This window comes from Ectopseudomonas composti, assembly GCF_001567565.1.
Taxonomy (GTDB): domain Bacteria; phylum Pseudomonadota; class Gammaproteobacteria; order Pseudomonadales; family Pseudomonadaceae; genus Aquipseudomonas; species Aquipseudomonas composti_A.
On record NZ_LSSW01000029.1, the window covers coordinates 388519 to 445917 of the forward strand.

At 62.3% G+C, this 57399-nt stretch carries 46 protein-coding genes, 2 tRNA genes, 3 rRNA genes and 1 riboswitch (2 of these 52 cut by a window edge); of the genes, 31 read left to right on the forward strand and 20 right to left on the reverse strand.

From position 1 onward, the window contains the following. Positions 1 to 726, reverse strand: the 5' portion of a protein-coding gene (gene ilvY, locus PCLY_RS18310; RefSeq protein WP_061241039.1) for an HTH-type transcriptional activator IlvY. It extends 156 nt beyond the left edge of the window; the window shows 726 of its 882 coding nt (coding positions 1-726); it begins with the start codon at positions 724 to 726; its stop codon lies beyond the left edge, outside the window. A 126-nt stretch (positions 727 to 852) separates the two neighbouring features. Here ilvY and ilvC point away from each other — a divergent pair, with 126 nt between their 5' ends. From ilvC to PCLY_RS18370, 12 genes are all read left to right on the forward strand, one after another. Next, positions 853 to 1869, forward strand: coding sequence for a ketol-acid reductoisomerase (ilvC, locus tag PCLY_RS18315; RefSeq protein WP_061241040.1), 1017 nt, complete (start codon positions 853 to 855; stop codon positions 1867 to 1869). A 148-nt stretch (positions 1870 to 2017) separates the two neighbouring features. Then, positions 2018 to 2833 carry a CDP-diacylglycerol--serine O-phosphatidyltransferase gene (gene pssA, locus PCLY_RS18320; protein ID WP_061241041.1) on the forward strand — a complete coding sequence of 272 codons (816 nt, stop codon included), beginning with the start codon at positions 2018 to 2020 and terminating at the stop codon, positions 2831 to 2833. A 66-nt stretch (positions 2834 to 2899) separates the two neighbouring features. Then, positions 2900 to 3910: a protein-methionine-sulfoxide reductase catalytic subunit MsrP gene (gene msrP / locus PCLY_RS18325; protein WP_061241042.1), complete on the forward strand. Its 1011-nt coding sequence runs from the start codon at positions 2900 to 2902 to the stop codon at positions 3908 to 3910. Further along, a complete protein-coding gene (msrQ, locus tag PCLY_RS18330) occupies positions 3910 to 4536 on the forward strand; it encodes a protein-methionine-sulfoxide reductase heme-binding subunit MsrQ (RefSeq protein ID WP_061241043.1) in 627 nt (208 codons plus the stop codon). Before msrP ends, msrQ begins: the two co-directional genes overlap by 1 nt. Before the next feature lie 536 nt (positions 4537 to 5072). Next, positions 5073 to 6609 (forward strand): 16S ribosomal RNA (locus tag PCLY_RS18335). An 85-nt stretch (positions 6610 to 6694) separates the two neighbouring features. Next, positions 6695 to 6771: transfer RNA gene (locus PCLY_RS18340), tRNA-Ile, on the forward strand. A 22-nt stretch (positions 6772 to 6793) separates the two neighbouring features. After that, a tRNA-Ala gene (locus PCLY_RS18345) sits at positions 6794 to 6869 on the forward strand. A 259-nt stretch (positions 6870 to 7128) separates the two neighbouring features. Then, positions 7129 to 10021, forward strand: a 23S ribosomal RNA gene (locus tag PCLY_RS18350). A 139-nt stretch (positions 10022 to 10160) separates the two neighbouring features. Then, positions 10161 to 10276 (forward strand): 5S ribosomal RNA (rrf, locus tag PCLY_RS18355). Together the 16S, 23S and 5S rRNA genes with 2 tRNA genes alongside form the textbook arrangement of a ribosomal RNA operon. Before the next feature lie 172 nt (positions 10277 to 10448). Further along, the gene (locus PCLY_RS18360) at positions 10449 to 11108 is read left to right on the forward strand and encodes a paraquat-inducible protein A (protein ID WP_061241044.1); all 660 of its coding nucleotides are present in this window, start codon (positions 10449 to 10451) and stop codon (positions 11106 to 11108) included. After that, positions 11095 to 11712, forward strand: a complete 618-nt coding sequence (locus tag PCLY_RS18365; RefSeq protein WP_061241045.1) for a paraquat-inducible protein A — start codon at positions 11095 to 11097, stop codon at positions 11710 to 11712. The genes PCLY_RS18360 and PCLY_RS18365 overlap by 14 nt, the downstream gene beginning before the upstream one ends. Then, entirely contained in the window at positions 11705 to 14008 is a 2304-nt protein-coding gene (locus tag PCLY_RS18370; protein ID WP_061241046.1) for a PqiB family protein, read from the forward strand. The genes PCLY_RS18365 and PCLY_RS18370 overlap by 8 nt, the downstream gene beginning before the upstream one ends. Before the next feature lie 126 nt (positions 14009 to 14134). Here PCLY_RS18370 and mksF read toward each other — a convergent pair whose 3' ends face one another. The 3 genes from mksF to mksB all read right to left on the reverse strand — a co-directional run bounded on the left by mksF (position 14135) and on the right by mksB (position 19013). Continuing rightward, on the reverse strand, positions 14135 to 16966 hold the full coding sequence (gene mksF, locus PCLY_RS18375) for an Mks condensin complex protein MksF (protein WP_061241047.1): 2832 nt from the start codon (positions 16964 to 16966) through the stop codon (positions 14135 to 14137). Then, complete coding sequence (mksE, locus tag PCLY_RS18380) at positions 16963 to 17652, reverse strand: Mks condensin complex protein MksE (protein WP_061241048.1); 690 nt, start codon at positions 17650 to 17652, stop codon at positions 16963 to 16965. The genes mksF and mksE overlap by 4 nt, the downstream gene beginning before the upstream one ends. A 119-nt stretch (positions 17653 to 17771) precedes the next feature. Then, the gene (mksB, locus tag PCLY_RS18385; protein WP_061241049.1) at positions 17772 to 19013 is read right to left on the reverse strand and encodes an Mks condensin complex protein MksB; all 1242 of its coding nucleotides are present in this window, start codon (positions 19011 to 19013) and stop codon (positions 17772 to 17774) included. Between the two features lie 310 nt (positions 19014 to 19323). Here mksB and PCLY_RS18390 point away from each other — a divergent pair, with 310 nt between their 5' ends. The 6 genes from PCLY_RS18390 to PCLY_RS18415 all read left to right on the forward strand — a co-directional run bounded on the left by PCLY_RS18390 (position 19324) and on the right by PCLY_RS18415 (position 27037). Beyond that, entirely contained in the window at positions 19324 to 20334 is a 1011-nt protein-coding gene (locus PCLY_RS18390; RefSeq protein ID WP_061241050.1) for a DUF6160 family protein, read from the forward strand. Between the two features lie 2 nt (positions 20335 to 20336). Beyond that, positions 20337 to 21398 (forward strand): hypothetical protein, encoded by a 1062-nt coding sequence (locus PCLY_RS18395; RefSeq protein WP_061241051.1) that lies wholly within the window; start codon positions 20337 to 20339, stop codon positions 21396 to 21398. Then, positions 21385 to 21975 (forward strand): DUF6160 family protein, encoded by a 591-nt coding sequence (locus tag PCLY_RS18400; protein WP_061241052.1) that lies wholly within the window; start codon positions 21385 to 21387, stop codon positions 21973 to 21975. Before PCLY_RS18395 ends, PCLY_RS18400 begins: the two co-directional genes overlap by 14 nt. A 12-nt stretch (positions 21976 to 21987) precedes the next feature. Beyond that, the gene (locus PCLY_RS18405) at positions 21988 to 24315 is read left to right on the forward strand and encodes a DUF6160 family protein (RefSeq protein WP_061241053.1); all 2328 of its coding nucleotides are present in this window, start codon (positions 21988 to 21990) and stop codon (positions 24313 to 24315) included. 247 nt (positions 24316 to 24562) lie between these two features. Further along, positions 24563 to 25660: a carboxynorspermidine decarboxylase gene (locus PCLY_RS18410; RefSeq protein WP_061241054.1), complete on the forward strand. Its 1098-nt coding sequence runs from the start codon at positions 24563 to 24565 to the stop codon at positions 25658 to 25660. A 132-nt stretch (positions 25661 to 25792) separates the two neighbouring features. Beyond that, complete coding sequence (locus PCLY_RS18415; protein ID WP_061241055.1) at positions 25793 to 27037, forward strand: saccharopine dehydrogenase family protein; 1245 nt, start codon at positions 25793 to 25795, stop codon at positions 27035 to 27037. A gap of 62 nt (positions 27038 to 27099) precedes the next feature. Here PCLY_RS18415 and PCLY_RS18420 read toward each other — a convergent pair whose 3' ends face one another. The 3 genes from PCLY_RS18420 to PCLY_RS18430 are packed head-to-tail and all read right to left on the reverse strand — an operon-like array spanning position 27100 to position 30128. After that, positions 27100 to 28401, reverse strand: coding sequence for a CitMHS family transporter (locus tag PCLY_RS18420; protein ID WP_061241056.1), 1302 nt, complete (start codon positions 28399 to 28401; stop codon positions 27100 to 27102). A 54-nt stretch (positions 28402 to 28455) separates the two neighbouring features. Further along, positions 28456 to 28779, reverse strand: a complete 324-nt coding sequence (locus PCLY_RS18425; protein WP_082768105.1) for an AtuA-related protein — start codon at positions 28777 to 28779, stop codon at positions 28456 to 28458. Continuing rightward, positions 28779 to 30128: an acyclic terpene utilization AtuA family protein gene (locus PCLY_RS18430; RefSeq protein ID WP_061241058.1), complete on the reverse strand. Its 1350-nt coding sequence runs from the start codon at positions 30126 to 30128 to the stop codon at positions 28779 to 28781. Before PCLY_RS18430 ends, PCLY_RS18425 begins: the two co-directional genes overlap by 1 nt. Before the next feature lie 111 nt (positions 30129 to 30239). Here PCLY_RS18430 and PCLY_RS18435 point away from each other — a divergent pair, with 111 nt between their 5' ends. Genes PCLY_RS18435 through rimI form a run of 3 tightly spaced genes read left to right on the forward strand, consistent with a single transcriptional unit; the run spans position 30240 to position 32471 of the window. Beyond that, positions 30240 to 31178 (forward strand): LysR family transcriptional regulator, encoded by a 939-nt coding sequence (locus PCLY_RS18435; protein WP_082768106.1) that lies wholly within the window; start codon positions 30240 to 30242, stop codon positions 31176 to 31178. Positions 31179 to 31198: 20 nt separating this feature from the next. After that, a complete protein-coding gene (locus tag PCLY_RS18440) occupies positions 31199 to 31987 on the forward strand; it encodes an energy transducer TonB (RefSeq protein ID WP_156458617.1) in 789 nt (262 codons plus the stop codon). A 31-nt stretch (positions 31988 to 32018) separates the two neighbouring features. Then, positions 32019 to 32471 carry a ribosomal protein S18-alanine N-acetyltransferase gene (gene rimI / locus PCLY_RS18445; protein ID WP_061241061.1) on the forward strand — a complete coding sequence of 151 codons (453 nt, stop codon included), beginning with the start codon at positions 32019 to 32021 and terminating at the stop codon, positions 32469 to 32471. 55 nt (positions 32472 to 32526) lie between these two features. Here the strand turns inward: rimI and PCLY_RS18450 are convergent, their stop codons facing one another. From PCLY_RS18450 to hmpA, 3 genes are read right to left on the reverse strand one after another with little or no spacing between them, the layout of a single operon-like run. After that, complete coding sequence (locus PCLY_RS18450) at positions 32527 to 33702, reverse strand: NnrS family protein (protein WP_061241062.1); 1176 nt, start codon at positions 33700 to 33702, stop codon at positions 32527 to 32529. Further along, positions 33689 to 33940: a hypothetical protein gene (locus PCLY_RS18455; protein ID WP_061241063.1), complete on the reverse strand. Its 252-nt coding sequence runs from the start codon at positions 33938 to 33940 to the stop codon at positions 33689 to 33691. Before PCLY_RS18455 ends, PCLY_RS18450 begins: the two co-directional genes overlap by 14 nt. An 18-nt stretch (positions 33941 to 33958) precedes the next feature. After that, positions 33959 to 35140: an NO-inducible flavohemoprotein gene (gene hmpA / locus PCLY_RS18460; protein WP_061241064.1), complete on the reverse strand. Its 1182-nt coding sequence runs from the start codon at positions 35138 to 35140 to the stop codon at positions 33959 to 33961. Positions 35141 to 35332: 192 nt separating this feature from the next. Here hmpA and norR point away from each other — a divergent pair, with 192 nt between their 5' ends. Further along, a complete protein-coding gene (gene norR, locus PCLY_RS18465; protein ID WP_061241065.1) occupies positions 35333 to 36883 on the forward strand; it encodes a nitric oxide reductase transcriptional regulator NorR in 1551 nt (516 codons plus the stop codon). Between the two features lie 126 nt (positions 36884 to 37009). On the opposite strand, the gene PCLY_RS18470 is transcribed toward norR, so the two are convergent. The 3 genes from PCLY_RS18470 to PCLY_RS18480 are packed head-to-tail and all read right to left on the reverse strand — an operon-like array spanning position 37010 to position 38698. Continuing rightward, entirely contained in the window at positions 37010 to 37936 is a 927-nt protein-coding gene (locus tag PCLY_RS18470; protein WP_061241066.1) for a class I SAM-dependent methyltransferase, read from the reverse strand. Continuing rightward, the gene (locus tag PCLY_RS18475) at positions 37929 to 38267 is read right to left on the reverse strand and encodes an FKBP-type peptidyl-prolyl cis-trans isomerase (RefSeq protein ID WP_061241067.1); all 339 of its coding nucleotides are present in this window, start codon (positions 38265 to 38267) and stop codon (positions 37929 to 37931) included. Before PCLY_RS18475 ends, PCLY_RS18470 begins: the two co-directional genes overlap by 8 nt. After that, on the reverse strand, positions 38264 to 38698 hold the full coding sequence (locus PCLY_RS18480) for a group II truncated hemoglobin (protein ID WP_197432202.1): 435 nt from the start codon (positions 38696 to 38698) through the stop codon (positions 38264 to 38266). The genes PCLY_RS18475 and PCLY_RS18480 overlap by 4 nt, the downstream gene beginning before the upstream one ends. Before the next feature lie 209 nt (positions 38699 to 38907). On the opposite strand from PCLY_RS18480, the gene PCLY_RS18485 reads away from it, so the two are divergent. The 5 genes from PCLY_RS18485 (at position 38908) to PCLY_RS18505 (ending at position 44550) form a co-directional block, all read left to right on the forward strand. Then, positions 38908 to 41271, forward strand: coding sequence for a DNA polymerase II (locus PCLY_RS18485; RefSeq protein WP_061241069.1), 2364 nt, complete (start codon positions 38908 to 38910; stop codon positions 41269 to 41271). Between the two features lie 198 nt (positions 41272 to 41469). Next, positions 41470 to 42456: a TerC family protein gene (locus tag PCLY_RS18490; RefSeq protein WP_061241070.1), complete on the forward strand. Its 987-nt coding sequence runs from the start codon at positions 41470 to 41472 to the stop codon at positions 42454 to 42456. A gap of 58 nt (positions 42457 to 42514) precedes the next feature. Continuing rightward, the gene (locus PCLY_RS18495; protein WP_061241071.1) at positions 42515 to 42817 is read left to right on the forward strand and encodes a hypothetical protein; all 303 of its coding nucleotides are present in this window, start codon (positions 42515 to 42517) and stop codon (positions 42815 to 42817) included. An 85-nt stretch (positions 42818 to 42902) separates the two neighbouring features. Next, a riboswitch (yybP-ykoY riboswitch) is annotated at positions 42903 to 43067 on the forward strand. A 5-nt stretch (positions 43068 to 43072) separates the two neighbouring features. Next, positions 43073 to 43642 carry a manganese efflux pump MntP gene (mntP, locus tag PCLY_RS18500; RefSeq protein WP_061241072.1) on the forward strand — a complete coding sequence of 190 codons (570 nt, stop codon included), beginning with the start codon at positions 43073 to 43075 and terminating at the stop codon, positions 43640 to 43642. 2 nt (positions 43643 to 43644) lie between these two features. Further along, complete coding sequence (locus tag PCLY_RS18505; RefSeq protein WP_061241073.1) at positions 43645 to 44550, forward strand: SMP-30/gluconolactonase/LRE family protein; 906 nt, start codon at positions 43645 to 43647, stop codon at positions 44548 to 44550. Between the two features lie 15 nt (positions 44551 to 44565). Here the strand turns inward: PCLY_RS18505 and PCLY_RS18510 are convergent, their stop codons facing one another. The 6 genes from PCLY_RS18510 to PCLY_RS18535 all read right to left on the reverse strand — a co-directional run bounded on the left by PCLY_RS18510 (position 44566) and on the right by PCLY_RS18535 (position 52266). Then, positions 44566 to 45693, reverse strand: a complete 1128-nt coding sequence (locus PCLY_RS18510) for an NAD(P)/FAD-dependent oxidoreductase (RefSeq protein WP_061241074.1) — start codon at positions 45691 to 45693, stop codon at positions 44566 to 44568. Positions 45694 to 45766: 73 nt separating this feature from the next. After that, positions 45767 to 47215, reverse strand: coding sequence for an ATP-dependent RNA helicase RhlB (gene rhlB, locus PCLY_RS18515; RefSeq protein ID WP_061241075.1), 1449 nt, complete (start codon positions 47213 to 47215; stop codon positions 45767 to 45769). 110 nt (positions 47216 to 47325) lie between these two features. Continuing rightward, positions 47326 to 48489: a dipeptidase gene (locus PCLY_RS18520; RefSeq protein WP_061241076.1), complete on the reverse strand. Its 1164-nt coding sequence runs from the start codon at positions 48487 to 48489 to the stop codon at positions 47326 to 47328. Positions 48490 to 48561: 72 nt separating this feature from the next. Further along, positions 48562 to 49500 (reverse strand): GGDEF domain-containing protein, encoded by a 939-nt coding sequence (locus PCLY_RS18525; protein ID WP_061241077.1) that lies wholly within the window; start codon positions 49498 to 49500, stop codon positions 48562 to 48564. A gap of 180 nt (positions 49501 to 49680) precedes the next feature. Next, complete coding sequence (locus PCLY_RS18530; protein ID WP_061241078.1) at positions 49681 to 51582, reverse strand: acyl-CoA synthetase; 1902 nt, start codon at positions 51580 to 51582, stop codon at positions 49681 to 49683. 24 nt (positions 51583 to 51606) lie between these two features. Next, complete coding sequence (locus tag PCLY_RS18535; protein WP_061241079.1) at positions 51607 to 52266, reverse strand: alpha/beta hydrolase; 660 nt, start codon at positions 52264 to 52266, stop codon at positions 51607 to 51609. A 476-nt stretch (positions 52267 to 52742) separates the two neighbouring features. Here PCLY_RS18535 and PCLY_RS18540 point away from each other — a divergent pair, with 476 nt between their 5' ends. From PCLY_RS18540 to PCLY_RS18555, 4 genes are all read left to right on the forward strand, one after another. Further along, positions 52743 to 53771 (forward strand): amino acid ABC transporter substrate-binding protein, encoded by a 1029-nt coding sequence (locus PCLY_RS18540; RefSeq protein WP_061241080.1) that lies wholly within the window; start codon positions 52743 to 52745, stop codon positions 53769 to 53771. 97 nt (positions 53772 to 53868) lie between these two features. Beyond that, positions 53869 to 55053 carry an amino acid ABC transporter permease gene (locus PCLY_RS18545; protein WP_197432203.1) on the forward strand — a complete coding sequence of 395 codons (1185 nt, stop codon included), beginning with the start codon at positions 53869 to 53871 and terminating at the stop codon, positions 55051 to 55053. Positions 55054 to 55062: 9 nt separating this feature from the next. After that, positions 55063 to 56160, forward strand: coding sequence for an amino acid ABC transporter permease (locus PCLY_RS18550; RefSeq protein ID WP_061241082.1), 1098 nt, complete (start codon positions 55063 to 55065; stop codon positions 56158 to 56160). 9 nt (positions 56161 to 56169) lie between these two features. Further along, on the forward strand, positions 56170 to 56931 hold the full coding sequence (locus tag PCLY_RS18555) for an amino acid ABC transporter ATP-binding protein (RefSeq protein ID WP_061241083.1): 762 nt from the start codon (positions 56170 to 56172) through the stop codon (positions 56929 to 56931). Positions 56932 to 56981: 50 nt separating this feature from the next. Here the strand turns inward: PCLY_RS18555 and PCLY_RS18560 are convergent, their stop codons facing one another. Then, on the reverse strand, positions 56982 to 57399 hold the final stretch of the coding sequence (locus PCLY_RS18560; protein ID WP_061241084.1) for a GlxA family transcriptional regulator. 524 nt of this gene lie beyond the right edge of the window; the window shows 418 of its 942 coding nt (coding positions 525-942); the start codon falls outside the window, past its right edge — the gene reads right to left on this strand; it ends in the stop codon at positions 56982 to 56984.

Genomic DNA, 57399 nt, shown 5'->3' on the forward strand with positions numbered 1-57399 from the left:
TACGCCGATACCGAAACCCAGGCTGACCATGCTGACGATCGCTTCGTTGCCGCTGACCTGGGCATAGATGCGGGGCTTGATGTTGTGGCTTTTCAGCCAGCGATCGGTACGCGTTCGCGCCAGGCCTTCCTCCGAAAGAATCATCGGCACGTCTTTCCAGTTCTCCGCCGTTGGGTTCTTCAGTTGCTCCTCGTTCAGCAGTTGCGGCGCCTGGGGGCCGATGAAGCGCAGTTCCGAGCGGGTGATCGACTGAAACTCCACGCCGCTCGGCAGGCTGTCGGGGAGGGCGCCGATGGCCAGGTCTTCCAGCCCCTGCTGGACGCGCTCGACTGCTTTCGCCGGGTCACCGGTGTGCAGTTTCATTTCGATGCGCGGATAGTCCTGGCGAAAGCTGCTGAGGATGTCGTAGAGGAAGCTGTAGCTCGCGGTGACCGAGCAGTACAGGGACAGCTCGCCGTGCAGATTCAGCTGGTCCTGCATGAACGTCTGGCGAATCGCCTGCCAGCCATTGATGACCTCGCTCGCGTACTCGCGAAACTGCTGCCCCTCGCGTGTCAGGCGGACCGACCGGTTGTCACGGACGAACAGGGTGGCGCCCAGTTCGTCCTCGAGCTGCTTGATGCTGCGGCTGAGTGCGGAAGGGCTGACGTGCTGCTCGCGACTGGTGCGGCCGAAGTGCAGATTGTCCGCCAGGGAGAGAAAGAGCCTGAGGGAATGGCTGTCCATTTATGTTTCATATATCGGCATGTTGTGTTGCAAATATATCATTTTACGCAATGCATGTGATCACTTAAGGTGTCTGCGTCGCGGTGCTCCGCACCCCATCCCTTTCGATTCAAAAGAGCCAAGAACATGAAAGTTTATTACGACAAAGATTGCGACCTCTCCATCATCCAGGGCAAGAAAGTCGCCATCATCGGTTACGGCTCCCAGGGCCATGCCCAGGCCTGCAACCTGAAAGATTCCGGCGTAGACGTCACCATCGGTCTGCGTAAAGGCTCGGCTACCGTTGCCAAGGCCGAGGCCCATGGCCTGAAAGTGACCGACGTGGCCAGCGCCGTTGCCGCTGCCGACCTGGTCATGATCCTGACTCCGGACGAGTTCCAGGGCCAGCTGTACAAGAACGAGATCGAGCCGAACATCAAGAAGGGCGCGACTCTGGCCTTCTCCCACGGCTTCGCCATCCACTACAACCAGGTCGTACCGCGTGCCGACCTCGACGTGATCATGATCGCGCCGAAAGCTCCGGGCCACACCGTGCGTACCGAATTCGTCAAGGGCGGCGGCATCCCTGACCTGATCGCTGTTTATCAGGACGCTTCCGGCAATGCCAAGAACGTCGCGCTGTCCTACGCCTCGGGCGTTGGTGGTGGCCGTACCGGTATCATCGAAACCACCTTCAAGGACGAGACCGAAACCGACCTGTTCGGTGAGCAGGCCGTTCTCTGCGGCGGTACCGTCGAACTGGTCAAGGCCGGTTTCGAAACCCTGGTCGAAGCTGGCTACGCGCCGGAAATGGCCTACTTCGAGTGCCTGCACGAACTGAAGCTGATCGTTGACCTCATGTACGAAGGCGGCATCGCCAACATGAACTACTCCATCTCCAACAACGCCGAATACGGCGAGTACGTGACCGGTCCGGAAGTGATCAACGCCGAGTCCCGTCAGGCCATGCGCAACGCCCTGAAGCGTATTCAGGACGGCGAGTACGCCAAGATGTTCATCAGCGAAGGCGCCACTGGCTACCCGTCGATGACCGCCAAGCGTCGTAACAACGCTGCGCACGGTATCGAAGTCATCGGTGAGAAACTGCGCGGCATGATGCCGTGGATCGCTGCCAACAAGATCGTCGACAAGACCAAGAACTAAGGTCTGCGATGTGCGAAAGAACGCGGCTTTGTGCCGCGTTTTTTCGTTATGCGGCGAGGCTTCTGGTATAAAGCCTGCTCGCGTAGGTGGCGAACTGAGTCCAGTCGCCCCGGTCGAAATTCGTCAAACCCGTTGCAAGGTGCTGTTCATGAGTGAAGGTCCCGAGGATCAAAAGCCGGCTGGAGACAACCTAGAAAGCCTGCTGCCGATCGACGAGCACGTAGAGGAAGGGCAGGATGCGGAGGGGCGCAAGGTGCGTCACCGCGGCATTTACCTGCTGCCCAATCTGTTCACCACGGCAAACCTGTTCGCCGGTTTCTACTCCATCATCAACGCGATGAACGGCAACTTCTATGTCGCGGCCGCCACGGTGTTCGTTGCCATGGTGCTCGATGGCCTGGATGGTCGAGTCGCGCGACTGACCAACACGCAAAGCGCCTTCGGTGCCGAGTACGACTCGCTCTCGGACATGGTCGCCTTTGGTGTCGCACCTGCGCTGCTGGCGTTCGAGTGGGCCCTGGGCAGCATGGGCAAGGTCGGCTGGATGGTCGCATTCATCTATGTCGCCGGTGCTGCGCTGCGCCTGGCGCGCTTCAACACGCAGATCGGTAGTGTCGACAAGCGTTACTTCATCGGCCTGGCCAGCCCGGCTGCGGCCGGAGTGGTCGCCGGCACGGTCTGGGCCTTCAGCGATTTTGGCATCAAGGGCTCGAACATGTCGTTTGCCGTGGCGCTGCTGGTTGCGGCGGCGGGCTGCCTGATGGTCAGCAACATCAAGTACTACAGCTTCAAGGACCTGGATCTGAAAGGGCGTGTGCCGTTCGTGGCGATTCTCGCCGTCGTGCTGGTGTTCGCCGTGGTGTTCAGCGATCCGCCTCGTATCCTGTTGCTGATCTTCCTCGCTTATGCTGTCTCGGGTCCGATTCAGTACCTACTGCAATTGCGGCGTCGTAAATCTGTCTGACGCTGTAATTTCTCCTGCGCTGCGTTGTCTACAGTTCGTTTCTCGAACTGTAGACGCGGAGTTGCCATGCTCATCCGAGTTCCTTCCTCCTCCCGGGCTCTCGAGTCCGAAGTCACCCCCGAGTCCGTTTATCTTTCTCGTCGCAAGCTGATGCAGGGCTCGCTGGCCTTGGCTGCCCTCGGGGCGATGCCGGGTTGGGCTCGTGCCGATGCTCAGGGCGTGTATGCCGATGTCGAGCTGGCGAAGGCACCGGGTTGGTTCGACGAGAAGCTGGCTCGTGCTCGCTGGCAAGCGGTCGTCGCTGAAGGTGAAAGCATCACGCCGTTCAGGGACGCGACGCACTACAACAACTTCTATGAGTTCGGCACGGGCAAGGGTGACCCGGCAGCCAATGCCGGCAAGTTGCAGGTCGAGCCCTGGACGGTGACGGTCGACGGCGAGGTCGGCAAGCCCGGGCGCTACGCCATCGAGGATCTGGTCAAGCCGCATGCCTTTGAGGAGCGTATCTACAGGCTGCGCTGCGTCGAGGCGTGGTCCATGGTCATTCCCTGGCTGGGTTTTCCTCTGGCGGATTTGCTCAAGCAGGCCGAGCCAACCTCTGCAGCGCGCTACGTGCGCTTCGAAACACTGGTCGATCGTGAGCACATGCCAGGCCAGCGCTCGGGTTTTTCCCTGATCGATTGGCCTTATGTGGAAGGTCTGCGGCTCGATGAGGCCATGCATCCACTGGCCTTCATGGCCGTCGGCATGTATGGGCGTGTTCTGCCAAACCAGAACGGCGCGCCGCTGCGTCTGGTGGTGCCGTGGAAATACGGGTTCAAAAGCATCAAGTCCATCGTGCGCATCAGTCTGGTCGAAGAGGCGCCCAAGACGACCTGGGAGCGCATTGCGCCGAACGAGTACGGCTTCTATGCCAACGTCAATCCGCAGGTTGACCATCCGCGTTGGTCGCAGGCAACCGAGCGGCGTCTGCCCAGCGGGTTGTTCAGCCCTAATGTGATCGATACCCGTATGTTCAATGGCTATGAAGAGGTCGCCAACCTATATGCGGGTATGGATCTGGCGAGGGACTACTGATGCGCTACCGGGTTTGGCGCCTCGCCGTGTTCCTTGCTGCGTCGGTGCCGCCGCTGTACTGGCTGTACTGCGCTGTGTTCGGTCTATTGGGGCCTGACCCTGGCAAGGCGCTGGTGGATAACCTGGGGCTCGGTGCGCTGATCCTTCTGTTGATTACCCTGGCCATGACGCCTCTGCAGCAATTGAGTCGCTGGGGTGGCTGGATCGCCGTGCGCCGGCAACTGGGTCTGTGGTGCTTCTCTTACGTCGCTTTGCATCTGTGCGGTTACGTGCTGTTCATCGCCGGGCTGCGCCTGGAGCTGGTGCTTCGTGATCTGACCGAGCGTCCTTACATAATCGTGGGTGCGTTGGCGTTTACGGGCTTGTTGGCGCTGGCTGTTACCTCGAACCGCTTCAGCATCAGAAGATTGGGGCGCAAGTGGAAGGCGCTACACCGCCTGGTCTACGTCATCCTGCTGCTGGCTTTGCTGCATATGCTCTGGGTGGTGCGTGCTGATCTGGGCGAGTGGCTCGCTTATGCACTGATAGGTGGTGCGCTGTTGCTGATGCGTGTCTCCACTGTTGCGAGTGGACTGCAGCGCGTCGGCGCCCTTTGGCGAGAAAATCCGAAGAAAGTTGAAATATAAGCTTGACGCGCATTCTGCTGGCGGTAGAATGCGCGCCACTTCAGCGATGAAGCTCTTCAAAAACTTCTTGTTAATCAATAAGTTAAGTTTAAAAGAGGGGTTGCAAAGCTGAAGGCGGTGTGTAGAATGCGCACCGGTCGACAGGGTGCTGGTCAGGTCCTGTTGATGCTTCGGTCGAGTGGATCGAAAGCGGTTGAAAGAGGTGGTTGACAGCGGTTTTGAACGCTGTAGAATGCGCCTCCCGCTGGAGAGAAGAAGTTCTGATCGAAGGCGCAAGTTGTTGAGTAGAAAGAAAAAATTCTTCGAAAAACAGCTTGACAGAAAGAAAGGCTGCTGTAGAATGCGCGGCCTCGGTTGAGACGAAAGACTTAACCAACTGTTCTTTAACAACTGAATCAAGCAATTCGTGTGGGTGCTTGTGAGGTAAGACTGATAGTCAAGTGATTATCAGCATCACAAGTAACACTCGTGAATTCGAGAGTTTATTTGCGATTGCTGAGCCAAGTTTAGGGTTTTCTCAAAACCCAAGCAGTATTGAACTGAAGAGTTTGATCATGGCTCAGATTGAACGCTGGCGGCAGGCCTAACACATGCAAGTCGAGCGGTAGAGAGGAGCTTGCTTCTCTTGAGAGCGGCGGACGGGTGAGTAATGCCTAGGAATCTGCCTAGTGGTGGGGGATAACGTTCGGAAACGGACGCTAATACCGCATACGTCCTACGGGAGAAAGCGGGGGATCTTCGGACCTCGCGCCATTAGATGAGCCTAGGTCGGATTAGCTAGTTGGTGAGGTAATGGCTCACCAAGGCGACGATCCGTAACTGGTCTGAGAGGATGATCAGTCACACTGGAACTGAGACACGGTCCAGACTCCTACGGGAGGCAGCAGTGGGGAATATTGGACAATGGGCGAAAGCCTGATCCAGCCATGCCGCGTGTGTGAAGAAGGTCTTCGGATTGTAAAGCACTTTAAGTTGGGAGGAAGGGTTGTAGATTAATACTCTGCAATTTTGACGTTACCGACAGAATAAGCACCGGCTAACTTCGTGCCAGCAGCCGCGGTAATACGAAGGGTGCAAGCGTTAATCGGAATTACTGGGCGTAAAGCGCGCGTAGGTGGTTCGTTAAGTTGGATGTGAAAGCCCCGGGCTCAACCTGGGAACTGCATCCAAAACTGGCGAGCTAGAGTACGGTAGAGGGTAGTGGAATTTCCTGTGTAGCGGTGAAATGCGTAGATATAGGAAGGAACACCAGTGGCGAAGGCGACTACCTGGACTGATACTGACACTGAGGTGCGAAAGCGTGGGGAGCAAACAGGATTAGATACCCTGGTAGTCCACGCCGTAAACGATGTCAACTAGCCGTTGGAATCCTTGAGATTTTAGTGGCGCAGCTAACGCATTAAGTTGACCGCCTGGGGAGTACGGCCGCAAGGTTAAAACTCAAATGAATTGACGGGGGCCCGCACAAGCGGTGGAGCATGTGGTTTAATTCGAAGCAACGCGAAGAACCTTACCTGGCCTTGACATGCTGAGAACTTTCCAGAGATGGATTGGTGCCTTCGGGAACTCAGACACAGGTGCTGCATGGCTGTCGTCAGCTCGTGTCGTGAGATGTTGGGTTAAGTCCCGTAACGAGCGCAACCCTTGTCCTTAGTTACCAGCACGTTATGGTGGGCACTCTAAGGAGACTGCCGGTGACAAACCGGAGGAAGGTGGGGATGACGTCAAGTCATCATGGCCCTTACGGCCAGGGCTACACACGTGCTACAATGGTCGGTACAAAGGGTTGCCAAGCCGCGAGGTGGAGCTAATCCCATAAAACCGATCGTAGTCCGGATCGCAGTCTGCAACTCGACTGCGTGAAGTCGGAATCGCTAGTAATCGTGAATCAGAATGTCACGGTGAATACGTTCCCGGGCCTTGTACACACCGCCCGTCACACCATGGGAGTGGGTTGCTCCAGAAGTAGCTAGTCTAACCTTCGGGGGGACGGTTACCACGGAGTGATTCATGACTGGGGTGAAGTCGTAACAAGGTAGCCGTAGGGGAACCTGCGGCTGGATCACCTCCTTAATCGAAGACATCAGCTTCTTCATAAGTATCCACACGAATTGCTTGATTCATAGTCGAAGACGATGCTGTAACGCGACCCTGTTATAGGTCTGTAGCTCAGTTGGTTAGAGCGCACCCCTGATAAGGGTGAGGTCGGCAGTTCAAATCTGCCCAGACCTACCAATTGCTTGGTGCAGAAGAATACGGGGCCATAGCTCAGCTGGGAGAGCGCCTGCCTTGCACGCAGGAGGTCAGCGGTTCGATCCCGCTTGGCTCCACCACTCTCTACGCGTTACGTTGCAAGAGAAAGAGTTCAGAAATGAGCGCTTCAGGTTTGGCCTGTTGAGTGCTGATTTCTGGTCTTTTGACCGGTACGAATATCGTTCTTTAAAAATTTGGATATGTGATAGAAGTGACTGATTAATTGCTTTCACTGGCAATTGATCTGGTCAAGGTAAAATTTGTAGTTCTCAAGACGCAAATTTTCGGCGAATGTCGTCTTCACGATTGAGACAGTAACCAGATTGCTTGGGGTTATATGGTCAAGTGAAGAAGCGCATACGGTGGATGCCTTGGCAGTCAGAGGCGATGAAAGACGTGGTAGCCTGCGAAAAGCTTTGGGGAGTCGGCAAACAGACTGTGATCCAGAGATCTCTGAATGGGGGAACCCACCCGGCATAAGCCGGGTATCTTGTACTGAATCCATAGGTGCAAGAGGCGAACCAGGGGAACTGAAACATCTAAGTACCCTGAGGAAAAGAAATCAACCGAGATTCCCTAAGTAGTGGCGAGCGAACGGGGACTAGCCCTTAAGTTGATTTGAGTGTAGTGGAAGGCTCTGGAAAGTGCCGCCGTAGTGGGTGATAGCCCCGTACACGAAACGCTCTTATCAATGAAATCGAGTAGGACGGGGCACGAGAAACCTTGTCTGAACATGGGGGGACCATCCTCCAAGGCTAAATACTACTGACTGACCGATAGTGAACCAGTACCGTGAGGGAAAGGCGAAAAGAACCCCGGAGAGGGGAGTGAAATAGAACCTGAAACCGTATGCGTACAAGCAGTGGGAGCCTACTTTGTTGGGTGACTGCGTACCTTTTGTATAATGGGTCAGCGACTTATATTCAGTGGCGAGCTTAACCGAATAGGGGAGGCGTAGCGAAAGCGAGTCTTAATAGGGCGCTTTAGTCGCTGGGTATAGACCCGAAACCGGGCGATCTATCCATGGGCAGGTTGAAGGTTAGGTAACACTGACTGGAGGACCGAACCGACTACCGTTGAAAAGTTAGCGGATGACCTGTGGATCGGAGTGAAAGGCTAATCAAGCTCGGAGATAGCTGGTTCTCCTCGAAAGCTATTTAGGTAGCGCCTCGTGTATCACTGCTGGGGGTAGAGCACTGTTTCGGCTAGGGGGTCATCCCGACTTACCAAACCGATGCAAACTCCGAATACCAGCAAGTGTCAGCACGGGAGACACACGGCGGGTGCTAACGTCCGTCGTGAAAAGGGAAACAACCCAGACCGTCAGCTAAGGTCCCAAAGTTATGGTTAAGTGGGAAACGATGTGGGAAGGCTTAGACAGCTAGGAGGTTGGCTTAGAAGCAGCCATCCTTTAAAGAAAGCGTAATAGCTCACTAGTCGAGTCGGCCTGCGCGGAAGATGTAACGGGGCTCAAACCATACACCGAAGCTACGGGTTCATCCTTTGGATGAGCGGTAGAGGAGCGTTCTGTAAGCCTGTGAAGGTGAGTTGAGAAGCTTGCTGGAGGTATCAGAAGTGCGAATGCTGACATGAGTAACGACAATGCGAGTGAAAAACTCGCACGCCGAAAGACCAAGGTTTCCTGCGCAACGTTAATCGACGCAGGGTTAGTCGGCCCCTAAGGCGAGGCAGAAATGCGTAGTCGATGGGAAACGGGTTAATATTCCCGTACTTCTAGTTACTGCGATGGAGGGACGGAGAAGGCTAGGCCAGCACGGCGTTGGTTGTCCGTGTTTAAGGTGGTAGGCTGATTTCTTAGGTAAATCCGGGAGATCAAGGCCGAGAACTGATGACGAGCGTTCTTTTAGAATGCGAAGTGGTTGATGCCATGCTTCCAGGAAAAGCTTCTAAGCTTCAGGTAACTAGGAACCGTACCCCAAACCGACACAGGTGGTTAGGTAGAGAATACCAAGGCGCTTGAGAGAACTCGGGTGAAGGAACTAGGCAAAATGGCACCGTAACTTCGGGAGAAGGTGCGCCGGTGAGGGTGAAGTATTTACTACGTAAGCCCATGCCGGTCGAAGATACCAGGCCGCTGCGACTGTTTATTAAAAACACAGCACTCTGCAAACACGAAAGTGGACGTATAGGGTGTGACGCCTGCCCGGTGCCGGAAGGTTAATTGATGGGGTTAGCGCAAGCGAAGCTCTTGATCGAAGCCCCGGTAAACGGCGGCCGTAACTATAACGGTCCTAAGGTAGCGAAATTCCTTGTCGGGTAAGTTCCGACCTGCACGAATGGCGTAACGATGGCGGCGCTGTCTCCACCCGAGACTCAGTGAAATTGAAATCGCTGTGAAGATGCAGTGTATCCGCGGCTAGACGGAAAGACCCCGTGAACCTTTACTATAGCTTTGCACTGGACTTTGAGCTTGCTTGTGTAGGATAGGTGGGAGGCTTTGAAGTGGGGACGCCAGTTCTCATGGAGCCATCCTTGAAATACCACCCTGGCAACCTTGAGGTTCTAACTCTGGTCCGTTATCCGGATCGAGGACAGTGTATGGTGGGTAGTTTGACTGGGGCGGTCTCCTCCCAAAGAGTAACGGAGGAGTACGAAGGTGCGCTCAGACCGGTCGGAAATCGGTCGTAGAGTATAAAGGCAAAAGCGCGCTTGACTGCGAGACAGACACGTCGAGCAGGTACGAAAGTAGGTCTTAGTGATCCGGTGGTTCTGTATGGAAGGGCCATCGCTCAACGGATAAAAGGTACTCCGGGGATAACAGGCTGATACCGCCCAAGAGTTCATATCGACGGCGGTGTTTGGCACCTCGATGTCGGCTCATCACATCCTGGGGCTGAAGCCGGTCCCAAGGGTATGGCTGTTCGCCATTTAAAGTGGTACGCGAGCTGGGTTTAGAACGTCGTGAGACAGTTCGGTCCCTATCTGCCGTGGACGTTTGAGATTTGAGAGGGGCTGACCTTAGTACGAGAGGACCGGGTTGGACGAACCTCTGGTGTTCCGGTTGTCACGCCAGTGGCATTGCCGGGTAGCTATGTTCGGAAAAGATAACCGCTGAAAGCATCTAAGCGGGAAACTTGCCTCAAGATGAGATCTCACTGGAGCCTTGAGCTCCCTAAAGGGCCGTCGAAGACTACGACGTTGATAGGTTGGGTGTGTAAGCGCTGTGAGGCGTTGAGCTAACCAATACTAATTGCCCGTGAGGCTTGACCATATAACACCCAAACAATCTGCCCTCAAAGCAGAGGGTGTCGATGGTGAAGTCGACAGAAAGCCGAAAATTTGCAAGAACTACAAATTATCTATCACGTATCCAAGGGAGCGCGTCTCACGACGATCTCCCAACCGAATTGCTTGACGACCATAGAGCGTTGGAACCACCTGATCCCATCCCGAACTCAGTAGTGAAACGACGCATCGCCGATGGTAGTGTGGTGCTTCACCATGTGAGAGTAGGTCATCGTCAAGCTCCTATACGAAACCCCAGATCGCCTAGCGGTCTGGGGTTTCTTCTTTGTGCGCGGAAAAAAGCAGGGCGCGCTGCGCAATTCGCGAACGTTCTGCTGCGTGTGCTGAACCCTACGATATGTCGGCGCTTGTCTGCGCTCGGGTAGAATGCGCGAATTCTCCTGGGGACCTGCATGTCTGACTCGCTGCCCGAACCATCCTTGTCATCCTTGCCGATCGAGCAGTTGATCGCCTGTCATGAGTGCGACCTATTGATGCGCAAGCCGGTGCTGCAGGACGGCGAGAGTGCCGAGTGCCCGCGTTGTGGTTATGAGTTATTCCGTCATCGCCATCATGTGGTGCGACGCAGTCTGGCCCTGGTCGTGACGGCTCTGCTGCTCTATATCCCGGCCAACTTCCTGCCGATCATGCAACTCAATCTGCTGGGACAGACCTCGCAGGACACGGTCTGGAGTGGGGTGATCGGGCTGTATGAAAGCGGTATGCAGGGCATCGCCGTGGTGGTGTTTCTGTCCAGCATGGCGGTGCCGTTGCTCAAGCTGCTTTGCCAGTTGCTGGTGCTGCTCAGCATTCGCATCGACTTTGGTCGCAGCTACGGCTTGTTGCTCTACCGGATCTACCACCACATGCGTGAGTGGGGAATGCTCGAGGTTTATCTGATGGGCATCCTGGTGGCGATGGTGAAGCTGATGGACCTGGCTGACCTGAGCCTCGGCCTGGGCCTGTTCTGCTTCATCGCGCTGTTGCTGGTGCAGGTCTGGCTGGAGGTGACCATGTCGCCGCATCAGATCTGGGAAGCCTTGTCCGGGGAGGATATCCATGCGGGCGATTGATGCGGGGTTGTTGGTCTGTCACGAGTGTCATCAACTCAACCCTGTCGACGTCGAGGCCAAGCATCAGTACTGCAGTCGCTGTGGTGGCCTGATTCATGCGCGCCGGCCTGACAGTCTGATCAGAACCTGGGCGCTGCTGCTGACGTCGGCGATTCTGTATATCCCGGCCAACCTGCTGCCGATCATGACGGTCAACAGCTTGGGCAAGGGGTCGCCCTCGACCATCATGGGCGGCGTTCTGGAGTTGATTCACTTGGGCATGTTGCCGATTGCCGCAGTGGTGTTCATCGCCAGCATTCTGGTGCCCACCTTCAAGCTGGTGGGTATTGCTCTGCTGTTGTATTCGGTACAGCGACACCAGCCGATGTCTGCCAGACAGCGGATGCTCATGTACCGCTTCATCGAGTGGATTGGCCGTTGGTCGATGCTCGATATCTTCGTCATCGCCATTCTGGTGGCCGTGGTGAATTTTGGCAGCCTGGCCAGTATCGAAGCTGGAGCCGGTGCCGCCGCCTTTGCCAGTGTGGTGATACTGACCATGCTGGCTGCACTGACTTTCGACCCCCGTCTTATCTGGGACAACACGGAAACCGATCATGACTGACCTTCCTCTGGCCAAGACACGTCCTGCTTCGAACTGGTCGGCCATCTGGGTCCTGCCTCTTATCGCACTGCTGATCGGTGGCTGGCTGGCCTGGCGTGCCTACAGCGAGGCCGGTATTCAGGTCGAGTTGATCTTCGCCAGTGGCGAGGGCATCCAGGCCGGCAAGACCGAGTTGATGTACAAGGGCATGGCGGTCGGCAAGGTCACGGCCATCAGTCTGGATTCGTCCGGAGACAAGCGTGGCGTCCTGGCGCAGCTGGAGGTCAACAAGGAGGTCGAACAACTGCTCCGCGAAAAAACGCGTTTCTGGTTGGTCAAACCCAATGTCAGTCTGGCCGGTATCAGTGGTCTGGAAACGCTGGTTTCCGGTAACTACATCACCTTCAGCCCCGGTGATGGCGAACCCTCGCGCAGCTTTACTGCCCTGAATCAGGAGCCGCCGATGGGCGACGATGTTCCGGGGCTGCATATCACGCTGAAGGCTGAGCGGCTGGGCTCGCTCAATCGTGACAGCCCTGTGTTCTACCGACAGATTCAGGTCGGTCGAGTCAAGAGTTACACCTTGGGCGAGGATCAAAGCACGGTAGAGGTGAAAGTGTTCATCGAGCCTGCTTACGCGCATCTGGTGCGCAAACACACGCGCTTCTGGAATGCCAGTGGCATCAGCGTCGATGCCGATCTTTCCGGTTTCAAACTGCGTAGCGAGTCGCTGGCCAGCATTGTCGCTGGCGGTATCGCTTTCGCTACGCCCGAACACCGTAAAGACAGCCCGCCCACCGATCCCTCGCTGCCGTTTCGTCTTTATGAGGACTACGACGAGGCCCAGGCGGGGATCAAGATCGTCGTGAAACTCAGCGATTTCGATGGTTTGCAGGAAGGCCGAACGCCGGTCATGTACAAGGGCATTCAGGTGGGTTCGCTGAAAGCCCTGAAGGTCGATCGCGATCTCAACAGTGCCACGGCCGAGCTGACCATCGACCCACTGGCGGAAGACTACCTGGTGGAAGGTTCGGACTTCTGGGTGGTCAAGCCCTCGATTTCTCTGGCTGGTATCACCGGCCTCGAGGCATTGGTGAAGGGTAACTACATTGCCGTGCGCCCAGGCGAGAAGGGCAGTCCGCCGGCGCGCAGTTTCGTCGCCCGCAGCAAGGCTCCACCTCTGGATCTCGGTGCGCCGGGCCTGCATCTGGTGCTGTTCACCGATCAGCTCGGCTCCATCGAGGTCGGCAGCCCGGTGCTCTACAAGCAGATCAAGGTGGGGTCGGTACAGAGTTATCAGCTGGGACGCGATAACCGCCAGGTGGTATTGGGCGTGCATATCGAGCCGGACTATGTGCACCTGGTGAATACCTCCACACGGTTCTGGAATGCCAGCGGCATCACCCTCAAGGGCGGGTTGTCTGGTGTCGAGGTCAAGAGCGAGTCCTTGCAGACTCTGTTGGCAGGTGGCGTCGCCTTCGAAACGCCTGACTTGCAGGCGGCCAGGTCGGGACGTCAGGTGCAGCGCTTCGCTTTGCATGCCGACCGCGAAAGCGCTTTGCAGCTAGGGCAGCAGATCACCATCCGCGTCGCCGATGGCGATGGTCTGCAGCCAGGTACGGCTGTGCGCTACAAAGGTCTGGAGGTCGGTAAGGTCGAGAACCTCAGCCTGACCGATGACCTGAAAGCGGTGACGCTCAACGTGCGAATCACTCAGGCTGCCGAGCAGATTGCCCGTGAGGGTTCGCGGTTCTGGGTGGTGAAGCCGGAGCTGAGCCTGACCCGTGCAGAGAACCTCGGCACGCTGGTCAGCGGTCAGTATCTGGAGGTACAGCTGTCGACGCAGAAAGGCGCCCGCCGCACCCAGTTCACTGCACTGCCAAGCCCGCCGAATCAGGCAGTGCGCGAGGATGGCCTGCGCCTGGTGCTGAGCGCACCACGGCGTGGTTCGATCAAGCCGGGGGTGATCGTCAGCTACCGCGAGGTGCCAGTGGGCAAGGTGGTGGATTTCGAGCTGGGGCCGACCTCTGATCGTGTGCTGATCCATGTATTGATCGAACCACGCTACGCACCGCTGGTGCGCTCGGGCAGCCGTTTCTGGAATGCCAGTGGTATCGGTGTCGATGCCGGTCTGTTCAAGGGACTGAAGGTGCGCACCGAGTCGCTGGAAGCGTTGATCGAGGGCGGTATCGCTTTCGCCACGCCGAACAATCCGGAGATGGGCGGGCCGGCTCAGCCGGGGCAGACCTTCGCGCTGTTCGACGAGCCGCAGGAGGCCTGGATGCAGTGGGCGCCGAAGATCGTGCTGGAGCAGTGAGCCAATCATGGCAATGAAAAGGGCCGCATTGAGCGGCCCTTTTCATTTTGGCGGCTATAAAAGATCGCGGCTGAAGCGGAATGCCGCCCAGCCGTGACCGTAGGAGCGGCTTTAGCCGCGATGCGTTCAGGCCGGCTCGGTGGCTTCCTCCTGCACAGGCGCCTGAGCCTTGGCACTTTCGCGCGGCTTGATGAACTTCCAGTCCGCCTCGTCGATATAGATGCCGTTGGGGCCGCTGCCGCCTTCCAGGTCGATGGCCACGTGGGCCGAGACCTGCGGCTTGACCGAGGCCAGGATCGGTACGAAGCCCAGCTGCAGGCTGGTTTCGATCAGTGCCTGCTGGTTGCGTTCGTCGATGTCCGCAGCCTCGTCGAGGTAGTAAGGCAGGCGCACGCGCCCGGCCTGCTCGCGATCCATCAGGTGCAGCAGCAGGTACATGTTGGTCAGCGCCTTGATGGTCATGGTGGTGCCGTTGCTGGCTGCGCCATCGATGTCGGTGTGGATGATCGGCTGGCCATGCACCTTGGTGATCTCGAAGGCCAGCTCGAACAGATCCTTCAGGCCCAGCTGGTTGCCGTTGGCGGCGACCAGGCGCGACAGATAGTCCTTGGCTTCCTCGTTCTTGGCATCCTGATCGGCCGACTGCGACAGGTCGAACACCGACAGGGTTTCGCCTTCCTCGTACTGCCCGGCGCTGTGGATGATCTGGTCGATATGGCGCAGGGCTTCCTTGTTCGGTGCCAGGACGATGCGGAAGCTTTGCAGGTTGGAGACCTGGCGCTTGTTGATCTCGCGGTTGAACAACGCCAGTTGGTGTTCCAGGTTGTCGTAGTCGCTGCGGATATTGCGCAGGGTACGGGCGATATCGGTGACCGCTGCGCGGCGCGCCTTGGCCAGGGTTAGCGCCTCGTCCTGACGGTGGGCATAGGCGTTTACCAAGAGTTGCAGGCGGCGCTCGACGTCGTCCTCGCTGTCGAACTTGGCCACGCCTTTCAGGCGCACCTGGGCGTACAGCGCCTCGATCTGGTTGTCGATACGCTGCAGCGCCTGCCAGGTGTCCTGATAGTCGTTGAGTAGCGGCAGCAGGTTGTCCAGCGAGTCGTCCACCGGCTCCATGAACGGCGTGCCGAACGGCAGGTCGGCCGGCAGCAACTGGCGGCGACGCAGGGCGTCTTCCAGGGTGCGTTCCTTGGACTCCAGATCACCGATCTGACGGCTGATCAGTTGCAGCTTGGCGGAAATCTGCTGCACGCGCTCGGCGAAGGCATCGCTGGCGCGCTTGAGTTCATCCTGGGCGCCTTCCAGTTCAGCCAGGCGCTCCAGCTTCTGCGGCTCCTCGGCGGCCAGGGTCTGGCTCTTGCGGAAGTCCTCCAGGGCTTTCTGTGCGTCCAGCACGGCCTGGTACAGGTTTTCGGCCTGGGCCTTGCTGGCGGCGCGGTCAGCGGCGACCGACTGCTGGGTCTTGAGCTGCTTGAGCTCGCGCTCCAGGCGATCCTTCTGGTCGCGCAGGGCGGCGCGGTCGGCCAGTGCCTGCAGGGCTGGCGGCTCGATATGGCTGAGGTCGATGGACAGGCCTGGCACGGCGAAGGTGTCGCCCTTGAAGCGATCGAGCACCGCTTCGACCGCCTTGACCCAGTCGTCACCGTCGGCCTGGATACCTTTCTCGCCCAGCGGCAGGCTGAACAGTTGGCCGTTGAACAGGCGCATCAGGCGGTCGACGTCGGCCTGGCTGAACTCCTCGCGCAGGCGCGAGTAGCTGTTGTTGTCGGCGTGATCGAGCTGCTGCTTGACCGACTTGAGGCGTTTTTCCAGGTCGCGCAGACGCTCGTCCAGGTCCTCGCTGGAGAACTGGCGCGACTGCGCCAGAGCGCCGGCCAGTTCGTCGTGGGCATCCTTGGCGGCGAGCAGTTGCTCTTCCAGCACCTTGGCGTTTTCCACCAGGGCGAAGCGGTTCTTCAGCACGGACAGCTCGCCCAGCCAGCGCTGGATTTCGCTGATTTCGCGCTCCAGGCGCATCAGCTCACTGGTGCCGCCACGCTGCTCGTTCTGCAGGCCATCCTGTTCGTTCTTGTAGTGCTCGGCCTGGATCACCAGCTCTTCCTTGCGCGCATCGGCGTAGTCGTGCCAGGTGCCCAGCAGGTTGTCGAGCAGCGGCGACAGGCGATGCAGCTTGCCGCGCAGGATCTCGCGCTGGCCAACGCCCGAGGCCAGTGCTTCGATCAGCGGGCCGGCGGTGACCAGGGCCTGGTAGTCCTGCTCCATGCGGCGTACGTCGCGGAAGGCTTCCTCGGTGGCGGCGATGTAGTCGACGCTGCCCGAGCGCAGGCTGTGCTCGAAGGCATCGAGGAACAGCTGCTTGAGCTTGGCCGCGGTGATCTCGCGCATGTGCAGCAGGTTGATGAACAGCGCGCGGAAGGTCTTCAGGCTTTGCTCGCTGGTCGAGCGCAGCGGGATCAGGGTCAGGTCCAGCGGGATGCTGGTGTGACCGCCGACCAGCAGGCGACGCAGTTCGTCGGGCTTCAGCTCGTAAGCGGTGATGCCGGCCTGGCCGAGGTTCTTGAACAGCTCGCGTTGGCGCAGGCAGGTGCCGTTTTGCTGGTAATGCTCCAGGTCCAGCTCGCCGGCGTAGGCGAAGAACTGGTGGCCGAAGCCGCCACCCGGGCCACGACCGGCCACGCCGATCACATGCGGGCCGTGGGGCAGGGCAACTTCGACGAGGATGTAGCTGGTGTCACTGGCGAAGTAGAACTTGCGCGAGGCTTCCAGGCTGTACTTGCCGAAGCTCATGTCCGACATGCGCGCCAGGATGGGGAACTGCAGGGCGTTGATCGAGGCGGATTTGCCCAGGTTGTTGGCGCCGTACACCGACAGCGGGTTTTCCAGCGGGAACAGGCCGAGGCTGTAGCCGGCGGTGTTCAGCAGGGCGAAGCGGCGGATGCCGTAGCGTTCCTGGCTCATGCGTCCATCTCCTGTGCGGCACGTTCTTCGGCCATGGCACGGGCCAGGGCATCTTCCTCGGATTCTTCGCTGTCGATGACAGCCGTGTCGGCGTCGCCGTCATCGTCCAGCAGCACCGGTGCCGGCAGCGGCAGGTCGCTGCTGTGCAGACTGGCGGCCAGGTCGCGATCGTGTTGCACCGACAGGCAGACATCGAGGAAACGGTGCATCGGCGGCAGGAAGCGGTACACGCCGTTGCTGTCCTCGGCGAAGCCGAGCTGGATGAGGCGGCGGATGATCTTGTCTTCCAGCTCCTCGAAGGTGGTCACCTCGGCCTGCAGGAACAGGTCGCGGTACTTCTCCAGCAGAGCGGGCAGCTCGTCACGGCCAATGCTGCCGCCATCGAGCACGGAGAGCGGGTCGCGGCCCTGGTCAGCGAGATGTTCCACGAGGATGAAGGTGAACAGCGCCAGGCGCTGGGCGGTCTTGTTCACCTGCGGCGCGACCTGCTCGGGCACGAAGTAGTAGAAGCCGCGCGGGTCGCAGACCAACTCGAAACCGAGGGCGCGGAACAGGGCGCGGTACTGGTCCTGCATGCTCGACAGCTGGGCGTAGCACTCCGGCTCACTGCGCGAGATGTGGTAGCCCTTGAACAGGTCGCGGAAGGCGGCCGCCAGCTGGGTCATTTCTTTCAAATCAATGTTCATACGTCGTGCTCACGGGCAGTCGTAGGGTGGACGGCGCTGTATCCGTCCACCGCATGGCAATCAAAAAGGTGGAAAAAAGCTGGCGTTGGCTGCGCGCCCCGGTCCCCCCTACGTGTTGGTCATGCATCGGGGCGGCCCACCAGGGCATAGGAGCTGATACTGATTTCATGCTCGCGGGTCAGGTAGGTCTGACGTTGCAGGCGGTCGCGCTGGAAGCGGCCTTCGCGCGACAGGCGCGAGAACCAGTAGAGCAGCTCGTCGGTGGCGCCTTCCGGCTCCTGTTCCAGCAGCCAGGTCATCAGATCCGGCAGCGGCAGGGCCTGTTCGCAGCGTTCGATCATCTCGCGCGCGGTCTTCGGCGCCTTGGGCGCGCCGCCCTTGCGGCTGCCGCTGGCCTTGGGGAAGTGCGCCGGCTTGGCTTCGAAGCGGGCCAGGGCGTAGACGTAGGCCTCGACCTGGCTGGCCGAGCCCAAGAAGTTGCTCTGCGGCCGGGTGAACAGCGGCATGGCCGCCTGCGGCACGGCGTCGATGCCCTTCTTGCGGATTACCGACAGTGCCAGCGCCGCGCCACGGGTCACGGCGTTGTGCCGGCGCGCTTCCTCGCGCAGCGGCAGCAGCAGTTCGCGGGCCTTGCGCAGGGTCAGCTGGGCGGTGGTCTGCATTTCCAGGATGCGTGCGTGGGTGCGCAGCAGCAGGTCGTCGTCGACAAGCTGGCCGAGGCGCTGCTGGTCGCCGAGCAGGCGCAGCAGTACCTGTTCGACGCGGCGCACGCCCTGCTCGAAGGCGCCGTCGGCGGCGACCAGCTGGATCATCGGCTCGACGTATTCGTCCCAGGTGGCCAGCACCTCGGCGTAGCGCTGGCGCAGCGGAATCTGCCGATCCGAGGTCTTGGCCCGGTCGGCCACCCCGACCAGCGCCTGTTCGTCGTTGGCCAGCTTCTTGAGGACGTCCCTGACGCGCATATCGAGCAGGCGCAACTGGCGCGCCAGGTCGTTGGCGTCGCGTACCTCGAAGGCGTCCTGGATGTAGCCGGCCAGGCGTTCCAGATGGCGCAGGTAGGCTTCGATCTCCAGGCACAGGCCGAGGCGGTGCTCGCGGCGCAGGTAAGCGAGAAAGTCGTGAATCTGCGCGTTGAGCTCGAAGCGGTTGGGGCTCTTGGCCACCGGCACCAGGATGTCCAGGCGAATCCAGGTGTCGAGCAGGGCTGTGGTGTCGCTGGGCGTGGAGTCGGGCAACTGCGTGGTGAGCTGGCCGCGCAGCTCGACCAGGCTCAGGGTGCCCGCGTCGAAACGTTCGCAGAGCGGTTCGAGCAACGTCCAGTGTTCGGCGAGGGCGCGCAAAACGCGCTTGGGATCGATCATCGAGGCGCCGGGTTCCAGGCAAGTGAAAAGGGGCAATTGTACTGCAAGCTGCAGGCCGGGTTTGAGTCCGAATCGATCAGAGGCAGGTGACTCGTTGCACGGAGCAGGCAGGTTGCCTCGCGTGGAAAGTGAGGTGTTACGTCGTTGTTGCCGCCGGTAACACCAGTCGGGCGGCGAACTGGGCGCTGGCGGCCATTTGCCTGCTCTTTCTCGACTATGGGTCGGGCCGCTCTGGCGCTGCTGTCCCTATAGTGGCCATAAGGATTCGAGCCGGAGTGCTCGACGTCACTATAAGAACAGGGGTTTTGCCATGCGCCAGTCCTTTCGCTTTGCTAAACATGCTCTGGCATTGGTATGCGCCGCGGCCTTGAGCGGCCCGGTCCAGGCCAACATGGTCGAGCTGGAGGACAGCGAGCTGTCGGACATCACCGGGCAGGCGTTCATCAACCTCAGCACCGATGCCGCTGGATCACTCAATTACACCCGGATCAATTTTGGCCTCAAGGTGGACACTCAGCTCAACATCAAGAAGTTGGAGCTGGGTGGGTACACGCGCGCGGGTGAAACGCGGGCCTCGGACATTCTGATCAACAACTTTGCCCTGGGCACAGTCGGTGCCAACGACAGCATCAACCCTTTTCAGATCGTGGATCCGTACCTGGAACTGGCATACGAGGGGAATCAGGTCGTTGGTGTGCGTATTGGTTTCGGTGAAGCCAAGGGTGTGCTGTCGGGCGACATTTCTCATCTGACCGGCAAGATCGCGGTGGATCTCGAGGGTAAGGCCAAACCGCTGCTCGACGAAGCCAACTTCTTTCAGCGTTTGCTGCTCGGTGCGACGGTGAACGAGAACTCGACCATTCGTTCCGAGGCCGAGTTGGTGAACAACGGCACGCCGGATTCCGTACGGGCCAACCAGGCCGGGCTGAAGGATGGTTCGGTCGTGCAGTGTGTCGCCAACTGCAATCTACTAGGTGGGTTGTTGAGCGCGTTTCCCTCTCAAGGTTGTCAGATCATCGGCATTTCCACCTGCTTTAACCTCAGTCAGTTCCAGTCGCTGAACATCGGTAACGTCAGCGCGCCTGGTATGGATCAGGCTGCCAAGGGGGTCTTCATCTCGCTGCAATTAAAGGATCTGCAATGGCGAGATATGGATACTTCCGAACTGATCAATACCGTCGCAGGTGCGTTTCTCAATATTCCCAAGTACCGCGATGCCAACGGCAACCTTGTGGCGGGGATAAAATTCGACTTCAACCAGGCGCTTAACGGTATCCCGCGCCAAGACACCTGCCTTGGCAGCGCCGTCTCGGGGTGCTGACCATGGATATTCGCGCACTCCACTTGCTGCTTGGCGTAATGCTCGGCGCTTCGGCCCAGGCGATGGAGCCGTTGAGCGATGCCGAGCTGTCCGACGTGCAGGGCGCCGGCCTTGGTTTCGTGCTCGATCAGGTGCTGCTCGACGGTTCGGGTGCGCAGATCGTGATCAACGACATCACCGACGGCCAGGGGCGCAACGTGCCCATCTCGGTGAAGAATCTCTACCTTGGTGCTGCCGGCAGCAACAAGGGCAGCAACCTCAATCCGGTGACCATCGGCAGCATCGATCATCCGTTCGAACTGGAGCTGGCCAAAGGCGAAGAGCTGCGCAGCCTGCGCGATGACGGCCAGTGGGTACAGACCACGCCGAACGATATCACCGTGCTGTCGTTCAAGTTTCCCGAACGCCTGGTCGCCGGTGGCAATCCCTGTCTCGATGGCTATGCGGCGGCTGGTTCGAACTGTTCTACCGGTGCCAGTGGTCGCGCCGATCTCGGCGTGCGCTTCGACTTCCAGGTGGCGGCCGGGCGCACCGAGATGCTCGCGCTGGACTTTCACCAACTGGTAATGGACGGCTCCTACCTGCGCCTGTGGGGCGACCCCGGGCAGAACGGCAACGGTGAGCTGGTGGGCGAGGCACGCATCAATATCTTCGCCAAGACCCTGGAGGTGATGTCCTGCGCCCAGGCCGACTGCAACACCGCGGGCGAAACCGCAGCGCAGCGTGGTGCGCGCACGCTCTATATCACCAACGGCTACGCCAACATCGCCCTCGGTTACGGCAAGTCGCAGCCGCTGCGCCTGCGCTCCAGCGCCGACGGTCAGTTCGTGCTGGAACTGCAGAATCCCACCAGCGGCGCCTCCACGGCGGCGCAACGCCAGGCCCTGGCCAGTGACTTCTATGCCAACGCGCCGCGCACCAACCTGGTGTTCGAGAACCTGACCGTCGGCGGTACTCGAAGCAGCCCTACCGCGGTGCCCACCGGTGGCTACAACTTTGGCCGCAACGAAATCTCCGGGCTGAGCTTCAACTACCTGAAGGTGAGCAGCTATGACCTGCGCTAGAACGGTTGGAGTACTGCTGTCGTTGCTGCCGGCTCTGGCGCTGGCGGAAATGCAGGCGCTGGACGACAGCTCCCTCAGCGAGATGACTGGGCAGGGCGGGGTTTACCTGTCTGGCGAGTTCAGCATCAACAAGGATGGTGGTGTGCTCTGGGGCACGCCGACGACCAACGACCCGGCGCAGTGGACGGCCAACCAGCGTAGCTGCGCCCTGGCCGGTGCAGCCAGTCCGGAAAGCTGCGGCATGCGTGTGGCCGTGCGCTCCGGTGCCAACTCCGGCTGGTACGTGCTGGACAACCTCAAAGGCATCTTCAGTTTCGAAGGTCTGACCCTGGACACCCGCACGCTGACCAGCGCCAGTGGTGAGCGCGAGGTGCTGGCGCTGGGGCTGCCCAACGAGATTCGCTTCAAGGACGGCAACTTCTCCTTCGGTGTGGCCAGCCAGGGTGGCTGGAAGAACAAGGCGCTAAGTGCCGCCAATGGTGGTGATCCGAGCTATCAGCAGACCAACATCTTCTCGGCCAAGATCGATGGCGCCATTCGCATGCAGGGCAGCGTGCTGGTGTTTCCCACGAACTGAGGAGGGCGGATCATGCAGCGTTATGGATGGCTGGCGGCGCTCGCACTTGGCAGTTCACCGGTGTGGGCCATGCAGGCGTTGGACGATGACGGCCTGGCTAGCGTCAGTGGTCGTGGTGGTATCAGCATCGAAACCGCCGGTGGCGGCTGGTCGGCCGAAAGTCTCGAATACCGCGAGGACGGTCAGAGCCTGCGAGTCGAAGGTATTTCCAGTCGGCCGCAGCAGGCCGGCAGTGTGTCTACCACGACGGTCGACGTGATCGATGATCGCCTGCATGTCGAGCACCAGGGGCGGCCGAACGAACTGGCGGTGAATGCCATCGGTTTCGCTGGCAGCGACAAGAGCTTCGGCGCCTTTCGTGCTTTCTATACCCTCGGCGCCAGCCTGAAACTCAGCGGCGGCGGGGCCAGCGGCGTGGCTGGTTTCAGCGTCGATGGCAGCCGCTTGAGTCTGGATGCGGTGACCTTCTATTACCGTGACAACGGCTTCGATCTGATCGTGCGTGATGCCTCGTTCGATGCCTACCTGAACAACGCCTACCTGGACATCGTCAGTGGTGGCAACGGTTCCGCCGTGCGCCTCGATCTGGGCGATACGCGCTTCGTCGCGCATGTCGGCGGCATCGGCCTGGATCTGGCGCATGGCGATCCGCAGGTCGGCGTTGCGGTAACGCCCGACCTGCCGGATACGCGACACCCGGACCATGCGCGCAGTTTTGGTCAGCTGGACATGGATCTGCGCCTGGGCGGCAGCATCCGCATTGCCGGGGGTGGCGCCAGTGGTGAGGGGTTGCGCTTGATTCCGCAGATCACCATCGCCAGCAGCCTGTTCCAGTACAAGGACGACGGTGTGCTGCGCGCCGAGAACTTCGTCGGCGTGCTCAGCAGCCAGAACGGCATCACCCTCGATCTGGCCGAGGACAGCAGCGGGCACTATGCCCAGCTGGCCTTCCAGGATCTCAAGCTCAATGCCGGCCTCGGTGGCCTGATCATCGGCAACCCCAACAATCAGAAGATCGGCAGCCTGGCGCTCGACCTCAATTTTCAGGATGAGGGCGCACGGCAGAACTGGTTCAAGCTACGGCCGGGTGGTGACCCCAACTCAGGGCTCAAGGGCATCACTGCGGACGTGTCATGGAACATGGTCAGCAGCTCGGTCTCGCTCACCGATAACGGCAACAGCATGTGGTTCAGTGGCCTGCGCACTCATGGCAGCGGCCAACTGACGGTCGACCTGACCAGAAGCTGCGCCGGAGGGATCAGCCTCGGCTGTTACGCCGGCAGTGCCAATACCCAGCCTGGCAGCGGCGGCTATGACGGTCATTTCGACGGTCTGCGCCTGGGTTTGAACAACGTCAAGGGCAGCTACAGCTTCGATGGTCTGCGGGTCGGTCGCGCCGATGCGCCGTTGCAGGGCGGTACCGAGTTGCTGGTCCTGCTGGAAATCTTCCCGGCCTACGATTTCACCCTCAACGGCCAGCTCACGTTGCGCCCCGGCGGCGCCAGTGGCGACGGCGTAGGCTACAACGCCGATTTCTTCGTCACCGAGGCCAATGCGGCGATTACCGTCGATGAAACCGGCAAGGGCCTGTGGCTGGCGGGTACGCGCTACGACATGCACTTTCGCGACGGTTCGCTGGACGTGACCCAGAATGGCGTGCAACTGAACAAAGGCACCTACTGGTCGACCCTCGATGTGCACGACGTGCGCTGGGGTGACCGCAGCACCGGGCAGAGTCTTGGCCGCATCGTGCTGCGGCGCTACGAGCAGGGTTCGACTCTCAGTATCAGCTCTGGTGGTGCGGGGGCGCTGTGCGTCGGTGGCAGCGGCGCCAGCGCATCGGCCTGCACCTCCAGTGGCGGTCGCTGGGAAGATCGTGGCAACGAAGGGCTGACGGCGGGCTTGAAGAACGTCTTCGTGCGCGATGCTTCGGGCAATCCGGCAGCTAGCGTGTCGACCAGCGAGAAACGCAACCAGCTGATCATCGAGACGGATCGGGTCGGCGGCGTCAACGGCACGGGGGCGCAACTGGTGGTGGACAACTTCCACACCTCCGATGGCAACCCGAGCGATGCCAATGCCAACACCTATGGCGTGCGCGTGGACCTCAACCTCGACGTGGCGCCGACCAAGGTCTGCGACAAGAGCGCCAGCGGCTGCCCGCCGGTCTCACCGGACCCGTTGGGTTTTGCCGTCAATGGCCGGGTGCACTTCAAGGAAATCAACATCGACCGCATCCAGAACGTGCACCCGACGGGTGGTGCGGTCACCTCCATATATGGCATGAAACTGCAAAATGCCGATATTCGCGCCAACCTGACCGCTACGCCGATCAACTGATAGGCCTGCAGGCAGTGACCGGCGCGGCCAAAGCCCCTCCCACAGAAATGGCCGCCGGATCGGTCATACCGCTGTAACCGCCCTGTCTTAAGGTCTTCGTCCAGGCGGGCCAGGCTCCGGTCATCACCGGTTGTACAAAAAATCCCCAATGCCCTTTCGATATGCGTCGGTTATCGGCACAATTCGCGTCCACTTTTTTTCGGGGGCCCTTGAGGCACCCATTGGCTGACCTTGCTGGGGCGACGACATGATCCAGACGCCGTACTACCTCATCGACAAACAGAAGCTTCTGGTCAATCTGGAGAAGATCGCCTACGTGCGCGAGAACTCCGGTGCCAAGGCGCTGCTGGCGCTGAAATGCTTCGCCACCTGGTCGGTGTTCGACCTGATGCAGCAGTACATGGACGGCACCACCTCCAGCTCGCTGTACGAGCTGAAGCTGGGCCGGCAGAAGTTCGCCGGTGAAACCCACGCCTACAGCGTGGCCTGGGCCGACGACGAGATCGAAGAGATGGTCGCCAACTGCGACAAGATCATCTTCAACTCCATTGGCCAGCTCGAGCGCTTCGCCGAGCGCACCGAGGGCACCATCCGTGGCCTGCGCGTCAACCCGCAGGTGAGCAGCTCCGACTACCTGCTGGCCGACCCGGCGCGTCCGTTCAGCCGCCTGGGCGAATGGGACCCGGCCAAGATCGAGCAGGTCATGGGGCAGATTTCCGGCTTCATGTTCCACAACAACTGCGAGAACGGCAGCTTCGAGCTGTTCGACAAGATGCTCACCACCATCGAGGAGCGTTTCGGTCACCTGATCGCCCAGGTCGAGTGGGTCAGCCTCGGTGGCGGCATTCACTTCACTGGCGAGGGCTATCCGATCGATGCCTTCTGCGCGCGCCTTAAAGCCTTCTCCGAGAAGTACGGCGTGCAGGTGTATCTGGAGCCCGGTGAAGCGGCGATCACCCTCAGCGCCTCGCTGGAAGTCACCGTGCTCGACACCCTGTACAACGGCAAGCACCTGGCCGTGGTCGACAGCTCCATCGAAGCGCACATGCTCGACCTGCTGATCTATCGCCTCAACGCCAAGATGGCGCCCAATGACGGCGAACACACCTACATGGTCTGCGGCAAAAGCTGCCTGGCCGGCGATATCTTCGGCGAGTACCAGTTCGACAAACCGCTGCAGATCGGTGATCGCCTGTCGTTCATCGACGCCGCCGGTTACACCATGGTCAAGAAGAACTGGTTCAATGGCCTGAAGATGCCGTCCATCGTGGTGAAACAACTCGACGGTAGCATCGAGGTGGCTCGCCAGTTCGGTTTCGACGACTACCTGTCCAGCCTATCGTGATGCCAGGTAGGGTGGACGACGCTTCATTCGTCCACCATTTGCCAAACGAGGGTGGATGAGAAACGCGTCATCCGCTCTACGCTTTCCAACGTAACAATTGTCTAGAAACGCAGTACCCAGGAGGTGGAACAATTGAAGAAGAATGTCCTGATCATTGGTGCAGGAGGTGTTGCCAAGGTGGTGGCCCATAAGTGCGCGCAACACAACGACGAACTCGGTCGTATTGCGATTGCGTCGCGCAACATCTCCAAATGCCAGGCCATCATCGACAGCGTACAGGCCAAGGGCGGGCTCAAGCAGCCCGGCGAGATCAAGGCCTATGCACTGAACGCCCTGGACGTGGAAGCGACCAAGGCGCTGATCCGTGAAACCGAGTCGCAGATCGTCATCAACGTGGGCTCTGCCTTCCTCAACATGTCCGTGCTGCGTGCCTGTATCGATACTGGCGTGGCCTACCTGGACACCGCGATCCACGAAGACCCGAGCAAGATCTGTGAAACCCCGCCGTGGTATGGCAACTACGAGTGGAAGCACCTGGCCGAATGCCAGGAAAAAGGCGTGACCGCCATCCTCGGGGTCGGCTTCGATCCGGGCGTGGTCAACTCCTACGCCGCTTTGGCGCAACAACAGTACTTCGACAAGATCGAGTCGATCGACATCCTCGACGTCAACGCCGGTTCGCACGGCAAGTACTTCGCCACCAATTTCGACCCGGAAATCAATTTCCGCGAATTCACCGGCACGGTCTACAGCTGGCAGAACAGCCAATGGACCAGCAACAGCATGTTCGAAGTCAAACGCACCGACGATCTGCCGGTGGTGGGCGAGCAGAACCTGTACCTGACCGGCCATGACGAGGTGCACTCGCTGTCCAAGCACCTCGACGTACCGAACGTGCGCTTCTGGATGAGCTTCGGCGACCACTACATCAACGTGTTCACCGTGCTGAAGAACCTCGGCCTGCTCTCCGAGCAACCGGTCAAGACCGCCGAAGGTCTTGAAGTGGTGCCGCTGAAAGTGGTCAAGGCCGTGCTGCCCGATCCCGCCTCGCTGGCGCCGGGCTACAGCGGCAAGACCTGCATTGGTGATCTGGTCAAAGGCACCAAGGATGGCCAGCCGCGCGAGCTGTTCATCTACAACGTCGCCGACCACGCAGATGCCTTCGCCGAGACCGACAGCCAGGGTATCTCCTACACCGCCGGCGTGCCGCCGGTCGCCGCTGCGCTGCTGGTGGCGCGTGGCGAGTGGGATGCCAAGCGCATGGTCAACGTCGAAGAGCTGCCGGCCGAGCCGTTCCTGGGGCTGCTGGATGTGATGGGCCTGCCCACCCGCATCAAGGACGAGCACGGCGACCGTCCGTGGAATCAGCCCGTCTGAGATCGCGCGCAGCATGAAAAAAGGATCGCCTCGGCGATCCTTTTTTCGTTACGCGGCGCGCTTCACACCGTGACCACGCCCAACAGCGCGGCGGCGGCCAGCATCACCAGGCTGATGCCCCAGGCCCACAGCACGGTGTAGCGGATGTGTTTGTACAGCTCGACCCCCGCCAGGCCGATGGCCAGGTACACGCTCGGTACCACCGGGCTGACGCCAAAGCCGGTGTTCTCGCCGATCAACATGGCCTTGGCCACCGCAGCCGGGTCGACACCCGCTGCTACGGCGACATCGCGGATCACCGGCAGCAGGGCGAAGTAGTAGGCATCCGGTGAGAACAGCATGCCCAGCGGCACGCCGAAGGCGCCAATGATCACATGCAACCAACTTGCCGAGCCTTCCGGCAGCACGTTGATCATCCAGTGCGCCATGCCGTTGGACATCCCTGCGCCGGACAGCACGCCGAGCAGGATGCCGGCGGCGAGCATCACCAGGGCCATCTGCAGGGCGTCGCTGGCATGGCGCATCACGGCGGCGTTTTGCTCGCTCAGGCTTGGGTAGTTGAGCACCAGAGCCAGGCCCAGGCCGACCATGAAGCAGGCGAACAGCGGGAAGGCGCCGGTGAACAGACAGGCGAGGATGGCCACGGTGAGCCCCAGATTGCCCCAGTAGCGCCAGGTGCGCGGGCTGAGCAGGGTCGCGTCGTTGTCGGCCGAGGTTGCGGCCGAATGCTTGCCGGTGTCGCCAGTGCCCGCCAGGCTGCGTTGTGCGCGGCGGCCGAGGAACACTGCCAGGCCCATCACCAGCGCCAGGCCGATCAGCTGAATCGGGATCAGCGAAATCCACAGCTGCGAGGCGTCGATGCCGGTCACGGCCGAGGCGCGCGCGGTGGTGCCGCCCCAGGGCACCATGTTCATTACCCCGGCACTGAGCACCACCAGGCACAGCAGCATTTCCCGCTTCATGCCCAGACGCAGGTACAGCGGCAGCAGGGCGGGAATCACCAGCAGGAAGGTGGCGGCGCCGATGCCGTCCAGGTGAGTCACTGCCGTCACTGCGACGGTCACTACCGCCACGGCCAGCGGCTTGCCACCGGTGCTGCGCAGCAGGAAGTTGACCAGCGGGGCGAACAGGCCGCGCTCGCGCATGATGCCGAAATAGAGGATGGCGAAGATGAACAGCGTTGCCGTCGGGGCCACGGCTTTCAGCCCCTCGGTAATGAACTTGCCGATTTCGGCCGGGGTGAAACCGGCCAGCGCACAGGCGATGACCGGTAGCAGGGTGAAGGCGACCAGTGGGGTGATACGTCGCATCAGAATCAGGGCGACGATGACGAACATCAGGGTAAAGCCGAGGGCAGTGATCATGCCGGTATCTCCGATTTTATTGTTGTTGGAGTCGCGGTGAGCGGGGAAGGGCGGTCAGCCAGGCGGCGGCAGCCTCAGGTCGAGCAGCAGGTAGCTCAGGCTCTTGCCGTGGCGGTCGATACCGGGGCTGGCGTTGACGCCGCCTTCCAGGGCGTCTTCGACGACGAAGTTGAGGCCGCCCAGGTTGGGCAGCTCATAACGCCGCACCTGGCCGATGCGCCGGTGTGCCAGGCAGGCGGCGACGCGCTCGGCGGTTAGTTCGGCGGCCAGCCAGGGGTAATGCGCGGCGTCATAGGCGAACACCGCGACGCTCAGGGTGTTGCCCTTGTCGCCTGCGCGGGCGTGGGCGTAGTCGCACAGCAGTACTTCGGCGCTCATCAGAACCACTCCACGTATTGTTGAACCTGGTCGCGCTCGATGAGAAAGCTCGCCGTGGACAGCGACTCGCTCAGGTAGCGGCGCACCCCACCACCACCGGCCGGGCCATTGGTGTAGAGCGATTCGGCGTCGAGCAGCAGGCGTTCGAGCAGCGTCTTGTCGCGGTCGATGAAGCTGATGCGCACACGCACGTCCTGCACCTGCTGCGCCTGCGCCAGGCGTGCGTCCAGCCACTGGCCGGCGCGGTCGTTGAACAAGCTGGCGACGCCGATCAGGTCGATCCAGGGTGTCAGCCGTGGCGCCAGCCGCGCGCTGCGTTGCAGCAGGATGTCGCGGGCCAGGGCGGCGCGGGCCAGGGCACCTGGGCCGGCATAGGAAATCTCCGCCTCGGCGAACCACTTGCCGCGCAGACCGACCAGGCCCTTGAGGCGCGCCGGGCGTGGATGGCCGCGCACACCCTCGACCGCTACCTGGTCGGCGGCCACCTGGCGCACACGAGCCTGGCTCAGATCGAGGGTCACGTCCGGGGTCAGGTAGGCCGCCGGGTCGTGGACTTCATACAGCAGCTGCTCCTTGACCGTCTGCTCGGTGACGCAGCCGCCGGTGCCGGCGGCCTTGCCGATGATGATCTGCCCATCGGCGCTCACCGTGGCGATGGGGCAGCCAGGGTTGGCTGGATCCGGCACGTCCTTCAGGCCCGGATGGGCAAAATAGCCGCCCGTGACCTGGGTGCAGCATTCGAGCAGGTGGCCGACGGTGGTGGCCAGCGCCAGGTGATCCCAGTCATCGGCCTGCCAGCCAAAGGCATGGCGCAGGGGGCCAACGGCCAGGCAGGGGTCGGCGACGCGGCCGCAGAGCACGATGTCGGCGCCTTCGCCGAGCGCCTGGGTGATGCCTTCAGCGCCGGTGTAGACGTTGACCGACACCACCTCGCCATCGAGTGGTGCGGGCAGCCACTGTTGCAGGTCGATGTCGCGGGCCAGCAGGTCATCGCCCAGTACGCAGGCGATACGCGCCGCTGCGTGGCGGGTGCCCTGCAGGTGCTGGCGCAGGCGCCTGGCGGCGGCTGCCGGGTTGGCCGCGCCGCCGTTGCTGATGATGGGGATGCCGGCGTCCAGGCAGGTTTCCAGCACCGGCTCGAGAAACTCGAACAGACGTGCGGCGTAGCCGCTGTCGGCATCGTGCAGACGGCGCAGTTGCGCCTCGGCCAGAGTGCGCTCGGCGAGCAGTTCGAAGAACAGGAAGCGTTGCCCGTCGCGACCTGCCAGGTCGTTGGCCAGCGCCAGGGCGGCATCGGGGCGGTCGTTGGCGAAGCCAGCGCCGCAGCCGATATGCACGGTTTTTGTCATTGTCGAGCCCGTTTGCAATTCGCTATGGCGCCATCCTGAGTGGGCTGGATTAAGTTGTGAATTCGAAATGTGGTATCAATTGATAAGACATTTTTATAAGAGGGGGTGATTGTGGACGTCAGCTTTCGCCAGTTGCAGGCTTTCGTGCTGATCGCCGAGCACCGCAGTTTCAGCCGCGCCGCCGAGCGTATCCATCTGTCGCAGCCGGCGCTCAGCTACAGCCTGCGCAAGCTGGAGGACGCCCTCGGGCTGGCCTTGCTGGCGCGCAACACGCGCAGTGTGGAGTTGACCGAGGCGGGGCTGCGTTTTCTCGAACAGGCGCGGCGTTTGCTGCGCGACATGGACAACGCCGTGCACGATGCACGCGAGCAGTTGCATCTTCAGAGCGGCTCGCTGCGTATCGCCGTGCTGCCCTCGGTGGCCATCGACCCGTTGCCGCGGGTCCTGCAGGAGTACCGGCGACGTTACCCCGGCATCGACATCAGCCTGAGCGATGGCCGCGCCGGGGAGATCCGTCAGTGGGTCAGTGCCGCCGAGGTGGATTTCGCCATCACCTCGGCAGTGGAGGATCTCGGCGCGCTGGATTTCCAGCCGCTGTACGACGACAGCCTGGTGTTGCTGGTGCGCGGTCATGAGCGGCTGCGCGGCAGGGCGCTGCTCGCTGCGCTGCGCGAGCAGGACTACATCGCCACCACCCGCGACACCAGTCTGCGCGGCATGGCCGACGAAACCCTGCAGCGCATGGGGCTGCTGCGTGAACCCGCCTGGGAGGTGGCGTACATGAGCAGCGCCGCCGCACTGGCGCGCGCGGGGTTGGGGTTCGCGCTGCTGCCGGCCAGCGTGGCCGATACCTTCAACAGCGATGGCAGCCTCGCGGTACAGGTGCTGAGCGAGGCGCCAGCGCGCAGCATTGGTCTGCTGCAGCGCAAGCCGTGCTACCTGAGCCCGCCGGCGCAGGCCTTCGTTGCCTTGTTGCGTCAGCAGATGGGCGGTGCTCAGGGACTATCCGCGACCGTCGATTCACGCGACAATCGCCCCCCTATTGAATGACTGCACGGGATACTTCTGCTTTGAACGCCGAGCTGCGCCGTCGAGCCTATCTCGATGCCATGCAGGTGGCCACCTGGTTGCCACGTACCGAGCTGCCCTTCGCTGCGCCGTCGCGTATGGAGCTGCTTGCGCCGCCGCCTGTCGACGAGGCGCCGGAAGTTGCCAGTGAGCCGCTGGCGGTGGTCGCCGAGGTGGTGCGCGAGGCACCGGCCGTACGGCCGAAGATCGAGATTCCGCGCCCGGGCGCCCAGCCGCGCCAGGCAGTTGTTGAACCGGTGGCGGAGGCTGAGCCTGTCGAGGAAAAGCCGGTTCGGGTCAGCGTTCCTCCGCCGCGATTTGCCTTGCAGCTGCTGCGCGCCGGGGATTGCGCCCTGCTGGTGGAGTTACCCACCGGCCAGTCTTTCCAGAGCCGCGATCCGGCTTACATCCTGCTCAAGGATCTGCTGCGCGCCGCCGGCCTGCCGGACAGCCCGCAACTGCTCGGCGAGCCGGTGCGCTGGCCGCTGCTGGTGCGCGGCAATATGGATCAGGGGCCGCAGGCAGCGCTGGAGTTCGTGCAGAGCTTCGTTGCCGCGCGCCTCGAAGAACAGCCCTGCACCTGCCTGTGGCTGGTCGGTCTGCCGGCCATTCGTTTCGCCGGCGAGGCTGACGAGCAGAGCTACAACCGCGAGTTGCAGATCGAAGGCCTCGGCGCCTGCTGGGCTGTGCCCGGGCTGGAGCTGCTGATGGAAGAGCCAGCGCGCAAGCGCGAGCTGTGGCAGGCCATGCGGCGCACGCGTCAGCGTTGGCTGGCGCCTGCACATTCCTGAGAACCCTGTCTTTGCGCCCGAGTGACGCCCAATGAGCGATGCGATTTCCTTCCGCCCGATGACCGAGGCGGATCTCGATGCCGTGCTGAAGATCGAATATGCGGCCTTCAGCCACCCCTGGACGCGCGGTATCTTCACCGACAGCCTCAAGTCCTATAACTGCTGGCTGATGTTCGAAGGCAATCAGCAGGTTGGTCATGGCGTGATCAACCTGATTCTCGACGAAGCGCACCTGCTCAATATCACCGTCAAGCCGGAAAGCCAGGGGCGTGGCCTCGGCCTGCGCCTGCTCGAACACCTGATGCAAGAGGCCTATGCCCTGGGTGGTCGTGAGTGCTTCCTGGAAGTGCGTGCCAGCAATCAGAGCGCTTACCGCCTGTACGAGCGCTTCGGCTTCAATGAAGTGGGTCGTCGTCGTGACTACTACCCGGCAGTCGGCGGCCGCGAGGATGCCCTGGTGATGGCCTGCACTCTGGTCGATTGAGGCAACAGAAGAGCGTCACGCTTTATCGATCCGCGCTGGTGATTGCCGATCCACATCAGCCCGGATGCCCATCGACCCGCGCTCGCCACAGCATCGGTGCGTAATGCCAGGCAAACAGGGCGAAGGCCGTGCTCCAGCATGCCGCCGCCAGCCATAACCCTCCGCTACCTGCTGTCACCCGAATCAGCGCGCCCAGATTGAGCAGGCCGAAGGCCCAGGCCATCGCCCTGGGCGGCTGCAGCGCGCGGCCGGTATGGCCGAGGCTGACCCGCGCCATCATCGCCAGAACCAGCCCACCCATGGCGCCCACCGCCAGCGCATGGCTGGCCAGGCTGGGTTGCCTCAGCCAGCCCAGATGCCAGGCAACCATGCCCAGCGTGGCGACCAGCAGCCAGGCGTAACCCAGGTGCAGTGACCACAGCAGCGGCACGCGCCAGATGCCATGCAGGTGCCAGCGCCACAGACGCAGACCATGCAGTACGCTCAGCACGATGAACGGCGCCGCCAGCCAGGGACTGGCCAGCAGGTTATGCCCGCTGGCGAACAGTGCGGCGACCAGCACGCCGCAGGCCAGTAGCAGGCGATCCAGCCAGGGATGCGCGGCGAAGGCTTCGACCCGGCCCAGACCGCGCTGGGTGAAGAAGGGGATCACCCGACCACCGATCAGGCTCAGCAGCACGGCGACCAGCCACAGTGCGGCCAGGACCCCGCGACGTTGCAGCTCGTCGTTGCCTTGCGCCAGGCCGGTCAACGTCAGCGACTGGCATAAGGCGAGCAGGCTCAGCACCAGAAGGAGCGGGTAGTTGTTGCGCTGCCTCGTCGTGATCAGCTGGCGTGCCATCTGCGCGATGAACAGCCCGATGAAGCCCAGTTGCAGCATGATCAGCACTGCCAGCGGCACGGGTATGAACCAGGCCAGACGGGCTGCCAACCATAGCCCGAACAGCGCAATCAGCGGTCGTCCGCTCAGGCCCGGACGCCCCGTCCAGGTCTGGACCGCGGTGAGCAGAAAGCCGGCGATGATCGCCAGGCCGAAGCCGAAAGGCATTTCGTGACGGTGCCAGGCCAGCATGCCGCCCGCTACCGCCGGGTTCGTCAGGCCATGCAGCGCCGCCGCCCAGAGGGCGACGGCGAGTAGGGCGAACAGAGCACCGGCGACGAAGAACGGGCGAAAGCCCAGGCGCCACAGAGGCGCGATGGCCAATGCCCGCTGGCGATCAAGCAAGTGCATACGCGCATGCCTCGTCTTTCAAGCGCTGCTTCGCGATCAGGCGCAATACGTAGCCGATCTTCAGGATGCTCGGGCCGAGCAGTGTCAGGCTGTGGGCCAGCACCAGCGTTGCCACATTCAGGTGCTGCTCCAGGCCATAGGCTGTCACCAGCCCCACCAGCAGCAGGATCAGGCCACCCCAGAGCAGTTGGCTGGACAGATGCAGAATGTGCGCAGGTGCAAGATTGAGCGGGTACATGGTTCACCTCCTCATCGATCAACTGTCCAGGGCCGAGGCCGGGCCGAAGAATTCGTAGCGGCTTTGCTCATCCGGTACGCCCAGCGCCTGCAGGTGACGTTTGACCTGTGCCATGAAGGGCTTCGGGCCAAGGAAGTAGGCATCCAGATCACGCTCGGCCGGCAGCCACTGCTGCAGCAGCTCGCGGCTGAGCAAACCTTCGGCATCGGCCTGGTCGCCCGCGCGCGGCTCGCTGTAGCAGACGTAGTGGCGAATCTGCGGGTGCTCGGCCGCATGGGCATCGACCCAGTCGCGGAAGGCATGCACCTCGGCATTGCGCGCGCAGTGGATGAAGTGGATCGGTCGGCCGCTGTGGCGTGCGGCATCAAGCATGGCCAGTGCCGGGGTGATGCCGACGCCGGCGCTGATCAGCGCCAGGGGCTTGTCCGACTCGCTCAGGGTGAACTCGCCTGCTGGCGGGAACAGCTCCAGCTCATCGCCGACCTGGACGTTATCGTGCAGATGGTTGGAGACCCGGCCGCCCGGTTCGCGCTTGACGCTGATGCGGTATTCGCGGCCGTTGGCCAGGGCCGACAGCGAGTAGTTGCGGCGCACTTCCTCGCCGTTCAGCAGCAGGCGCAGGCCGATGTACTGGCCAGGCTGATGGTCGAGCAGGGTGCCGCCATCGACAGGCTGCAGGTAGAAGGAAACGATCTCGGCACTCTCGGCCACCTTGCGCGCCACACGGAAGGCCCGCGCGCCGCGCCAGCCGCCGGGGGCTGCGGCATTTTGCGCGTACTGGCTCTCTTCTGCGCCGATAAGGATGTTGGCCAACTGCTGGTAGGCCACGGCCCAGGCCTCGATCACGGCGTCGGTGGCGATCTCCTCGCCCAGCACTTCGCGGATCGCGCGCAGCAGGCAGCTGCCGACGATGGGGTAGTGCTCGGGGAGAATCTGCAGCGACACGTGCTTGTTGACGACCTGCGCCACCAGCGGGCCGAGGGCTTCGAGGCGGTCGATGTGGCGGGCGTACATCAGCACGCCACCCGCCAGGGCGCGCGGCTGGTCGCCGCTGGCCTGGTGCGCCTGGTTGAACAGCGGACGCACCTCGGGGTACTCGCTGAGCATCATCTTGTAGAAGTGCGTGGTCAGTGCTTCGCCGCCGCTTTCCAACAACGGTACGGTGGCTTTGATCAGGTCACGTTGAGCGTGGGTGAGCATGGGGTATCTCCGCAAGGCAAATAAAAGGCGCCGGTGTGGCTCGTCTGGCCAGGTGTGGCGTGCTAGCGTTAGCGCGAGATACCTATCAGTAAGCGTGCCAGATAAATAATCTATAAATATCAATGGTTTGCTTATAATGCTGTGTTAATGACTCGCTGTGCATCTGGGTCATAAAGACAATGAGTAGTCGAAATGACCGCTAATCCTCTGCTGGAAACCCTGATTCCCCTGGTCGCCGATCTGTCCCGTGAGCTGGATGATGGTGAGCGTTACCGTCGCCTGCTCGCTGCGCTACGCCAGCTCTTTCCTTGCGATGCCGTAGCGCTGCTACGGCTCGATGGCGAGGTGTTGGTGCCGCTGGCGGTCGAGGGCCTGAGCGTCGATAGTCTGGGGCGGCGCTTCAGGGTCAGCGAGCATCCGCGTCTGGCCGCGCTGCTGGAGCATGCCGGGCCGACCCGTTTCGCTGCCGACTGCGGCCTGCCTGACCCCTACGACGGGCTGGTCGAGGGGCTGCATGGTCATCTGGAAGTGCATGATTGCCTAGGTTGTCCGCTGCATCTGGACGAACAGCTCTGGGGCCTGCTGACTCTGGACTCGCTTGACCCGGCCCGCTTCGGCCAGCTCGATCTGGACAGCCTCGATGCATTCGCCAGTCTGGCGGCCGCTACGGTCAAGGTCAGCCAGCGCATCAGTGTTCTTGCGCAGCGGGTCGAAGCCGAGCGCCAGCTCACCGAGCTGTACAAGCAGGCGCGCCAGCAACCGCGCGAACTGGTGGGGCAGAGCGCAGCGCTGCGCAAGCTGCAGGACGAGATTCGCCTGGTCGGCGACAGCCCGCTGACCGTGCTGATCACCGGCGAGACCGGCGTCGGCAAGGAGTTGGTAGCCGAAGCCATTCACGCCGCCTCGCCGCGTGCGCAGCGGCCGCTGGTCAGCATCAACTGCGCGGCACTGCCCGATGCGTTGGTGGAGAGCGAGCTGTTCGGCCACGTGCGCGGCGCCTTCTCCGGAGCGATGAGCGAGCGCAGCGGCAAGTTCGAGCTGGCCGATGGCGGCAGCCTGTTTCTCGACGAGGTGGGCGAGCTGCCGTTGGCGATCCAGGCCAAGCTGCTGCGTGTGCTGCAGAGTGGCCAGTTGCAGCGGGTCGGCTCGGATCGCGAGCACCGCGTCGACGTGCGGGTGATCGCTGCCACCAACCGTGACCTGGCGGCGGAGGTGCGCGCTGGCCGCTTTCGCGCCGACCTCTATCACCGGCTGAGCGTCTATCCGCTGCCGGTGCCGCCGCTGCGCGAGCGTGGCCGCGATGTGCTGTTGCTGGCCGGATATTTCCTCGAAGAAAACCGCGCCCGGCTCGGGTTGCGTAGCCTGCGCCTGAGTGCGGAGGCGCAGAAGGCGCTGCTGGGCCACGACTGGCCAGGCAACGTGCGTGAGCTGGAGCACCTGATCGGCCGCGCAGCGATCAAGGCGTTGGCGCGCCATGGCGAGCGCCCGCGTATTCTCAGTCTGGATGTCCAGGATCTGGACTTGCCTGCCAGCGAGACGCAGGTCATTGTCGAGGCGGTGCTGGCGTCCGGCGAGCCGGTGCCGGAGGGCGTGGAGCTGCGCACGGCGGTGGATGCCTTCCAGCGTCAGTTGATCGAACAGTGCCTGGCGCGCCATCAGGGCAAATGGGCCGACGCGGCGCGCGAGCTGGGGGTGGATCGCGCCAACCTCAGCCGCTTGGCCAGGCGCCTGGGCATTCGCTAGCCGGATTGTCGGATGGGCTTTAGCCGCGATCTGTTCATGTCGCGGCTAAAGCCCCTCCCACATTATCGGCATCTGCTCGTAGCCCGGATGCAATCCGGGGTCAGCAACTTCCGGATTTCATCCGGGCTACAGCTGGAATACCAGCGCCTTCAGGCCGCTCTCGGGGGAGATGTCGGGAAACTCCGGCGGGTTGTCCAGGCGCTCGACGAAGCGCAGTTGCGGCGCCTCGGCGGCCATGCCTTGGATAAGAAAGTCCGGGCCGATATCCGGGTCGTTGACGCAGGCCAGCACCGTGCCGTGCTCCGTCAGCAACTCGGGCAGGCGGCGCAGAATCTTGGCGTAGTCCTGGGTGAGGGCGAAGCTGCCTTTCTGGAAGCTCGGTGGATCGATGATCACCAGATCATAAGGGCCGCTCTTGCGCACCTTGCCCCAGGACTTGAACAGCTCATGACCGAGAAACTCCACTCTGGAGAGGTCGTGCTGGTTCAGGCGATGGTTGTCGCGCCCGCGTGACAGCGCGGCGCGTGCCATGTCCAGGTTGACCACCCGCTCGGCGCCACCGGCTATGGCCGCGACGGAGAAGCCGCAGGTGTAGGCAAACAGGTTGAGCACGCGTTTGCCGGCAGCCTGCTCACGCACCCACTGGCGACCCAGGCGCATGTCGAGGAACAGCCCGCTGTTCTGCTTGCTGCCCAGATCCAGCAGGTAGTGCAGGCCGTCCTCCATGATCGGCCATTGCGCCTGTGGCTCGCCGGCCAACCATTCGCTCTCGCTGCCGTGCACGTAGCGGTGCTGCAGCAGCAGACCGCGTGCGCCGCTGGCCTGCCATTGCGGCGTTGCCAGCAACTCGATCAGCAGCGGCTTGAGCTCGGGTGAGGGCTCGCGAAACAGCATCACCAGCACGATGCCGGACAGCCAGTCGACGGTGATCTGCTCCAGCCCAGGCCAGCAGCGGCCACGGCCATGGAACAGGCGCCGGGTCTCGCTGCCGGGATGGTTGTCCAGTGCCTGTAGCAAGTGCTCGCGCAGGGTGGTGAGGGCGGCGTCAGTCATCGCGGGTCAGCACTTCCAGCAGTTCGATCTCGAAGGTCAGGTCGGCGTTGGGCGGGATCGAACCGACGCTGCGTTCGCCATAACCCAGGTGCGCGGGGACCTGCAGCTTGCGCTTGCCGCCCACCTGCATACCTATCAGGCCCTGGTCCCAGCCCTTGATCACACGGCCCGTGCCGATCACGCACTGGAACGGCTTGCCGCGCGAGAAGGAGGAGTCGAACTCCGTGCCGTCGGCCAGCCAGCCGCGATATTGGGTGGTGATCAGGGCGCCCTTGACCACGGCCTTGCCGTCGCCGGGTTGCAGCTCTTCGATGATCAGTTGGTCAGTCATGTCGGGATGTCCTTGCGGTGACGGTTTTGGCTGGCCTGCACCGAGCGCTCGGCGGGCACGCGCAATTGAACCAGCAGGTAATCGGCAAAGGCGGGCGCATAGTTCTGCAGGGCGATGGCGCCGGCCATGCAGCTCAGCCAGCTTTCTGCCAGCGCCTGGTCGATTGGCCACTGCGCATGGAAGGCCGGGATGCTGATGCTGCCGTACTTCTCGGCGAACAGCCGCGGCCCGCCCAGCCAGCCGCTGAGAAAGCACACCAGCTTGTCACGCGAGGCGCTCAGGTCGGTTGGGTGCAGGGCGCGCAGGGCGGCGGCTTCGGGGCGTTCGTCCATCAGTCGGTAGAAGTCGTCGACCAGACGGCGCAGGCCATCGATACCGCCAGCAGCCTGGTAGGAGGCATCGCCGTTGCCGTAGGGAGGTGTGGTGCTCATCGAACCATCGTCCGGAAAAGGCGCCATTGTAACCGCTGGCGTAGAATGCTCGGCCAGTTTGGTTCGAGGTAATGGGCAACTGCAGAGGCTGTTTCTCCCCTCTCCCATTTATGGGAGAGGGGCCGGGGGAGAGGGGAAAGCTCGCACCCTCTCCCCAGCCCTCTCCCGCAAGCGGGAGAGGGGGTAGGCCGTGCTTGTCTGAAACGAAAATGACGCAACCCCAGCAAGGCTTCGTGCTCAGCCGCCATTGGCGCGATACGCCGGAGGGCACGGAAGTGGCCTTCTGGCTGGCGACCGATGCCGGCCCGCGCCAGATACGCCTGCCGTGCCAGGAATCGGTGGCCTTTATTCCGCTCGAGCAGCGCGCCTGGGCCGAGCCGCTGTTGCGCAATGAGCAGGGCGTCGAGCTGCGTGAACTGGCCCTGCGCGACTTCAAGCGCCGTCCGGTGCTGGGCCTGTACTGCCGCCAGTACCGCCAGTTGCTGCAGCTGGAGAAGAAGCTGCGTCAGGTCGGCGTAGACGTCTACGAGGCCGATGTCCGCCCGCCGGATCGCTACCTGATGGAGCGCTTTATCACCGCCAGCGTGCTCTTCGACGGTATCGAGCAGCCTGACGGCAGCCTGCTGTGCAAGTCGCTCAAACCCGCGCCCGAGTACCGCCCGACGCTGCGCCTGGTGTCGCTGGACATCGAGACCAGCGCCCATGGCGAGCTGTACTCCATCGCCCTGGAGGGTTGCGGCCAGCGCCAGGTCTATATGCTCGGGCCAGCCAATGGCGACGCCAGCCGCGTCGACTTCGACCTGGAGTACTGCGCCAGCCGCAAGGCGCTGCTCGAACGCCTGAACGCCTGGCTGGCGCAGCACGACCCGGACGCCATCATCGGCTGGAACCTGGTGCAGTTCGACCTGCGCGTGCTGCGCGATCACGCCGAGCAACTCAAGGTGCCGCTGCTGCTGGGACGTGGCGGCGACGTGATGGGCTGGCGCCAGCACAACAGCAGCCAGCATTACTTCGCCGAGGCGGCGGGGCGGCTGATCATCGACGGCATCGAGGCGCTGCGCTCGGCGACCTGGAGCTTCCCTTCGTTCAGCCTGGAATCGGTGGCGCAGACCCTGCTCGGCGAAGGCAAGGCCATCGATACGCCCTATGCGCGGATGGACGAGATCCAACGCATGTTCGACGAGGACAGGCCGGCGCTGGCGCACTACAACCTCAAGGACTGCGAGCTGGTCACGCGCATCTTCGCCCACACCGATCTGCTCGCCTTCCTCCTCGAACGTTCCAGTGTCACCGGCCTGGCGGCTGACCGCAGCGGCGGCTCGGTGGCGGCCTTCACCCACCTGTATCTGCCGCCCATGCATCGCCTGGGTTTCGTCGCGCCGAACCTCGGCGACATCCGTGGCGAGAACAGCCCCGGCGGTTTCGTCATGGATTCGCGCCCAGGGCTGTACGACTCGGTGCTGGTGCTGGACTACAAAAGCCTCTATCCCTCGATCATTCGCAGCTTCCTGATTGATCCGCTGGGCCTGGTCGAAGGGCTGCACCAGCCGGACGACGAGCACTCGGTGGAAGGTTTTCGTGGCGCCCGTTTCTCACGAACACGGCACTGCCTGCCGGCCATCGTCGAGCGCGTCTGGCAGGGGCGCGAGGTGGCCAAGCGTGATGGCAACGCGGCGCTGTCGCAGGCGCTGAAGATCATCATGAACGCTTTCTACGGCGTGCTCGGCTCCAGTGGCTGTCGTTTCTTCGATCCGCGCCTGGCTTCGTCGATCACCCTGCGCGGGCACCAGATCATGAAGCGCACCCGCGAGCTGATCGAAGCCGAGGGCCATGCAGTGATCTATGGCGACACCGACTCCACTTTCGTCTGGCTCGGCCGCGCCCATGACGAGGACGAGGCGACGCGTATCGGCCGTGCGCTGGTCGCCCGCGTCAACGCCTGGTGGCGCGAGCATCTGCAGAGTGAGTACGGCCTGAGCAGCGCGCTGGAATTGCAGTACGAAACCCATTACCGGCGCTTTCTCATGCCCACCATTCGCGGTACCGAGGAGGGCAGCAAGAAACGCTATGCCGGCCTGGTGCGGGCCGCCGATGGCAGCGAGCGCATGGTGTTCAAGGGCCTGGAGACGGTGCGCACCGACTGGTCGCCGTTGGCCCAGCGTTTCCAGCAGGAGCTGTATCGCCTGGTGTTCGCCGGCCAGCCCTATGAAGACTACGTGCGCGATTACGTGAAACGCACGCTAGCCGGTGAGCTGGACGAATTGCTGGTGTATCGCAAGCGCCTGCGCCGTCGCCTTGATGACTACCAGCGCAACGTGCCGCCACACGTACGCGCCGCGCGCCTGGCCGACGAGCACAACCAGCGCCTTGGTCGGCCGCTGCAATACCAGCGTGGCGGCTGGATCAGCTACCTGATCACCACTGGCGGGCCACAACCGCTGGAACGTCTGTTGTCGCCGGTGGATTACGAGCACTACATCAGCCGCCAGCTGAAACCGGTGGCCGAGGCCATCCTGCCGTTCGTCGGCGGCGAGTTCGAACGCCTGGTGGACGGCCAGCTCGGGCTGTTCTGAAAAGGCCCGGCGACCGCTCTAGCCTCAGGCTTTTGCGCTGCGACAAGGTCGCCAGGCCTGAAATACCCTGCAAAATTCGTCTCGTTGAGCGGCGTTCGCGGCCTGAGTATCGTTGCGCCCGTGATGCCGGGCCCCTCTGGCGGTTAACACCGCGATGTCGGAATCACAGTCTGTTCAATCTGACTGTAGGAGGGGCTCATGACTGCCCTAGAACCGTTTCTCTTCGCCGACTTCCTCGGCACGGCCACCTGGTTGTGGCTGGTCTTCATCGCTGTCGTCATCTCCCTGCTGGCCTTCGACCTTGGTGTGCTGCATCGCGATAACCGCGAAATCGGCGTGCGCGAGAGCCTGTTGCTGTCCGCCGGTTACATCACTGCGGGTCTGCTGTTCGGCGTCTGGGTGTTCTTCCAGAAGGGCGGCGACGCCAGCATGGATTACCTCACCGGCTTTCTGATCGAGAAATCGCTGTCGATGGACAACGTGTTTCTCATGGCCATGATCTTCAGCTTTCTCGCCATCCCGCGGCAGTACCAGCACAAGGTGCTGTTCTGGGGAATCATGGGCGTGCTGGTGCTGCGCGCGCTGATGATCGGCCTGGGCGCCGCGCTGATTCATGAGTTCAGCTGGATTCTCTATCTGTTCGGCGCCTTCCTGTTCGTTACCGGCATCAAGATGCTGTTCTCCAAGCTCGACGATGCGCCGGATCTGCAGAACAACGTGCTGGTGAAGTTCCTGCGCAAGCACCTGCGCGTGACCGATGATCTGCACGGCCAGCGCTTCTTCGTGCGGCAGGACGACGGTCAGGGCCGCAGCGTGCTGTGGGTGACGCCGCTATTCCTGGCGCTGATCCTGATCGAGTGCGCCGACCTGGTATTTGCCATCGACAGCGTGCCGGCGATCTTCGCCATCACCCAGGACCCCTTCATCGTCTACACCTCGAACATCTTCGCCATCCTCGGCCTGCGCGCCCTGTACTTCGCCCTGGCAGCGCTGATCCACCGCTTCGCCTACCTCAAGTACGCGCTGGCGCTGGTGCTGGTGTTCATCGGCGCGAAGATCTTCCTGGTCGGCATCATCGGCAAGATTCCGGCGGCAGTGTCGCTGAGCGTGACCCTGGGCCTGCTGATGGGTGGCGTGCTGCTGTCGCTGTACAAGACCCGAGGCCAGCAAGCCGAACCGCTTTGAAGTCCTCCCGGCCTCGCGTTTGGCGTGGTCGGGGCAACCTGAAACTGGAGAACCCTGGATGAACATCCCTTGCAAGAACCCCCTGGCGCTGGCGTCCCTGGCGATGGCCCTGATGATCCTGGTCGGTTGTGACGCGGCCGAGCAGTCGGCGCAGAAGCTCGCCGAAGAGGCGAAGAAGGAAGCACAGGCGTTGCTCGAGAACTCGGTCGGCGAGGTGGTCGATGAGGTCAACCGCCAGGTGGACGCGATGCAGGAGTCCACCAACCGTGCTCTGGGCAAAGACGACAAGGAGCGCGAACAGGACGCCGAGACGCCGCGGGTGGCGCCCGATAAGCCACTCGAGCAGGGCGTCGAAACCTGATCGCAAGCTGGCGCCGTTGACGACCGCTGGGCGGTTGGCTGGCGCCGTCACTTCCTCCTTGGCGAGCCCGGGTTTATCCTGCGCGCCTCTTTGGGGAGTAGCCTGCCGTCGCGTCAGCGTCGGCGCGTTGGTCAACATTCTCGGCAACCTGCCGTGGCCAACGCATCCGCTGGGATTGGTGAGACCAACGACAGTCCTGTGCCAGGTCGGGCGCGCAGTGGCGTGTCGTTGACTCAGGCCCGGCTGGAGTTTCCCTTGAATCCTCTCTCGCTGCTTCTTCTGTCCTTCGCCATGTCGACGGACGCCTTCGCCGCTGCCATCGGCAAGGGCTCGGGTCTGCACAAACCGCGCTTTGCCGAAGCCCTGCGTGCCGGGTTGATCTTCGGCAGCATCGAAGCCATCACGCCGCTGATTGGCTGGCTGATCGGCCAGGCCGCCAGTCGCTTCGTCCTGCAATGGGATCACTGGATCGCCTTCGTGCTGCTGCTCGGGCTCGGCGCGCACATGATCCATGCCGGGCTAAGCGCTGATAACGACGCGCCCGAAGACAAGCTCTCGCGCCATTCCTTCTGGGTGCTGGCCGTCACCGCCCTGGCCACCAGCATCGATGCCCTGGCAGTCGGCGTGAGCCTGGCGTTCGTCGAGGTGAACATCCTGGTCGCAGCACTTTGTATCGGTTTGGCCACCACCCTGATGGTGACATTGGGCATGTTGCTCGGTCGTATGCTGGGCCAACTGGTCGGCAAGCGCGCCGAAATCCTCGGTGGCGTGGTGCTGATGCTGGTGGGCGCGACGATTCTCTACGAACACTTTGCGAGTCTATAAACATGAACATGCCCCTGCGCTTTCTGCGAAACGCACTGCTGGCTGCAGCCTTGCTGGTCACCGCTGCCCTGACGTTCTTCGCCTGGCAGTACTTCTTTCCGGTACAGGCTGCCAGCGGCTGGTCGTATCGCGTCGCCTACGATGGCGTGCAGAAGGCCGCCGGGCTGGCGCGGGATGCGGGTGGCGGCATCCTGGTCAGCCAGGAGCTGCAGGATGGCCGAGGCAATATCCTGCTGATGCAGCCTGATGGTGATCGTGAAGTGGTGGTCGAGGGCCTGTCCAAACCCGATGGCCTGCTCAGCGCGCGCGGAGGCCTGGTGTTCAGTCAGGAGTCGGGCGACAAGCCGGTCAGCTTCCTGCAGGGCAAGCGGGTCTCCGAGCTGTTCGAGGGCGATCAGGTGCAAGGGCTGTGGGACGACGGTCGTTACCTCTATGCCATCGAGGATCGCAAGGGCAACGGCCGGCTCTGGCGCTACCGCTGGGATGACCGGCAACTGAGCGTGGTGCGCGACAACCTGTCGGAAACCGAGTCGATCACCCGCTGCACGGACGGGCGCATGCTCTACAGCGAAAAGGAAACCGGGGTGATTCGCGAGCTGCGCGAGGATGGTCGCGACCCGGTGGTGATCGAGGGGCTGCGTAACCCGACCTTCATGCTGTGTGACGAACAGGGCCTGTGGATCAGCGAGGACTCGACCCATCGTGCCCGCCTGCTGCTGGTCGATGCCCAGGGCGAGCAGACCACGGTGCTGTCCTTCCTCAAGGCGCCGCAGGCGATCCTGCCGTTGGACGATGGTCGCTACCTGATCGCCGAGGGCGGTCGGGATCGAGTGCTGGAGTTGAGTGTGGTGAAAGCGGCTGGCCGCCTGAAAAAGGCCGAGGGCACCACAGGCCGGCAGGGCGGCTGAAGCCCTGCTGACTGCTCAGCTGCGCAGGCGCAGCGGGCTGAGCAGCGCCTCGCTAAGGCCGGCTCTCAGCAGCTCTTCCGGCAGCGGCTGGCGACGGATCAAGGCTGCACAGGCCTGGCCCATGGCGGCGCTGGTCTGAATGCCGTAACCGCCTTGTGCCGCCACCCAGAAGAAATCCTCCGCCTGAGGATCGAAGCCGCCGACCAGATCGCCGTCGGCGACGAAGCTGCGCAGGCCAGCCCAGGTGTGCGCGGGCCGGCGAATCTGCAGTGTGGTGTGGCTTTCGATCTGGTGGATGCCCAGGGCGATGTCCAGCTCCTCGGGCTGCACGTCGTGCGGCGCCACCGGATCGGCATTGGCCGGCGAGCCGAGCAACAGGCCTGCATCGGGTTTGAAGTAGAACGACTCATCCAGGCTGACCAGCGCCGGCCAGTGCTGGCAGTCGATGCCTGCCGGACCGTTGAAGGTGAAGGCTGCACGGCGCTTGGGCTGCAGGCCGATGCCGGGCAGGCCGGCCAGACGCGCGATGTCGTCGCACCAGGCGCCGGCCGCATTGATCAGTACGTCCGCGCGATAGCTCTGCCCGGCACAATCTACCTGCCAGCCGTCGGCGTGGCGGCTGATCGACAGCACCTCGCGGTTGCAGTGAATCTCCCCGCCTTGCTGGCGGATGCCACGCAGGTAGCCCTGGTGCAGCGCTGCGCTGTCAATATCGGCGGCGCTGGGGTCGAGCAATGCGCCATGCACGAGTTCGCGGCGCAGTACCGGAACCAGCGCGCAGGCCTCTTCAGCGCCGAGCAGGCGAGCCTCTGCCACATGCTCGCGGGCCTGTTCGTACTGGCGTTGCAGTTCGGCGGCGTCAGCGTTGAAATCCACCACCAGCTCGCCACGCGGAGTGAGCAGGGCGTGCTCGGCGAAACCGGCGGGAGGGGCGTCGTAGAAGGCACGGCTGGCGGCGGTCAGTGCGCGGACCTGCGGCGTGCCGTAGGCCACCGTATACAGCGCCGCCGAGCGGCCAGTGGCGTGATACCCGGGTTGCGTCTCGCGCTCGAGCAGCAGCGTCCTGCCGTGGCTGGCGAGAAAGTAGCCGGTGGAGGCGCCGGCAATACCGGCGCCGATGATGAGGTAGTCGCAGTGTTGCATGGCGTATCGATCAACTGGGTCAAATGAAAAAGGCGAAGCTGGAGGGCTTCGCCTTTGTTCTGCCTCTGCCGTCTCAGTGCTTGCGCGGCACCGGCTTGAGCAGCTCGTCCGGCGGCATTTCGCACTGGATCTTGCGGCCGATCAGCTCCTCGATGGGCGGCAGGGCGAAGGCGTCGTCCTCACCGGCGAAGCTGATCGAGGTGCCGCTGGTGCCGGCACGACCGGTGCGGCCGATACGGTGCACGTAGTCGTCGGGGTCTTCCGGCAGGGTGAAGTTGATCACGTGGCTGATGGCATCGACGTGGATGCCGCGACCGGCCACGTCGGTGGCGACCATGACGCGGATCTTGCCTTCGCGGAAGCCTTCCAGCGCGCGGATACGCTTGTGCTGAGGGATATCACCGGACATCTGCACGGCGCTGATGCCGTCGCGGGTCAGGCGCTCTTCGATGCGCCGTACTTCATCCTTGCGGTTGGCGAAGACCATTACCCGGGTCCAGTCGTTCTGGCTGATCAGGTTGTACAGCAGCTTGTACTTGTCGCTGGAGGCGACGGCGTAGACGTGCTGCTCGACGGTGTCGCTGGCAACGTTTTCCGGCTCGATCTCGACGATGGCCGGGTTGACCGTCCACTGCTTGGCCAGGTTCATCACGTCTTCGGTGAAGGTGGCGGAGAACAGCAGGGTCTGACGGTCGCCCTTCATCGGCGTCTGGCGGATGATCTGGCGTACCTGCGGGATGAAGCCCATGTCGAGCATGCGGTCGGCTTCGTCCAGCACCATCACTTCGACCATGTCCAGGTGTACTTCGCCGCGCTGGTTGAAGTCCAGCAGGCGGCCCGGCGTGGCCACGAGGATGTCGCAGAAGCGCGATTCCAGCTGCTTGAGCTGTTTGTCGAAGTCCATGCCACCGACGAACTGCATGACGTTGAGGCCGGTGTACTTGGTCAGCTCCGCTGCGTCCTTGGCGATCTGTACCACCAGTTCGCGGGTCGGCGCGATGATCAGCGCGCGCGGCTCACCCATGTAGCGCTCTTTCGGCGCCGGGGTCTGCAGCAGCTGGGTGATGATCGAGATGAGGAAGGCGGCGGTCTTGCCGGTGCCGGTCTGGGCCCGGCCGATGGCGTCCTGACCCTTGAGGGTATAACCCAGCACGCCGGCCTGGATCGGTGTGCAATAGGGGAAACCGAGGTCGTGGATGGCGTGCATCAGCTCGGGTGCGAGCTTGAAGTCATGGAAGCGGGTCTTGCCTTCGGCGGGTTCGACCACGAAGTCTTCCAGTTTCCAGGTGTCCACCGGTTTGGCCGGGCGCTCGCGACGCGGTTTGTCGGCTTTGGACGAGCGTGGCTGCTGTGGCGCGGGGCTCTCGCCGGCGCTCTCGCTGGCAGTGCGGGCGGGCTTGTTCGTGCGGGGATGCTTGTCTTCGGCGTCACGGCTCTGGGCCGGCGCTGCTACGGGTGACGGCGCTGGTTGTGGCTGCTCGTCTTCGGCTTTGCCGAACATTTTCTTGAGTGCTTTGAGCACGGGCTTCTCATCGATTGGTTAAGGAGTGAACGCTCGCCAGTGTAATGCAAGACGCGAGCGTGGCGAAGTGCTTCGCTCGCGTCTGTCAAGAGCAGGCTGCAACCCGTGCCTCAGTTTTCCGGCAGGCTGGCCAACAGCAGGCGCTGCACGTTGCCGCCCATGATCGCGGCGATGGCGGCATCGTCGAAGCCGGCGCTTTGCAGCCCTTCGGTGATCTGTGCCAGGCCGGTGACATCGAACGGTGTATGCACGGTGCCGTTGAAGTCCGAGCCCAGGGCCACGTGCTCGACGCCGACCAGGTCCGCCGTGTAGCGGATGGCCTTGACGATGGCGGCGACCGAGGTGTCGCACACCGCGGTGCTCCAGTAGCCGATGCCGATTACCCCGCCGCTGGCGGCGATGGCCCGGATGTGCCTGTCGCTGAGGTTGCGCGTGCCGGCGCAGGTGCCCTCGACGCCCGTGTGCGAGACCAGCACCGGGCGCGTGGCCATGGCCAGCACGTCGTCGATCAGCGGGCGCGAGGCGTGGGCCAGGTCCACCAGCATGGATTTCTCTTCCAGGCGTGCGATCACCTGGCGCCCCAGCGGGGTCAGCCCGCCTTTTTCCAGACCATGGGCCGAGCCGCCGACCTCGTTATCGAAGAAGTGGGTCAGGCCGGCGATGCGGAAGCCCGCGTCATATAGCACGTCGATGTTTTCCAGCTTGCCTTCGATGGGCTGCAAGCCTTCGGTGGCCAGCAGGCCGGCGACACGACGCGGATCCTGTTGCCAGGCTTCGATGAAGCGTGCCAGGTCCGCGCGGGTGCGGATCAGCACCAGGCGTCCGTCACTGCCGGCGCTGGCGTCCTTGAGTTTCTGCGCCTGGTACAGCGCACGCTGCAGCAGGCTGCTCCAGGTTTCCCGCGGCCAGCGCTGGGCCATGGCCAGCAGGGTGATGTTGTCGCTGTCGGCGCCATTGCTCTCCATGTTCAGCCCGCGTGGCGTCTTGGTCACGGTGGAGAACACCTGCAGGCCGAGGCGGCCTTCGAGCATGCGCGGCAGGTCGGAGTGGCCGTAGTCGTAGCGCTTGAGCAGGTCGCGCTCCCAGAGCAGGGCGTCGTCGTGCAGATCGGCGACGAACAGCCCCTGGTGCAGCTTCTGCGCACCGGCGCTGGCGGGGTAGGGCGGCGGGCTGGCGACGCTGTTCATCTGTGCGTCGAGCACTTGGGGCAGGCCCAGAACGGCCAGGGCGGAGAGGGGGACGAGCAGGAGTCCGGCGATCAGCAGTTTGCGCATGAGGAGCCATCCAGGCGTGTTGTTATGCCGGCCACTCTAGCAGGGAATGCGAGGCGCGCTGCGCTTGGACTGTCAACCGCTGAGGCAGTTACGCCCTTGCTGCTTGGCCTGGTACAGCGCGGCATCGGCACGCGCGATCAGGCCCTGCAGGCTGTCCTGATGTTGCATCTGCGCCAGGCCAATGGAGATGGTAACGCCAGGCAGTACGCCGACTGGCGAGTAGAAGGAGGTGATCTGCTCCAGGCTGATGCGCAGGCGTTCACCGATGCTGCGTGCGTCCTCAGCGGCGATCTCCGGCAGCAGAATGACGAATTCCTCGCCACCGAATCGAATCAGGCTGTCCTTGGGGCGTAACTGGCTGCGCAGGGTATGCGCGACCAGGCACAGTGCGTAGTCACCCGCGAGGTGGCCGTGCTGGTCGTTGTAAGCCTTGAAATGGTCGACATCCAGCATCAGTAGCGAAATGGGGTCGTCGTTGAAGGCGCAGCGGGTGCTTTCGCGCTCGAACACGTGATCCAGCCAGCGCCGGTTGAAGCAGCCGGTGAGGGTGTCGACATTGGCATTCTGCTCGCTGTCGAGAATCTGCCGGTTGCCCTGGCGCACGCGTTCGCAAAGCAGTTCCAGCAGGTTCTGCATCATCTGCGGAGAGTGCTGGAACAATGCGACCAGCGACTCGCGATGCAGGCGCAGCACGGTGGAGGGACGTTCGGCCACCACGTAGGCGGAAGGGTGTTCGTTGTCGATGAAGCTGATTTCACCGGCGCAGTCGCCTACTTCGAGGGTGCTCACGGGCTGGTTGTCCAGTGAGCCCAGGTAGACGCGCAGCTGCCCCTCGATCAGCAGATAGAGGTGCTGGTTACGGTTGAATGGGGAGAGCAGCACTTCGCCAGCTTCCAGCTCGCAGGCGCGAAATTCCTGCAGCAGCTGATTCAGGCTGCTGGTGGCGACATTCTGAAAGAGTCGCAGGTGCTGAACTTGCTGCAGGTCTGCCTGCCAGTGCGCCGGTTTCATCGCGATCTCGTCGGGCCTGGCCGAGCGAATAGGCCTGAGGGCACCGTCAACGCTCCCTGTCGTGTCTACGGATGGTTTTAGACAGTATTCCCGGCACTCGGGCGTGGCAAAGCTCGGCCGACCAGCGGTTGCACTAATGTACGAGGTTGTTAACTGGCGCGCGTCCCTGCGCGTTTTCAGTCACGGCATGAAGTGGATGCGATGGCCCACCGCGTAGCCGGCCAGGCGCTCGCCAATGGCGGCTGCCAATGTCTGATCCTGAGTTGGCAGGTAGATGTGGGCCAGCTGGCCGGCCTTGTCGTCACTCAGCACCTCGACCGTGGCAGCCGGATGCAGCTCGGCCACAGCCGCCTGGTAAACCCGGGCGATGGCATCGAAACGCAGCGCCGGTTTGAAGGTCTTGCCCACTGCTGTCAGCGGAATCGCCTCGATGATCCAGGCGTCCTTGGGTATGGCGGCGCGTTCGGGGATATGGGCAGCGGCATGCGCCAGCAGATCGGCCTCGCTGGCTTGCGCGTCGGGTTTGAGCTGGACGTAGACCACGGGTAGTTCGCCGGCCTTCTCGTCGGGCTTGCCGACCGCGGCAGCCATGGCCACTGCCGGGTGCTTGTGCAGCGCCTCCTCGATCATCTGCGGGTCGATGTTGTGCCCGCCACGGATGATCAGGTCCTTGCTGCGGCCGGTCAGCCAGATGTAGCCGTCGGTATCGACGCGGCCGAGATCGCCGGTATTGAACCAGTCGCCATCGACCCAGATGCCGGCGTTCTTGCTCGCCGGCAGATAGCCCTTGAACACCGTGGCACCGCGAATGCACAGGTTGCCGATCTCGTTGGGCGCCGCTTCGCGCAGGTATTGTCCATGCTCGTCGAGTACCTTGATGCGCACTTCGCAGTAGGGCATGGGCAGGCCGATGGAGCCCGGCCGGCGTTCACCTGCCGGTGGGTTGGCGCAACTGCCGCAGGTGCCCTCGGTCAGGCCGTAGCCCTCGATCAGGGTCAGACCGGTCTTGGCCTCGAACTGGCGAATCAGCTCCACCGGCATCGGCGCGGCGCCACACAGGGCGTACTTCAGCGAGGACAGGTCGTGGCCTTCGCTGGGTATCTGCAGCAGGCCGGCATAGATGGTCGGCACGCCGCTGAAGAAACTGACCTTATGGCGTTCGATGACCTTCCAGAAATGGCCGATCAAGCTGCTGTTGCGATAGCCCTGCGGGGTGGCCAGCAGCACTTCAGCACCGCCGATGAAGGCCGCCAGACCGGTGACGATGACGCCGTTGACGTGGAACAGCGGCAGACCGCAGAGCGTCACGTCGCCGACGCCGAAGCGGGTGACCAGGTTCATGCTGTAGGCCATTGCCACTTCGTTGCCGTGGCTGTGCGGCGCCAGCTTCGGCGTGCCGGTGGTGCCGCCGGTATGAAAGTAGCTGGCGATGTCGTCGGCAGCGATCACGCGGCCACTTTCCAGGTGATCCGCCGGGCAGGCGGCGATGGTCTCGTCGAAATCCAGCACACCTTCGGGCAGTGGGCCGCGCTGCGCCTTGATCGCACTGCGTTGCAACTCAGGCAGCAGGTTGGCCATGTCCACGCAGAGAATCGCCTTGAGTGCCGGCAAGCGATCGCGCAGGGCGTCGACCTTGTCCCACAGCTCGGTGCCGGGGAAGGGCGCCAGGGTCACCAGCAACTCGGAGTCCGAGGCGTGGATCAGCTCGGCGATGTGCTCGGGTTCGAGCAACGGGTTGATCGCGTTGACGATGCCGGCCGCCTCGCCACCCCAGATGGTGTAGTGGGTCTGCGGCAGATTGGGCAGCAGGAACGAAACCGCCTTGCCCGGGCGCAGACCCAGGCGATGAAAGGCGTTGGCCGTCTGCGTGATCTTGCCGAGCAACTCGGCGTAGGTCAGATGCAGCGGCGTTTCTTCGGCCGTGCCTTGCAGGATGAACGAGAGTGCCGGGGCATCGGGATTGGTCTGCGCCGTGCGGCGGATCAGCTCAAAGGTGCTTTCGGGCAGGCCACGATCGCTCAGCGGGGTGCTCTCGATCTTCTCGATGTCCTGCAGGGTGCGAATCAGGGGCGCTGTGCTCATTTATCGTGCGTCTCTTCGGTTCGGTCAGTCGGTCAGTAGCTGGCCCAGCCATTCGGCGATGTCGCGAATCTCCTCCGGCAGCACTTCGTGTGCCATCGGATAGTCACGCCATTGCACCGGTACTCCATAGGCGTGCAGGCGGTCATATGCGGCGCGGCCCATGTCGGGTGTCACCACGTCGTCGAATCTGCCATGCAAACACAGCGCCGGCAGTTGTCTTTTTGTATCCGCCAGTGGCATTTCAGCGCTGAAAGTCGGCGCGTAGGTCGAGAGTGCCAGTACGCCGCCCAGGGGCTCCTGATAGCGCAGAAAGGCAGTGTGTAGCACCACCGCGCCGCCCTGGGAGAAGCCTGCGAGGATGATGCGCTCGGGGGCGATGGCGCTTGCGAGCTCGGCCTCGATCAGGGCGATGACCTGATCGGCCGACTCCTCCATCTGCGCCTGATCGATGGCGCGCGCCGGAGTCATGGCGAGGATGTCGTACCAGCTCGGCATGCTCCAGCCGCCATTGATGGTCACCGGGCGGGTGGGCGCCTGCGGGAGGATGAAGCGCGTACTGGGCAAGCGCTCCTGCAACATCTCGGCGACTGGAAGGAAATCGTAGCGGTCAGCACCCAGCCCATGCAGCCAGATCACGCTGGCGTCTGCTGGTTGTGGGGGCTGCAAAATCATGGGTGCGGTCATTGGTAGCTCCAGTGTGGTGCGGGCGCCTTAATTTAGGGCGGCGCCTTGCGCGAGGCTTGGCTAATCTGTGAAGAAGTTGTCGCACGGGTGCAACTTTTGCTCTTGACCCTTGCATATCCGGCCATTTGCCATGTGCTGGTACGAGGCTTGCTATGGCTCATATGAACTGACGACGTGGTGCGCTAACGGTAACACTGTGCCATCGCGCACCGCTCAACAGGCAGGAATCTGCTGTGTGGGGTTCCTAATAGACCGTCGGGGCGCTGATCGCCCAGACGGATGACGATCCGTCTCAGGCCCGTTCAACCAATGGGCTGGGTAGGAGCGGTTGGCCAGCAGAGGGTTAAGCCGACTAGACTCCCACCTGACGTTCGAACTTCTCGTCGATGCCGTTGCTGCCAGCGGATCGCGTGCCTCAAAAGGGTGGGGAAGCAGGACTGAGACTCCAACACAACAAGAGCAACTGGAGGTTTTTGATGAAGATGGTGAAATCCACCCTGGCTGTGCTGACCACCGCAGCTGTGCTCGGTGTCAGTGGCTTTGCTCAGGCAGGCGCCACTCTGGATGCAGTGCAGAAGAAAGGCTTCGTGCAGTGCGGTATCAGCGACGGTCTGCCTGGCTTCTCCTACGCCGATGAAAAAGGTAACTACCTGGGTCTGGACGTCGACGTCTGCCGCGCTGTTGCGGCTGCGGTCTTCGGTGACGCCACCAAGGTCAAGTACAGCCCGCTGACCGCCAAGGAGCGCTTCACCGCGCTGCAGTCCGGCGAAGTCGACATCCTCTCGCGCAACACCACCTGGACCAGCTCGCGCGACTCGGCGCTGGGCCTGAACTTCACCGGTACCAACTACTACGACGGTCAGGGTTTCTTGGTGAACAAGAAGCTGGGCGTTTCCAGTGCCAAGGAGCTGGACGGGGCTACCGTCTGCATCCAGGCCGGTACCACCACCGAACTGAACCTCTCCGACTACTTCCGTGCCAACGGCATGAAGTACACCCCCATTACTTACGATACCTCTGACGAAAGCGCCAAGTCGGTCGAAGCCGGTCGTTGCGACGTGCTGACCTCCGACCAGTCGCAGCTGTACGCACAGCGCATCAAGCTGGCCAATCCGGACGAGTACGTAGTACTGCCGGAAGTCATCTCCAAGGAGCCGCTGGGCCCGGTCGTACGCCAGGGTGACGAAGAGTGGTTCGACATCGTGCGCTGGACCCTGTTCGCCATGCTCAACGCCGAAGAACTGGGCGTGACCTCGGCCAACGTCGAAGAAACCGCCAAAACCACCAAGAACCCGGATGTCGCCCGTCTGCTGGGCGCTGAAGGTGAGTTCGGCAAAGACCTCAAACTGCCGAAAGACTGGGTCGTGCAGATCGTCAAGCAGGTCGGTAACTACGGCGAGTCTTTCGACCGCAACGTAGGCGCCGGCAGCGAACTGAAGATCGAGCGTGGTCTCAACGCCCTTTGGAACAAGGGTGGTCTGCAGTACGCACCGCCGGTGCGTTGACCGTCCACAGCGGCAGGCCTAGTGCCTGCCGCTGTCGTTTCCGATTTAGTGAACTCCGGCTGGCTTGCGTGCGGCCGGGGCTTCCGTGAGGGTTGTCATGCAAACGACTGCTAATGCCCCGCGCCCGCGAGGATCGCTTCTGAACGATCCGCAGGTGCGCGCCTGGGCTTTCCAGATTATTGCCGTTGCTGCCGTTGTGGCGCTCGGCTGGTTTCTCTTCCAGAACACCCAGGCCAACCTGGAGAAGCGCGGAATCATTTCCGGCTTCGCGTTCCTCAATAACAGTGCCGGGTTCGGTATCGCCCAGCATCTGATCGACTACACGGAAAGCGACAGTTACGGTCGCGTTTTTCTGATCGGCCTGCTCAATACCTTGCTGGTGTCCTTCATCGGCATCGTGCTGGCTTCGATCCTCGGATTTCTGCTGGGGGTGGCGCGGCTATCGCCGAACTGGCTGATCAGCAAGCTGGCCACCGTCTATATCGAGATCTTCCGCAACATTCCGCCGTTGCTGCAGATCCTGTTCTGGTACTTCGCGGTCTTTCTCGCGCTTCCGGGGCCTCGGCAAAGCCTCGAACTCGGGGACACCTTCTTCCTCAACAGTCGCGGTCTGTACATGCCGTCGCCGGGGCCCTCGGAGAGCTTCGGTGTGTTCGCCGTGGCCGTGCTGGCGACCATCGTCGGCATCATCGCCCTCGGGCGCTGGGCCAAAAAGCGCCGTGAGGCGACGGGCCAGATCTTCCCTCTGCTGTGGACATCGCTGGCGCTGATCGTGGTGATTCCCGGTCTGACTGCGCTCGTTGCGGGCAATCCGCTGCAGTGGAGCGTACCTGCGCTGACCGGTTTCAACTTCCGTGGCGGCTGGGTGATGATTCCCGAGCTGATGGCCCTGACCCTGGCGCTGACCATCTACACCGCAGCCTTCATCGCCGAGAACGTGCGCTCCGGGATCATGGCGGTCAGCCATGGCCAGACAGAGGCTGCACGTTCGCTGGGGCTGCGCCCGGGCGTCACCCTGCGCCTGGTGATCATTCCGCAGGCGCTTAGGGTGATCATCCCGCCGCTGACCAGCCAGTACCTCAACCTGGCGAAGAACTCCTCGCTGGCTGCCGGTATCGGTTACCCGGACATGGTGTCGCTGTTCGCCGGCACCGTACTCAACCAGACCGGCCAGGCCATCGAGGTGATCGCCATCACCATGAGCGTGTACCTGGCAATCAGTATCAGCATTTCCCTGCTGATGAACTGGTACAACAAGCGCATCGCGCTGACTGAGCGGTAAGGAGCAGCCATGCAGACTCATACATTCAAACCGGACCTGCCACCGCCGCGCATGAGTGTCGGCGCAGTAGGTTGGCTCAAGGCCAACCTGTTCTCCAACTGGTTCAACACCCTGCTGACATTGTTGGCCGCCTACCTGATCTGGCTGATTGTGCCGCCGCTATTGCAGTGGGCCTTCATCGACGCTAACTGGGTAGGCAGTACCCGTGCCGATTGCACCCAGTCAGGCGCCTGCTGGGTGTTCATTCAGCAGCGCTTCGGCCAGTTCATGTACGGCTTCTACCCCAGCGAACTGCGCTGGCGCGTAGATGCCACCCTTTGGCTGGCCGTCGTCGGTGCTGCGCCGTTGTTCGTGCCACAGATGCCGCGCAAGGCCTTTTACGGCCTGGCGCTGCTGGTGATCTACCCGGTCATCGCCTGGTGTCTGCTGCACGGTGGCGTGTTCGGCCTGAGCGTGGTGTCCACCAGTCAGTGGGGCGGCCTGATGCTGACCCTGGTGATCGCCTATGTGGGGATCACCGGTGCTCTGCCGCTGGGCATTTTGCTGGCGCTGGGGCGACGCTCCAACCTGCCGGCGATCAAGGTCATCTGCGTCACCTTCATCGAGTTCTGGCGCGGTGTGCCGTTGATCACCGTGCTGTTCATGTCCTCGGTGATGTTGCCGTTGTTCCTGCCCGAAGGCATGCATTTCGACAAGCTGATGCGCGCGCTGATCGGGGTGATCCTGTTCCAGTCCGCCTATATCGCTGAAACCGTGCGTGGTGGCCTGCAGGCGATTCCCAAAGGTCAGTACGAAGCAGCTGCGGCCATGGGCCTTGGCTACTGGCGGATGATGGGCCTGGTGATTCTGCCGCAGGCGCTCAAGCTGGTGATTCCGGGCATCGTCAACGTCTTCATCGCCCTGTTCAAGGACACCAGTCTGGTGATCATCATCGGCCTGTTCGATCTGCTCAACAGCATCAAGCAGGCGACCACCGACCCGGCGTGGCTGGGCATGGCCACCGAAGGCTACGTGTTCGCCGCCCTGATCTTCTGGATTTTCTGTTTCGGCATGTCCCGCTATTCGCTCCATCTCGAGCGGAAGCTGGATACCGGCCACAAGCGTTAGGAGTGAGTCATGAGTGAAGCAATCAAACAACCCAGCGCTGAGCCGATGATCCTGCTGCAGGGTGTGAACAAGTGGTACGGGCAGTTCCATGTGCTCAAGGACATCAACCTCAGCGTGCAGCCGGGTGAGCGTATCGTGCTGTGCGGGCCGTCCGGGTCGGGCAAGTCCACCACCATTCGCTGCATCAATCGCCTGGAAGAACATCAGCAGGGCCGTATCGTCGTCGATGGCACCGAGCTGACCAGCGACCTCAAGCACATCGAGGCGATTCGCCGCGAAGTGGGCATGGTGTTCCAGCACTTCAACCTGTTCCCGCACCTGACCGTGCTGCAGAACTGCACGCTGGCGCCGATGTGGGTGCGCAAGATGCCCAAGCGCCAGGCCGAGGAAATCGCCATGCACTTTCTCGAGCGCGTGCGTATTCCCGAGCAGGCGGGCAAGTTTCCGGGGCAGCTCTCCGGTGGTCAGCAGCAGCGTGTGGCGATTGCCCGGGCGCTGTGCATGAAGCCGAAGATCATGCTGTTCGACGAGCCGACCTCGGCCCTCGACCCGGAGATGGTGAAAGAGGTTCTCGACACCATGATCGGCCTGGCCGAAGACGGCATGACCATGCTCTGCGTGACTCACGAAATGGGCTTCGCCCGTACCGTGGCCAACCGGGTGATCTTCATGGACAAGGGCGAGATCGTCGAGCAGGCCGAACCCAATGCCTTTTTCACCAACCCGCAGAACGAGCGCACCAAGCTGTTCCTCAGCCAGATCCTGCACTGAGTCGGCATCGCACCCTGGATCAGGGAGCCTTCGGGCTCCCTTTTTCGTTTCTAGCCACGGCGCATGCGCTTGCGGAAGGCGCCGGGCGTTTCCCCGCACAGTTGCTTGAAGCGCTTGGCGAAGCTCGCGCGGTCGGCGAACCCGACCTGGCCGGCGATCTGCTCCAGCGATTGCGCCGAATCGGCCAGTGCCTGCTGCGCCAGGCTGATGCGCAGGCGCTGCAGATAGTCGCCAGGGGTCAGCCCGGTCGTCTGTTTGAAGCGGCGCAGCAAGGTGCGTACCGAACAGTGGGCTTGTTGCGCCAGCCGGTTGAGATCGATCGCTTCGGCATGATGCTCGCGTAGCCAGCTCAGCAATGGGGCCAGGGTTGTGTCTTCGCTGCTCGGCAGCAGCGGCGCGAAGCGGGTCTGCGTGCCGCGCTGACGTTCGATCACCATGGCGTCGGCGACCTGCTGCGCCAGCCATTCG

Excerpts from the sequence above, each read along its gene's own strand:
- PCLY_RS18430 (WP_061241058.1), bottom strand. The coding sequence starts at position 30,128 with ATGACAAAAACCGTGCATATCGGCTGCGGCGCTGGCTTCGCCAACGAC.
- PCLY_RS18525 (WP_061241077.1), bottom strand. The coding sequence starts at position 49,500 with ATGAAACCGGCGCACTGGCAGGCAGACCTGCAGCAAGTTCAGCACCTG.
- mksB (WP_061241049.1), bottom strand. The coding sequence starts at position 19,013 with ATGATCGATCCCAAGCGCGTTTTGCGCGCCCTCGCCGAACACTGGACG.
- ilvC (WP_061241040.1), top strand. The coding sequence starts at position 853 with ATGAAAGTTTATTACGACAAAGATTGCGACCTCTCCATCATCCAGGGC.
- PCLY_RS18400 (WP_061241052.1), top strand. The coding sequence starts at position 21,385 with ATGACCTGCGCTAGAACGGTTGGAGTACTGCTGTCGTTGCTGCCGGCT.
- PCLY_RS18410 (WP_061241054.1), top strand. The coding sequence starts at position 24,563 with ATGATCCAGACGCCGTACTACCTCATCGACAAACAGAAGCTTCTGGTC.
- rimI (WP_061241061.1), top strand. The coding sequence starts at position 32,019 with ATGAGCGATGCGATTTCCTTCCGCCCGATGACCGAGGCGGATCTCGAT.
- hmpA (WP_061241064.1), bottom strand. The coding sequence starts at position 35,140 with ATGCTCACCCACGCTCAACGTGACCTGATCAAAGCCACCGTACCGTTG.
- msrP (WP_061241042.1), top strand. The coding sequence starts at position 2,900 with ATGCTCATCCGAGTTCCTTCCTCCTCCCGGGCTCTCGAGTCCGAAGTC.
- PCLY_RS18450 (WP_061241062.1), bottom strand. The coding sequence starts at position 33,702 with ATGCACTTGCTTGATCGCCAGCGGGCATTGGCCATCGCGCCTCTGTGG.
- PCLY_RS18475 (WP_061241067.1), bottom strand. The coding sequence starts at position 38,267 with ATGACTGACCAACTGATCATCGAAGAGCTGCAACCCGGCGACGGCAAG.
- PCLY_RS18420 (WP_061241056.1), bottom strand. The coding sequence starts at position 28,401 with ATGATCACTGCCCTCGGCTTTACCCTGATGTTCGTCATCGTCGCCCTG.
- PCLY_RS18510 (WP_061241074.1), bottom strand. The coding sequence starts at position 45,693 with ATGCAACACTGCGACTACCTCATCATCGGCGCCGGTATTGCCGGCGCC.
- PCLY_RS18425 (WP_082768105.1), bottom strand. The coding sequence starts at position 28,779 with ATGAGCGCCGAAGTACTGCTGTGCGACTACGCCCACGCCCGCGCAGGC.
- PCLY_RS18530 (WP_061241078.1), bottom strand. The coding sequence starts at position 51,582 with ATGAGCACAGCGCCCCTGATTCGCACCCTGCAGGACATCGAGAAGATC.
- norR (WP_061241065.1), top strand. The coding sequence starts at position 35,333 with ATGACCGCTAATCCTCTGCTGGAAACCCTGATTCCCCTGGTCGCCGAT.
- PCLY_RS18535 (WP_061241079.1), bottom strand. The coding sequence starts at position 52,266 with ATGACCGCACCCATGATTTTGCAGCCCCCACAACCAGCAGACGCCAGC.
- PCLY_RS18455 (WP_061241063.1), bottom strand. The coding sequence starts at position 33,940 with ATGTACCCGCTCAATCTTGCACCTGCGCACATTCTGCATCTGTCCAGC.
- PCLY_RS18485 (WP_061241069.1), top strand. The coding sequence starts at position 38,908 with ATGACGCAACCCCAGCAAGGCTTCGTGCTCAGCCGCCATTGGCGCGAT.
- mksF (WP_061241047.1), bottom strand. The coding sequence starts at position 16,966 with ATGAGCCAGGAACGCTACGGCATCCGCCGCTTCGCCCTGCTGAACACC.
- PCLY_RS18395 (WP_061241051.1), top strand. The coding sequence starts at position 20,337 with ATGGATATTCGCGCACTCCACTTGCTGCTTGGCGTAATGCTCGGCGCT.
- pssA (WP_061241041.1), top strand. The coding sequence starts at position 2,018 with ATGAGTGAAGGTCCCGAGGATCAAAAGCCGGCTGGAGACAACCTAGAA.
- PCLY_RS18555 (WP_061241083.1), top strand. The coding sequence starts at position 56,170 with ATGAGTGAAGCAATCAAACAACCCAGCGCTGAGCCGATGATCCTGCTG.
- PCLY_RS18540 (WP_061241080.1), top strand. The coding sequence starts at position 52,743 with ATGAAGATGGTGAAATCCACCCTGGCTGTGCTGACCACCGCAGCTGTG.
- PCLY_RS18470 (WP_061241066.1), bottom strand. The coding sequence starts at position 37,936 with ATGACTGACGCCGCCCTCACCACCCTGCGCGAGCACTTGCTACAGGCA.
- mksE (WP_061241048.1), bottom strand. The coding sequence starts at position 17,652 with ATGAACATTGATTTGAAAGAAATGACCCAGCTGGCGGCCGCCTTCCGC.
- PCLY_RS18490 (WP_061241070.1), top strand. The coding sequence starts at position 41,470 with ATGACTGCCCTAGAACCGTTTCTCTTCGCCGACTTCCTCGGCACGGCC.
- PCLY_RS18505 (WP_061241073.1), top strand. The coding sequence starts at position 43,645 with ATGAACATGCCCCTGCGCTTTCTGCGAAACGCACTGCTGGCTGCAGCC.
- PCLY_RS18550 (WP_061241082.1), top strand. The coding sequence starts at position 55,063 with ATGCAGACTCATACATTCAAACCGGACCTGCCACCGCCGCGCATGAGT.
- PCLY_RS18495 (WP_061241071.1), top strand. The coding sequence starts at position 42,515 with ATGAACATCCCTTGCAAGAACCCCCTGGCGCTGGCGTCCCTGGCGATG.
- PCLY_RS18365 (WP_061241045.1), top strand. The coding sequence starts at position 11,095 with ATGCGGGCGATTGATGCGGGGTTGTTGGTCTGTCACGAGTGTCATCAA.
- PCLY_RS18370 (WP_061241046.1), top strand. The coding sequence starts at position 11,705 with ATGACTGACCTTCCTCTGGCCAAGACACGTCCTGCTTCGAACTGGTCG.
- PCLY_RS18520 (WP_061241076.1), bottom strand. The coding sequence starts at position 48,489 with ATGCGCAAACTGCTGATCGCCGGACTCCTGCTCGTCCCCCTCTCCGCC.
- PCLY_RS18360 (WP_061241044.1), top strand. The coding sequence starts at position 10,449 with ATGTCTGACTCGCTGCCCGAACCATCCTTGTCATCCTTGCCGATCGAG.
- PCLY_RS18390 (WP_061241050.1), top strand. The coding sequence starts at position 19,324 with ATGCGCCAGTCCTTTCGCTTTGCTAAACATGCTCTGGCATTGGTATGC.
- PCLY_RS18545 (WP_197432203.1), top strand. The coding sequence starts at position 53,869 with ATGCAAACGACTGCTAATGCCCCGCGCCCGCGAGGATCGCTTCTGAAC.
- PCLY_RS18405 (WP_061241053.1), top strand. The coding sequence starts at position 21,988 with ATGCAGCGTTATGGATGGCTGGCGGCGCTCGCACTTGGCAGTTCACCG.
- PCLY_RS18480 (WP_197432202.1), bottom strand. The coding sequence starts at position 38,698 with ATGAGCACCACACCTCCCTACGGCAACGGCGATGCCTCCTACCAGGCT.
- msrQ (WP_061241043.1), top strand. The coding sequence starts at position 3,910 with ATGCGCTACCGGGTTTGGCGCCTCGCCGTGTTCCTTGCTGCGTCGGTG.